This window comes from Amycolatopsis sp. NPDC026612, assembly GCF_040638285.1.
In the GTDB taxonomy this organism is placed as follows: Bacteria; Actinomycetota; Actinomycetes; order Mycobacteriales; family Pseudonocardiaceae; genus Amycolatopsis.
The window spans coordinates 1-57,671 of sequence record NZ_JBEZYB010000045.1; the positions used below are offsets into that span (position 1 = coordinate 1).

A 57,671-nucleotide genomic window follows, 5' to 3' on the forward strand; every position below is an offset into this window, starting at 1 on the left:
GGGAAGTTCCACGGCACGATCACGCCGACCACGCCCAGGGGCTCCTGGAAGGTGACGTTGATCCCGCCCGGCACCGGGATCTGCTGGCCGATCAGCCACCGTGGACCACCTCCCGGTGGACCGCAACGGCAAGCTCGACCGGCGCGCCCTGCCGGAGCCGGCGTGGCCCGCCGGGCACGGCGACCGGCCGCGGACCCCGCGCGAGGAAATCCTGTGCGGGCTCTTCGCCGACGTCCTGGGGCAGCCCGGCATCGGGATCGGCGACGGCTTCTTCGCCGTGGGCGGGCATTCGCTGCTCGCCACCCGGCTGACCGGGCGGATCCGCGCGGTGTTCGGGGTCGAGCTGCCGGTCTCGGCCGTCTTCGAGCACCCGACGGTCGCGGGCCTGGCCGCGGTGCTCGACGCGGCCGGCCCGGCGCGGCCACCGCTGCGGGCCCGGGACCGGCCGGAGCGCGTCCCGCTGTCGTTCGCGCAGCGGCGCCTGTGGTTCCTCGACCAGCTCGGCGAAGCGGGCTCGGCCTACCACGTGCCGACGCTCCTCCGGCCGGCCGGGGCGGTCGACGCGGTGGCCCTGCGCGCCGCGCTGGGTGACGTCCTCGTCCGGCACGAAAGCCTGCGCACGGTGTTCCCGGTCGACGGCGGTTCGCCGTACCAGCACGTCCTCGACCCGGCGGTGGCCCGCGAGCGGCTGCCGTTCGACACCGTGGCGATCGAGGAGGCCGGCCTCGCCGCCTCCTCCTCGGTGTTCCTGCACCGGCCGTTCGACCTGGCCGCGGACCTGCCGCTGCGGGCCCGGCTGTTCCGGTTGCCCGGCGGGGAGCACGCGCTGCTCGTGGTCGTCCACCACATCGCCGGCGACGCCCTGTCGTGGGCGCCGGTCGCCCGCGACCTGGTGACGGCGTACCGGGCCCGGGCCGCCGGCTCCGCCCCGGACCTGCCGGACCTCGCCGTCCAGTACCCGGATTTCACATTGTGGCAACGGGAAGTGCTCGGCTCGGAGTCCGATCCGGACAGTCCGGTGCGGCGCCAGCTCGACTTCTGGCGCGCCACCCTCGCCGGGGCACCGGACGAGCTGGCCCTCCCCTTCGACCGGCCCCGGCCGCCGACGCTGTCCCTGGCCGGCGGGCGGGTGCCCCTGGACCTCGACGCGGCGACCCACGCGGCGCTGGTCCGGCTCGCCAGGGACACCGGCTCGACGGTGTTCATGGTCCTGCAGGCCGCGCTCGCCGTGCTGCTGGCGAACCTCGGCGGCGGCACCGACGTCCCGATCGGCACCGCGGTCGCCGGCCGCCCCGATCCGGCGCTCGACGACCTGGCCGGCTTCTTCGTCAACACGCTGGTCCTGCGCACCGACGTCTCGGGCGACCCGTCGTTCGCCGAGCTCCTGGACCGGGTCCGGGAGTGCGACCTGGCCGCGTTCGCGCACCAGGACGTGCCGTTCGAACTGGTCGTGGACGCGCTGAACCCGGTGCGGTCGCTGTCGCGCAACCCGCTCTTCCAGGTCATGCTCGTGGCCCAAGCCGAACCGGAGCTGCCGGGGGCCGTGGTCGAGCGGGTGGAGACCGGAACCGCCAAGTTCGACCTGCTCCTGGACTACCACGAGCGGTACGAAGCCGGGGTGCCCGCGGGCATCGAGGCTTCGGTCGAGTACAGCGCGGACCTGTTCGACCGCGCCACCGCGAGCGGGATCGCCGAACGGTTGCGGCGCGTGCTGGCCGCCGCGCTCGCCGATCCCGGGCAGCGCGTCGGCGCCTTCGACGTCCTCGAAGCCGGCGAGCGCGAACTCGTCCTGCACGGCTGGAACGCGACCGCCCACCCGGTGCCCGCGGTGACCGTGCCCGGCTTGGTCACCGCCCAGGCCGCGGCGACCCCGGACGCGACCGCGGTCGTCTTCGAGGGGGAGCACGTCACCTACGCGGACCTCGCCGCGCGGGCCGACCGGCTGGCGGGCCTGCTGGCCGCGGCCGGCGCCGGGCCGGAGACGGTGGTCGCGGTCCTGCTGCCGCGGTCGGTGGAACTGGTGGTCGCGCTGCTGGCGATCCTGCGGTCCGGGGCGGCTTTCCTGCCGATCGACCCGGAGTACCCGGCCGACCGCGTCGCGCACCTGCTCGGCGACGCGTCGCCGTCCGTCGTGCTCGGCACCACGGGCCTCTCCGGCCTGCTTCCCTCCACAGTGGACTCGAAGGTGCTCTGGCTCGACGACTCGGCGCTGCCGGGCGAGCCTGGGACCGTGCCGCCCGTCCGCGTGCCCGGCCCGGGCGCGGCCTACCTGCTCTACACCTCGGGGTCCACCGGCAAGCCCAAGGGCGTCCTGGTGTCGCACGCGGCGCTGGCGAACCGGCTGCTGTGGATGCAGGACGCCTACCGGATCGCGGCCGGGGACCGCGTGCTGCAGAAGACTTCCTGCGGCTTCGACGTGTCGGTCTGGGAGTTCTTCCTGCCGCTGATCACCGGCGCGACGCTGGTCGTGGCCCGGCCCGGGGGGCACCGCGATCCCGCCTACCTGGCCGAGGTGATCCGCCGCGAGGGCGTCACCGATGTCCACTTCGTCCCGTCGATGCTGCGGGAGTTCCTGCCCGAAGCCGCCGGAACCGGGCTGCGCCGCGTGTACACCAGCGGCGAGGCGCTTTCCCCGGCGCTGCGCGCCGAATTCCACCGGACCCTCGACGCCGAGCTGCACAACCTCTACGGACCCACCGAGGCCGCCATCGACGTCACCGCCTGGACGTCACCGGCCGGCGAGGTCGCGGTCGTGCCCATCGGCCGCCCGGTCTGGAACACGCAGGCGTACGTGCTGGACGAGCGGCTGCGCCCGGTCCCGCCCGGCGTGGTCGGCGAGCTGTACCTCGGCGGTGTCCAGCTGGCCCGCGGCTACCGCGGCCGCCCGGAGCTCACCGCGGAGCGGTTCGTGGCCTGCCCCTTCGGCGAGCCGGGCAAGCGGATGTACCGCACCGGCGACCGTGCCCGCTGGCGCGACGGCGAACTGGAGTACCACGGCCGCACCGACCACCAGGTCAAGGTCCGCGGCGTCCGCGTCGAACCCGCCGAGGTCGAGGCGGTGCTGCGCGAGCACGACGGCGTCGCCGACGCCGTGGTCCTGCTCCGGCCCGCTCCCGGCGGTGACCCGCAGCTCGTCGCCTACGTCGTGGGGGAGGCCGTTCCGGGTGCGCTGCGCGCCCACGCCGCCGCGGCGCTCCCGCACGCCATGGTGCCCGCCGCGTTCGTCGTCCTGGATCGCTTTCCCCTGACCCCGCACGGGAAACTGGACCGGGCGGCACTGCCCGAGCCGCCGGCGGCGGCGCCCGGCCGCGTGCCCCGGACGGCCCGGGAAGCGGCGCTCTGCGCGGTGTTCGCGGACGTCCTCGGCGTACCCGCGGTCGGGGCCGACGACGACTTCTTCCAGCTCGGCGGCCACTCGCTGACCGCCACCCGGCTGGTCACCCGGATCCGCGCGCGGCTGGGGGCCGAGCTGACGATCCGGGAGGTGTTCGACGCGCCGACCCCGGCGGCCCTGGCCGCGGTGCTGCCCGGCGGGGAACCCCTGACCGACGAGCGGCGGCTGCCGGTTGGCTGGAGCGGCGCCGCGGCGCCCGCGGAGACGGCGACCCTGGCCGGGTTGTGGCGTGAGCAGGTTCGCGAGAGCGGCGAGCGCATCGCTGTCACCAGCGGTGACGAGCACCTGAGCTACCGCGCCCTCGACGAGCGGGCCAACCGGCTCGCCCGGCTGCTGCTCGAAGCGGGCGCCGGGCCCGAGCGGCTGGTCGCGCTGGCCCTGCCGCGGTCCGCCGACCAGGTGGCCGCCGTGCTCGCGGTGCTCAAGACCGGTGCGGCGTACCTGCCGCTCGACCTCGACCACCCGGCCGGGCACCGGGAGCACGTGCTGGCGGACGCGCGACCCGCGCTGGTGGTCGGCACCGCCGCCGCGCAGCTGCCCGGGCCGGCCCTGCTGCTCGACGACCCCGCCGTGCGGGCGCGCCTCGCCGCGTTCGACCCCACCGACCCCGAGGCCGATGTCCGCGCGGACAACCTCGCCTACGCGATCTACACGTCCGGCTCGACCGGTCGCGCCAAGGGAGTGCTCGTCACGCACGGCAGTGTCGTGCGGCTCTTCCGCACCACGGCGAGCCTGTTCGAGTTCGGCCCGGACCAGGTGTGGAGCTGCTGCCACTCCGCCGCCTTCGACTTCTCCGTCTGGGAGCTGTGGGGCGCCCTGCTGCACGGCGGCCGCGTCGTCGTGGTGCCCCGCGAGACGGCGCGATCGCCGTGGGAGCTGCGCAAGCTGCTGGCCGCCGAGCGGGTCACCGTGCTCAGCCAGACGCCGTCGGCCTTCCTGCAGCTCGCCGCCTGCGACGCCGAAGCGACGGAAGAACTCTCCCTGCGCACGGTCGTCCTCGGCGGCGAAGCGCTGCAGACGAGCAAGCTGACCGAGTGGTACCGCCGTCACGGGACCGGAAGCCCGTTGCTGGTCAACATGTACGGGATCACCGAAGCCACCGTCCACGCCACCTACCGCGGCCTGGACGCGGCGGCGACCGGGAGCCCGGTCGGCGGCCCGCTGCCCGGCACGCGCGTGTTCGTGCTCGACGACCGGCTCGACCCCGTCGGCGCCGGGACCGCCGGTGAGCTGTACCTCGCCGGGCCGGGCCTGGCCCGCGGGTACCTGAACCGGGCCGCGCTCACCGCCGGGCGGTTCGTCGCCTGCCCGTTCGGGGAGGCGGGTGAGCGGATGTACCGGACCGGGGACGTCGTGCGCTGGACCGGCAGCGAACTGGAGTTCGTCGGCCGCGCCGACGACCAGGTGCAGATCCGGGGCTTCCGGGTCGAGCCGGTGGAGGTCGAGACGGTGCTGGCCGGGCACGAGGCGGTCGGCGAGGTGACGGTCGGCGCCCGGCCCGATCCGCGCGGGGACAGCTGCCTGGTCGCCCACGTCGTCCCGGCGGGCGGGCGGACGCTCGACGTCGACGACCTGCGGGCCTGGGCCGCCTACCGCCTGCCGGAGCACCTGGTGCCCGCGGCGTTCGTGGTCGTCGGCGCCCTGCCGCTGACCGGCAACGGCAAGGTCGACCGGGCGGCCCTGCCCGCTCCCGTACCCGGCGCGGGCACCGGGCTCGTGCCCCGCTCACCCGCCGAGGACCGGCTCTGCCGGCTCTTCGCCGAGGTGCTCGGGATCGACCGGGTGTCGGCCGACGACGGCTTCTTCGCTCTCGGCGGCCATTCCCTGCTGGCCGCTTCGCTGGTGCGGAAGGTGCGGGCGGAATTCGGGGTCGAGCTGGGCCTGCGGGCGCTGTTCGAGGCACCCAGCCCCGCGCTGCTGCTGCCGGTGCTCGACCGGGCCGGCGGGCGGGCGCAGGCGCGGACGCTGCGGCCCGGACCGCGGCCGGCCCGGCTGCCGCTGTCGCCCGCCCAGGAACGGATGTGGGCCGAGCAGCGCCTTTCGGGCCCGTCCGCGGCCTACCACATCGCGGCCGCCATCCGGCTTTCCGGCGTGCTGGACCGCGCCGCGCTGGGGGCCGCACTGGCCGACGTCGTCACCCGGCACGAAAGCCTGCGCACGGTCTTCGCCGAGGTGGACGGCGTGCCGCACCAGGTGGTCCTCGACACGGCCCCGGAACTGCCGGTCGTGCCGATCGGGAAAGCGGAGCTGGACCACGAGACGGCGGCCCGCGCGGCCGAGCCGTTCGACCTCGGCGAAGAACTCCCCATCCGGGCTTGGCTGTTCGCCATCGACGGCACCGAGCACGTGCTGCAGCTCGTCGTGCACCACGTCGCCGCGGACGGCTGGTCGCTCGGCCCGCTCGCGAGAGACCTTTCCCGCGCCTACGCCGCCCGGACGCGTGGCCGGCGTCCGGAGTGGACCCCGCTGCCCGTGCAGTACGCGGATTACGCGCTGTGGCACCGGGAACTCGACCTCGGTGCGCAGGAGGACTTCTGGCGCACGGCCCTGGCCGAGGTGCCGGACGAGATCGAGCTGCCCGCCGACCGGCCGCGCCCGGCCGAGCCCGCCCGGCGCGGTGACGTCGTGGCGTTCCGGATCGAGCCCGCCCTGCACGACGCCGTCACGGCGCTGGCCACCGACACCGGGACGACCGCGTTCATGGTCGTCCACGCCGCGCTGGCCCTGCTGCTCGCCAAGCACGGCGCGGGCACCGACATCCCGATCGCCACGCCGGTCGCGGGCCGGCCCGACAGCGACCTCGACGACCTCGTCGGCCTGTTCGTGAACACGCTCCTGCTGCGGACGGACCTGTCCGGCAACCCCACCTTCCACGAGCTGCTCGCGAGGGTGCGTGAAGCCGACCTGGCCGCGCTGGCGCACCAGGACCTGCCGTTCGGGCGGGTCGCCTCGCGGTTCCAGGTGCTGCTCGCGTTCCAGAACGCCCCCGAACCGCGGCTGGCGCTGCCCGGGATCACCGCGACCGCGGTGCCGGTCGCGTCCGGCACCGCCAAGTGCGACCTCGCGTTCTCGTTCACCCCCGGTGCCGGCGGCCTGCAGGGCTACCTGGAGTTCGACACCGGTCTCTTCGACCGCGGCACCGCGCAGGCGCTGGCCGGCCGGCTCGTCCGGCTGCTCACGGCGGTGACGGCCGCGCCCGGCGCCGTGGCCGGCACGGCCGACCTCACCCACGACACCAGCGTCGACGGCGAGCACCGGGCCCTGCCGGCGTGCACCGTGCCCGGCGTGTTCGAGTACCAGGCGAGCCGGGCCGGTGAGCGGCTCGCGGTGCTCGGCGACGGCGTCGAAACCGGCTACGCCGAGCTGGACGAGCGTGCGAACCGCCTGGCCCACGTGCTCATCGGCGAGGGTGCCTGCCCCGAGCGGGTGGTGGCGCTGCTGCTGCCGCCGTCGACCGGGCTGGTCGTCGCCGTGCTCGCCGTCCTGAAGGCCGGCGCGGCCGTGCTCCCGGTCGACCCGGCCTACCCGGACGACCGGATCGCCCACCTGCTGCGGGATTCCGCGCCGGTGCTCGTCCTCACCTCCGAAGTCCTCGCCGGTTTCGAGGCGCAGCCGGCCCCGTCGCGGGCACCGGCCGACGAAGACCGGCTCGCGCCGCTGACGCCGGACAACGCCGCGTACGTCGTCTACACGTCGGGTTCGACCGGGACGCCGAAGGGCGTGGTCGTCCAGCACCGCAACGTGCTGGCGCTGGCGGCCGACCACCACCGGCGCTTCGGCCTCGGCCCGGGCACGCGCGTGCTGCAGTTCGCGCCGCTCGGCTTCGACGCCGCGCTCGGCGAGCTCTTCGCGACCCTGCTCACCGGATCGGCGCTGGTCATGCCGTCGGCCGCCGAGCGGGTCGCCGGCGAACCCCTCGCCCGGCTCGTCGAGGACACCCGGGCGAACTTCGTCGTCCTGCCGCCGACCGTGCTGGCCACCGTGCCCCGGCTGCCCGGCGGGATCACGCTCGTCGTCGCCGGCGAGGAGTGCCCGGCGGAGCTCGCCGAGCGCTGGGCGCCCGGCCGCCGGATGGTGAACGCCTACGGCCCCACCGAAACCACCGTGACCGTCACCGTGACCGGCGCGCTGGAAGCCGGGACCAGGCCGACCATCGGCCGTCCCCTCGACAACACCACCGCCCGCGTCCTCGACCCCTGGCTGCGGCCGGTGCCGCCGGGCGTGCCCGGCGAGCTCTACCTGGGCGGCGCCCAGGTCGCCCGCGGCTACCGCGACCCGGCGCGGACCGCCGCCCGGTTCGTCGCCGACCCGTTCGGCCCGCCCGGCGCCCGGCTCTACCGCAGCGGCGACCTGGCCGCGTGGACCGGCGACGGCGAGCTGCGCTACCTCGGCCGCGCCGACCAGCAGGTGAAGATCCGCGGCTTCCGCGTCGAACCCGGAGAGGTCGAGCACGCGCTCACCGCGCACGACGGCGTCACCCAGGCCGCCGCGATCGTGCGGTCCGGACGGCTGCTGGCCTACGTGGTGGGGGACGCGGACCCGGTTGCGGTGCGCGAAGACCTGCGGGCCCGGCTGCCCGGGCACCTGGTGCCCGCGGCGGTCACCGTGCTGGCGGAGCTGCCCCGCACCCCGCACGGCAAGCTGGACCGCGCCGCGCTGCCCGATCCCGTGTTCACCACCGGCACCGCGGCGGGCGAAACCGGCCCGGAACGCGCGCTGGGCGCGGTCCTCGCCGAGGTCCTCGGGCTCGCGTCCGTCGGCGTCGACGACAGCTTCTTCGACCTCGGTGGCGACAGCATCACCGCGCTCCAGGTGGTCGCGCGGGCCCGCCGGGCCGGGTGGGCGCTGACCCCGCGGGACGTCCTGACCGCCCGTACCGCGCGCGGGATGGCCGAGGCCGCCACCCCGGCCGCCGCGGCGCCCGTGCTGCCGCACGTCGAGGGCACCGGCCGCGTCGGGCTCACCCCGATCGTCGCCTGGCTGCGCGACCACGGCGGGCCGGTCGCCGGCTTCAACCAGGCGATGGTGTTCACCACGCCCGCCGGGGCCGATCCGGACCGCCTCCGCGACGTGCTGCAGGTCCTCGTCAACCACCACGACGCCCTGCGGCTGCGGGTGACCGGGGAGTGGGAGCTGCACGTCCGTCCACAGGGGACGGTGCCGGTCGACGTGCGCCGGGTCACCGGTTCGCCGGCCGACGTCGAACGGTACGGGGCCGCGGCCCGGGCGGAGCTGGACCCCTGGGAAGGCGAAGTCCTGCGCGCGGTCTGGTTCGACACCGGGACCGGACCCGGGAAGCTGCTGCTGGTGCTGCACCACCTCGTCGTGGACGGCGTCTCGTGGCGGATCCTGCGTGACGACCTCGAAGCGGTCTGGCGCGGTCAAGAGCCGGCACCCGTCGGGACGCCGCTGCGGCAGTGGGCCCAGCTGCTCGCCGCGGCGAAACCGGACGAGGCGGTGTACTGGCAGTCGGTCCACAGTGGACCCGACCCGCTGCTCGGCCACCGGTCGCTCGACCCGGTCCTCGACACCGCGGCGACCGCCCGGCGGCTGCGGCTCGAACTGACCGCGAAGCGGACGGCCGCCGTGCTGGCCCACCCGCACGCGGACGTCCGGGAGCTGCTGTTGACCGCGCTCGCCGAGGCGCTCGGGCGCCCGCAGCTGGTGGCGCTGGAAGGGCACGGCCGGGAACAGCTGGTCGAGGGGGCCGACCTCTCCCGGACGGTCGGCTGGTTCACCAGCGTGTACCCCGTCCGGCTCGAGCCCGGTGGCCTGCGCCGCACGAAGGAGCTGCTGCGCGCGGTGCCGGGCAACGGGATCGGGTACGGCATCCTCCGCCACCTCGACCCGGATTCCGGCCTGGCCGGGCTCCCGGTGCCGCAGGTCGGCTTCAACTACCTCGGCCGGTTCGGCGACCCCGCGCACGCCGGCGGCGACTGGGCGGCCGAGCCCGCCCCGGTCGCCGAAGCGGACCCGGGCATGCCGCTGGCGCACGTGCTGGCGATCAACGCGGCGATCGAGGGCGGCTGCCTGGCGGCGGAGTGGATCTGGGCCCCGGACGCGCTGCCCGGCGGCGACGCCGTCGCCCGCCGCTGGCTGACCGCGCTGGAAGCGCTGCTCACAGCGGACCCGGCCGCGGGCCCCGCCGAACTCACCCTGACCTCGCTCGGCGACGACGAGCTCGACGAGCTCGCCGCCGGACTCGCATGGGAGGAATCACCGTGACAACCCAGGGACTGCAGGACGTCCTCCCGCTGACGCCGTTGCAGGAAGGGCTGCTGTACCACGCCGCGCTGAGCGGGAACGGCACCGCCGACGTCTACCACGTCCAGCTCGTCGTCGACCTCGAAGGCGAGCTCGACCCCGAAGCGCTGCGCGCGGCCGGGCAGGCGCTGCTGGACCGGCACGCGCCGCTGCGTGCGTGCTTCCGGCGCCGCCGCTCCGGCGAGCCGGTGCAGGTCGTCCCGGCCCGCACGCGGCTGCCGTGGCGGGAAGTCGACCTCCGCGGCCGCGAAAGCGAAGCGGCCCAGGTCGTCGACGTCGAACGCGCCCGCCCGTTCGACGTGGAAAACCCGCCGCTGCTGCGGTTCCTGCTGATCCGGCTGGCCGACCGGCGGTACCGGTTCGTCTCGACCAACCACCACGTCCTCACCGACGGCTGGTCGATGCCGCTCATCCTGCGTGACCTCTTCGCGCTCTACGCCGGCCGGCCGGTCCCGCCGGTGCCGGACCACCGCGGCTACCTGAACTGGCTGCGCGGCCAGGACCGCGCCGCGGCCGGCCAAGCCTGGCGCGAAGCCCTCGACGGCCTCGCCGAGCCCACCCTCGTCGCCGGGCCCGGGCAGCTCCGCGAGCCGGAACTGCCCGAAGCCCTCCTCGTCGACGTGCCGGAGGCGCTGACCGCGGCCGTCACCGCGTGGGCCCGCGCCGAGGGCGTCACGCTCAACACCGTCCTGCAGGGCTGCTGGGCGATCGCGCTCGGCGAGCTCACCGGACGCTCCGACGTCGTGTTCGGCGCCGTCAGCGCCGGGCGGCCGCCGGAGGTCGCGGGCATCGAAGACCTGGTCGGGCTGTTCATCAACACCCTGCCCGTCCGCGTCCGGCTCGACCCGGCTGCCACCCTCGCCGGTACCCTGGCCCGGCTGCAGCGCGCGCAGTTCGGCCTCCTCGCGCACCAGCACCTCGCGCTCTGGGAGGTCCAGCAGCAGGCCGGGCTCGGCGAGCTGTTCGACACGGCCTTCGTCTTCGAGAGCTACCCGCTCGCGTCGGAAGACCTCGACGGCGAACTCGCCGGCCTGCGCCTGAGCGCCGCCGAAGCCCGGGACGCCACCCACTACGCGCTGAGCCTGACCGTGGTGCCGGACCGGTGCCTGCGGCTGCGGCTGGAGTACCGCGCCGACGCCTTCGACGCCGCGCTGGCGCACCGGACGGCGGACCGGCTCCTCGCCCTGCTGGAGGCCGTGGTCACCACGCCGGATCGTCTCCTGGCCCGGCTCGCGCCGCTGTCCCCGGCCGAGCTCGGCGCCGTGCTCGCCGACGGCCGCGGACCGCGGTACGAGCCGGGGCCGCCGGTGGCGGACCTGGTCGAGGCGCAGGTGGCACGCACGCCCGGGGCCGTCGCCGTCGAGCACGACGGCGTCGCGCTGACCTACCGGGAGCTGAACGCGCGGGCCAACCGGCTGGCGCACCGGCTGATCGCCGCCGGCGCCGGGCCGGAGGCGGTGGTGGCCGTCGTGCTGCCGCGCTCGGCGGACCTGGTCGTCGCGGCCCTCGCGGTGGCCAAGGCCGGCGCCGCCTACTTCCCGGTCGACCCGGCGTACCCGGCCGACCGCATCGCCGAGCTGATCGCCGGCACCGAACCGGTCGTCGTGCTCCGCGACGTCGAAGCCGGCGCCGCGCCGGACACCGACCCGCCGCGGGACGTGCGGCCGGAGCATCCCGCGTACGTGATCACCACGTCCGGCTCGACCGGCCGCCCCAAGGGGGTCGTGGTGCCGGTGCGCGCGCTGGCCAACGCGATCGCCGACGTCGTCCGCACCTGCGGGCACGCGCCGGGGGACCGGGTGCTCGCCGTGGCGGCGCCGACGTTCGACATTTCACTGGAGGAGCTCTTCGCACCGCTGGTCGCCGGGGCCACGCTGGTCGTCGCCGACCGCGGCACCGTCCGCGACCCCGTCGCGCTCACCCGGCTGATCCGCGACGCCGGGATCACGCTGCTGGACGCCGGGCCCGCGCTGTGGCACTACGTGCTGGAGGAGGACGCCGCCGCGCTCGCCGGGGTGCGGGCGATCATCGGCGGCGAGGCGGTCGGCGCCGAGCTGGCGAACCGGCTGCACGCGGCGACCCGCGGGGTCGTCAACTTCTACGGCCCCACCGAAACCACGATCAACGCCACCGGGTTCCGGCTGTCCGGCCGGGCCGAAGACGCGCCGCCGATCGGACGGCCGATCGCGAACACCGGTGCCTACGTGCTCGACGCCGCCCTGCGGCCGGTGCCGCCCGGTGTCACCGGCGAGCTGTACCTCGCGGGGGCGCAGGTCGCGCGCGGCTACCTGCGCAGGCCTGCCCTCACCGCGGAGCGGTTCGTCGCCGACCCCTTCGGCCCGGCGGGTACCCGGATGTACCGCACCGGCGACCGCGTCCGCTGGCGCGGCGGGCAGCTGGAGTTCCGCGGCCGGGCCGACGAGCAGGTCAAGATCCGCGGGTTCCGCATCGAGCCCGGCGAGGTCGAGGCCGTGCTCGGCGCCGTCGACGGGGTCACCGGCGTGCTCGTGCTCGCCCGCGACGACGACGGCGACCGCCGCCTGGTCGCCTACGTGACCGGGCCGGCGGACCCGGACGAGCTGCGCGCGCGGGTGGCCGCCGCGCTGCCCGAGCACTGCGTGCCGTCGGCGTTCGTCGTCCTGGACGCCTTCCCGCTCACCTCCCACGGGAAGGTCGACCGCCGCGCACTGCCCGCGCCGGACTTCGCGGGCCTGCGGACCCGGCGGGCGCGGACCGCGCTCGAGGAGATCCTCTGCGGGCTGGTCGCGGAGGTGCTCAAGGTGCCGTCGGTCGGTGCCGGGGACGACTTCTTCCACCTCGGCGGGCATTCGGTGCTCGCCACCCGGCTGGCCGGGCGGATCCGCTCGGTGCTCGGGGCCGACCTGGGCGTCCGGGCGATCTTCGAGGCCCCGACGGTCGCGCAGCTCGCCGAGCGGCTCGGCGACGAGGCGGCTCCCGGCCGGCCCCGGCCGCCGCTGACCGCGATGCCGCGGCCCGGGCGGGAGCTGCCGCTGTCCTACGTCCAGGAACGGTTCTGGTTCCTCGACGAGATCGCCGGGCCGGAGGCCTCCCTGGAGATGCCGCCGCTGGCGATCCGGCTGCGCGGCGAGCTCGACGTCGAGGCGTTCGCCGCCGCGCTGGGCGACGTCGTCGAGCGGCACGAGTCCCTGCGCACGCTCTACCCGGTCGTCGACGGCGAACCGCGGCAGCTCGTGCTGGCCGCCGGGCAGGCGCGCGACCTGGCGCGCCTGGACGTCCGCGGCCCCGGGGACATCGCCTCGGTGCCCAAGCGCTTCGACACCGCCGCCGAACTGCCGCTGCGGGCGGTGCTGTTCCGGGATGCGCCCGGCGAGCACGTGTTCGTCCTGGTGCTGCACCAGATCGCGGTGGACGGCTGGTCGCTCGTCCCGCTGGCGCGCGACTTCGCCCACGCCTACCACGCGCGCCTCGCCGGAGCCGCTCCACAGTGGACACCGTTGGCGGTGCAGTACGCGGACTACGCGCTGTGGCAGCGGTCGATCCTCGGCGACGAGTCCGATCCGGACAGCGGGATCTCCCGTCAGCTGGCCTACTGGAAGTCTGCTTTGGACGGTCTGCCGGAGGAGCTGGCCCTGCCCGCCGACCGGCCGCGCCCCGCGACGCCGTCCTACCGCGGCCACGGCTTCGACTTCGAGATCGGCGAGGCGATCCACCGCGCGCTCACCGACGTCTGCCGCCAGACCGGCACCACGGCGTTCATGGTCGTGCAGGCGGCCCTCGCCGTGCTGCTGGGCAAGCTGGGCGCGGGCACCGACATCCCGCTCGGCACCGCCGTGGCCGGGCGCACCGACGAAGCACTCGACGACGTCGTCGGCAACTTCGTCAACGTGCTCGTGCTGCGCACCGACCTCGGCGGCGACCCGACGTTCCGGGAGCTGCTGACCCGCGTCCGGCGGACCGACCTGGCCGCGTTCGGCCACCAGGACGTGCCGTTCCAGCGGGTCGTCGACACGCTCAACCCGGTGCGCTCACCCGCCCGGCACCCGCTGTTCCAGGTGATGCTCGAGTTCGAGAACCTCGACGAGGCGCGGTTCGAGTTCGACGGCCTGGCGGCGGGGTTCGAGCAGCAGGCGCTGGAGGCGATGGACTACGACCTCATGTTCATCATGCGGGAGCAGCACGACGGGGACGGTGGGCCCGCGGGCATCCGGGCCTTCCTCGAAGCCGCCGCCGACCTGTTCGACGCCGGCACCGCCCGGGCGATCGCGCGGCGGCTCGTCCGGCTGCTCGGCGAGCTGGCCGCGGCCCCGGACCGGCCGCTCAGCGCGTTCACCGTGCTCGACCCGGCCGAGCGGCACCTGGTCCTGACCACCTGGAACGACACCGCCCGCGACGAGACGTGCACCGACGTGCCCACCCGGGTGCGGGAGCTCGCCCGGACGACGCCGGACGCGACGGCGATCACCGACGACGACGGCACCTGGACCTACCGCGAACTGTGGGCGTTCGCCTCGGGCGTGGCCGGGAGCCTGCCCGGGCGCGGCGCGGTCGTCGGGATCCTCGGCGACGCCGGCCGCGAGTTCACCGGCTCGGTGCTCGGCGTCTGGGCCGCGGGCGGCGCGTACGTGCCGGTGGACCCGCAGGCGCCGGTCGAGCGGATCGCCGGGATGCTCACCGACGCGGGGGCCGCCTGGCTGCTGGCCCCGGCGGCACTGGCCGCGCGGGCGGCGGAGATCGCGGCGGCCGTGCCGGGCCTGCGGGTGGTCACCGGGCGCGCGATCGCGCTCGACTGCACCCCGGCGCCGCGGCACCCCGCCGACGCCGCGTACGTGCTCTTCACGTCCGGCTCGACCGGACAGCCCAAGGGCGTGGTGGTGTGCGACGGCGGCGTGGTCAACCACCTGCTCGCCAAGATCGAGGATCTCGGCCTGACCGCGGCCGACACGGTGCTGCAGAACGCCCCGCTGACGTTCGACATCTCGGTCTGGCAGATGTTCGCCGCCCTGCTGGCCGGCGGTGCGGTGCGGGTCGTGGGCGCCGCCCTGCGGGCGGACCCGCGGCGGCTGTTCGCCGTGGCCGCCGCGGACGGCGTGTCCGTGGTCGAGGTGGTCCCGTCGCTGCTGCGGATCGCCCTCGACGAGTGGGACCCGGCCGTCGAGCTGCCCGCAGTGCGCTGGCTGCTGGTCACCGGCGAGGCCTTCCCGCCCGATCTGCGCGACCGCTGGCTCGCCCGGTTCCCGGACATCGGCCTGGTCAACGCCTACGGCCCCACCGAGTGCTCGGACGACGTCACGCACGCCTTCCTCGGCCACGGCGACGTCGTCCCGATCGGCGGGCCGCTGCGCAACACGCAGCTCTACGTCCTGGGACCGGACCTCGGCCCCGTTCCGCCGGGAGTCGTCGGCGAGCTGTACGTCGGCGGCACCGGCGTCGCCCGCGGCTACGCCGGCCGGGCCGGGGGCACCGCGGAACGGTTCCTCGCGAACCCGTTCGGCGCGCCCGGCTCCCGGATGTACCGCACCGGCGACCGGGTCCGCTGGAACCGTGACGGCGAGCTGGAGTACTTCGGCCGGGCCGACGACCAGGTCAAGGTCCGCGGCGTCCGCATCGAGCTCGGCGAGGTCGAGGCCGCGCTGCACGCGCTGGACGGCGTCCGCGCCGCCGTCGCCGCGGTCCGGCCCGACCCGGCCGGCCAGCCGTCCCTCGTCGGGTACGTGGTGCCGGCGGCCGGCTTCGACGTGGCGGTGGCGCGCACGGCGCTGGGCGGCCGGCTCCCCGCCGCGCTCGTGCCCGCGGTCCTGGTTCCGCTGCCGGCGCTCCCGGTCGACGGGAACGGCAAGATCGCCCGGCGCGCGCTGCCGGAGCCGGTGTGGCCGGTGGCCGTCCGGGCCGGAGGCGAGCCGAAGACACCGCGGGAGGAGATCCTGTGCGGCCTGTTCGCCGACGTCCTCGGGCAGCCCGCGGTCGGCGCCGGCGACAGCTTCTTCGACCTCGGCGGCCACTCGCTGCTGGCCACCCGGCTGATCGGCCGCGTGCGCTCGGTGTTCGGCGTCGAGCTGCCGGTCTCGGCCGTGTTCGAGGCCCCGACCGTCGCCGGGCTCGCCCGCGCGATCGGCACCGCGGCCGCCCCGGCCCGCCCGGCCCTGCGCGCCGGCGAACGCCCCGGGCGGATCCCGCTGTCGTTCGCGCAGCAGCGGCTGTGGTTCCTCGGCCAGCTCGGCGAAGGCGGTTCGGCCTACCACATCCCGGCCGTCGTGCGGCTGACCGGCGACGTCGACCCCGGCGCCGTGCGGGCCGCGTTCGCGGACGTCATCGCGCGCCACGAGACCCTGCGCACGGTCTTCCCCGTGGCCGACGGCTCCCCGTACCAGCACGTCCTCGACCCGGCCGAAGCCGAGGCGCGCCTGCGGTTCGACACCACCGGAACGCTCCCGGCCGCCGGGTCCGTCGCCGAGTTCGTCGCCGAGGAGTTCGACCTCGCCGTGGACCTGCCGCTGCGCGCCCGGCTGTTCGCCGCGGGGGAGGAGCACGTCCTCGCGCTGGTGCTGCACCACATCGCCGGGGACGCGTGGTCGTTCGGCCCGCTCACCGCCGACCTCACCGCGGCCTACCGGGCCCGGGCGGCCGGAACCGCACCCGGCTGGCCCGAGCTGCCGGTGCAGTACGCCGACTTCGCGGTGTGGCAACGGGAAAGCCTCGGCGAAGTGGCCGATCCGGACAGTGCGGTCAGCACGCAGCTCGCTTTCTGGCGCCGAGCGCTCGAAGGCGCGCCGGACGAGCTGGCGCTGCCGTTCGACCGCCCGCGCCCGCCCGCGCTGTCCCTGCGCGGTGACCGGGTCGCCCTGGAAGTGGACGCGGAAACGCACCGGGGACTGGCCGGGCTGGCCCGCCGCACCGGGACGACCGTGTTCATGGCCGTGCAGGCCGCGCTGGCCGTGACGCTGGCCAAACTCGGGGCGGGCACGGACATCCCGATCGGCACCGCGGTCGCCGGCCGGACCGACCGCGCACTGGAAGACCTGGTCGGCTTCTTCGTCAACACCCTGGTCCTGCGCACCGACGTCTCGGGCGAGGTGACCTTCGAGGACCTGCTCCGGCGGGTCCGCGAGACCGACCTGGCCGCCTTCGCCCACCAGGACGTCCCGTTCGAGCTGGTCGTCGACGCGCTCAACCCCGTCCGGTCCCTGGCGCGCAACCCGCTGTTCCAGGTGATGCTCGTGGCCCGGAACCTGCCCGACGCCGTCGACGAGACCGCCGGGCTGCCCGCCGTGGCCGAAACCGTGGACACCGGCACCGCGAAGTTCGACCTGCTCCTCGACTACGCCGAGCAGCACGACGACGGTGCCCCGGCCGGGCTGGCGGGCTCGCTCGAGTACAGCACCGACCTGTTCGACCGCGGCACGGCCGAGCGGATCACCGGCTGGCTGACCCGGGTCCTGCGGGCCGCCGTCGCCGGCCCGGCCCGGCCGATCGGGGCGCTGGAGCTGACCGGCGACGCCGAGCGGGCGCGGGTCGTGCACGGGTGGAACGCCACCGCGCACCCCACCCCGGCCGCGACGGTGCCGGGACTCGTCCTCGCCCAGACTCTCGCGACACCCGGGGCGATCGCGGCGGTTTCCGACGACGAGCAGGTCACCTACCGGGAACTGGCCACCCGGGTGGACCGGCTCGCGGGCGCGCTGGCGAGCCGCGGGGCCGGACCGGAACGCGTGGTGGCGATCGCGCTGCCGCGCTCGGTGGACCTGGTCGTCGCGCTGCTGGCCGTCCTGCGCACCGGCGCGGCGTTCCTGCCGATCGACCCGGACTACCCGGCCGAGCGCGTCGCCCACCTCCTCGGCGACGCCCGGCCGGTGTTCGTGCTCGACGACGTCCGGCTCGACGGCGCGGCGGCCTTCCCGGGCCCCGTCTCGGGCGACGGTGCGGCCTACGTGATGTACACGTCGGGTTCGACGGGCAAGCCGAAGGGCGTGGTCGTCTCGCACGCCGCGCTGACCAACCGGCTGCTGTGGATGCGGGACACCTTCGGGCGGCCGGGCCGGGTGCTGCAGAAGACCTCGTGCGGGTTCGACGTGGCGCTGTGGGAGTTCTTCTGGCCGCTGATCTCCGGGGGGACGCTCGTCCTCGCCCGGCCCGACGGGCACCGCGACCCGCGCTACCTGGCCGACGTCATTCGCCGCCAAGGCGTCACCGACGTCCACTTCGTCCCGTCGATGCTGCGGGAGTTCCTGCCCGAGGCCGCCGGCCTCACCGGGCTGCGCCGGGTGTTCTGCAGCGGCGAAGCCCTGAGCCCGGCGCTGCGCGACCGGCTCCACGCGGCGCTGGACGTCGAGCTGCACAACCTCTACGGCCCGACCGAAGCCGCGATCGAGGTCACCGCGTGGACGTCGCCGCCCGGCGAGGTGGCGACCGTCCCCATCGGACGTCCATTCTGGAACACCCAGGTCTACGTGCTGGACCGCTGGCTGCGGCCGGTGCCGCCCGGCGTCGCCGGCGAGCTGTACCTGGCCGGCACGCAGCTGGCCCGCGGGTACCAGGGGCAGCCGGGGCTGTCCGCGGAGCGGTTCGTCGCCAGCCCGTTCGGGACGCCGGGCGTCCGGATGTACCGCACCGGCGACCGCGCCCGCTGGAACCACGACGGCGAGGTCGAATACCTCGGCCGGGTCGACCACCAGGTCAAGGTCCGCGGCGTCCGCGTCGAACCCGGCGAGATCGAAATGGTGCTGCGGGGACACGACGGCGTCTCGGACGTGGTCGTGGTGCCGCGTCCGCTCCCCGCGGGGGACTACCAGCTCGTCGCCTACGTCGTCGGGGAAGCCGATGCCGACGCGCTGCGGGCCCACGCGGCCGAACGGCTGCCGCGGTACATGGTGCCGTCGGCCTTCGTGCCGCTCACGGCGTTCCCGGTGACGGCCAGTGGGAAGCTGGACCGAGCCGCCCTGCCCGCCCCGGACGTCACCGGCCGCGGCCGTGCGCCCCGCACCGAGCGGGAACGGACGCTGTGCGCGCTGTTCGCCGAGGTGCTGGAAGTGCCGACGGCGGGGGTGGACGACGACTTCTTCCACCTCGGCGGGCACTCGCTCACCGCGACCCGGCTGGTCAGCCGGATCCGCGCCACGCTGGGCACCGACCTCGGCGTCCGCGCGCTGTTCGAACGGCCGACGCCCGCCGGGCTGGCCGAGCTCGTCGACCACGCGACGGAAACCGGGAAAACCCGCGAGAGCGCGTTCGACCCGCTGCTGCCGCTGCGGACCGGCGGGGACCTGCCGCCGCTGTTCTGCGTGCACCCGGTGGGCGCGCTGAGCTGGTCCTACATCGGGCTGGTGCCGCACCTCGATCCGCGGCGGCCGGTCTACGGCCTCCAGGCCCGCGGGCTGGCCGTGGCCGAGCCGCTGCCGGCTTCCCTCGACGAAATGGCGGCGGACTACCTCGCCCGGATCCGGGAAGTCCAGCCGGCCGGGCCCTACCACCTGCTGGGCTGGTCGTTCGGCGGGCTCGTCGCCCACCGGATCGCCGTGCTGCTGCGGGAGCAGGGCGACGAGGTCGCGCTGCTGGTCAGCCTGGACAGCCGCCCCCGGGCCCACGACGCCGAAGCGGTGGCGGACCAGGAGATCTATTCGACCATCCTGGACGCCGTCGGCGTGCAGGCGGACGGCCGCGAGCTGACCCCGGCCGCGGTGGCCGCGCTCGTCGCAGGCTCCGGGCTGCCGCCGGACTTCGGCGAAGAACACCTGCGGCGGCTGGTGGCGGTGTGGCGCAACAACGACGAGCTGTCGCGGAAGTTCGTTCCCGGCCACTACGCCGGGCGGCTGCTGCACTTCGCCGCCGCGGACGCGAACGACGACCCGGCGGAGGTCTGGGGGCCGTACGTCGATGCCGTCCAGGTCCACGAAACCGGGAGCGCGCACGCCGACCTGACCCGGCCCGGGCCGCTGAAGCACATTGGCGAAATTCTCGACGCCGCGCTGGTTGACTGTGCGCGAGAATCCCGAGAGGAGCAGCGATGAGCAACCCCTTCGACGACGCCGACGGCACTTTCCTGGTGCTGGTCAACGACGAGCGGCAGCACTCCCTGTGGCCCGCCTTCGCCGAGGTGCCCGCGGGCTGGACCGTGGTCCTGCGCGACGCGAGCCGCGAGGCCGCGCTGGCTTACGTGGAAGAGAACTGGACCGACATGCGGCCGGCCAGCCTGGTCCGCGCCATGGGCGAATAGGAGTCCCGCGATGACCGAAGTGCAGGTCGAGCTCCACGACGAGCTCCGCGACCTGGTGTGCGACGTGCTCGAACTGGAGCCCGGCGAAATCACCGGCACCAGCTCGTTCGTCGACGACCACGGCGTCGATTCGCTGTCGCTCATCGAGCTGGTCGCGCAGTGCGAAAAGCGCTATCGCATCCAGATCGCCGAGTCGCAGCTGAAGACGATGCTCACCCTCGACGGCGTCTACCGCGTCGTCACCGAGGCGGAAGCACTCTGATGGACCGCCGAGTGGTGGTGACCGGGCTGGGCGTGGTGTCGAGCATCGGCATCGGCCGCGCCGAGTTCGCCGTCGCGCTGCGCGCGGGCCGCAGCGGCGCCCGGCCGATCGGGGTCTTCGACACCGACGGCTTCGAGCACAAGATGGGGTGTGAGGTCGCGGGCTTCGACCCCCGGCCCTGGATCCACCGGCTGGATCCGGCGGAGCTCGGCCGGGCGACGCGGTTCGCGGTCGCGGCGTCCCGGATGGCCGTGGAGGACGCCGGGCTCACCGAAGAGGTGTTGCGTGCCCGGCGCGGGATGATCTGCGTCGGCACCACCGACGGCGAAGCCCACGATCTCGACCGGCTGGTGGAGACCGAGCTCGCCCACGGCCCGGCGGCGATGGACCCGGTGCGGGCCCGGCGCTCGGCCGCGACCCGCCTGTCCGCCGGGATCGCGCACGACCTGGCCCTGTCCGATGTGGAGGCGACCACGGTGGCCACCGCCTGCTCGGCGGGCAACTACGCCATCGGCGCCGGCTTCGACGCCGTCCGGGCCGGCGAAGCCGAGTTCGCGCTGTGCGGAGGCGCGGACGCCATGTGCCGCAAGACCTTCGCCGGGTTCTACCGGCTCGGCACGGTCGCGCCGGACTGCTGCCGCCCGTTCGACAAGGACCGCAAGGGCATCCTCACCGGCGAGGGCGCCGGGGTGATCGTGCTCGAAACCGCGGAGTCCGCGCTGCGCCGCGGGGCCCCGATCTACGCCGAAGTGCTGGGGTACGCGCTCAACTGCGACGCCAGCCACCCGGTCGCGCCGGACCAGGCGAGCATCAAGGAGTGCATCGAGCTGGCGTTGCGCGACGCCGGGGTCGAGCCGCACGAGGTGGACCTGATCTCCGCGCACGGCACCGGCACCCCGGCCAACGACGTCACCGAGACCGCGGCGATCCGCGACGTCTACGGGGAGCGGCCGCCGCCGACGGTGTCGCTCAAGTCGATGCTCGGCCACACGATGGGCGCGGCCAGCGCGCTGGCCGCGATCGCCTGCGGGCTCGGCATCACGCACCGGTTCATCCCGCCGACCATCAACCACCGCGAGACCGACCCCGAGTGCGCCATCGACTGCGTGCCCAACCGGGCGATCGAGGCCGACCTGCGGATCGTGCAGAACAACGGCCTGGCCTTCGGTGGCAACAACGCCGTGGTCGTCCTCGGCCGGTTCGACGCGGAGGTGGCTCGGTGAACCCGGTGATCACGGCGTGGACGGCGGTTTCGCCGTTCGGCATCGAGCGTGAGTCCTTCGTGGATGGTTTGCGGGCCGGGGTGGCGGCGCCGGTGACCGACGGTGCCGTGCACAAGGCGGCCGTGGTGCCCGGCTTCGAGGCCCGGGAGCTGCTGGGCCGCAAGGGTACCCGGTCCATGGACCGGCTCACCGGGCTCGCCGTGTGGGCCGTCGGCAGGCTGACCGCCGGGCGGCCCGTCGAACGCGGCGACCGCACCGGGCTCGTGCTCGGCACCATGGGCAGCCTGCAGTCCACCATGGACTTCACCCGGCCGTCCTTCGTGGAGGCCAAGCCGTACTTCGTCGACCCGGGGCGGATGCCCAACTCGATCATGAATGCGGCCGCCGGCCGCTGCGCGATCTGGCACGGACTGACCGGGCCCAACGTGACACTGGCCGGCGGACGGGTAGCCGGTCTGTCCGCGCTGGGCTACGCCGTCCGCCTGCTGCGGACCGGGCGGGCACCGAGCGTGCTGGCCGGCGCCGTCGAGGAGTACTCGGACGCCCGGTCCTGGATCGAGTCCCACAGCGGCGTCGACGGCGTGCTCGGCGAGGGCTGCGTGATGCTGCGCGTCGAGCCCGCCGGACCGCACCCGGCGCTGGCCGAGGTGCTCGCCGTGCGGTCGCGGGTCGCCCGGCCGGACGAGGTCGAGGCGGCGAAGCAGTCCTGTCTGGACAGTGTGCTGGCCACGGCAGGCGTGTCCGCCGAAGACGTCGGCGTCGTGTCGTGGTCCGGCGTGCCGGGGTACCCCGACCCCTTGGCCGACCTGATCGGCGACACCGGCGCGGCGACGGCGATGTTCCAGGTCGCCGAGGTGCTGGCGACGGGGGAACCGGGGGAGCCTGCCGTCGTCGGCTCGGTCGACCGGGACGGAGCGGTGGCCTGCGCGCTGCTGCGGCTGGGGAGCGGGCGATGAGCGGGGTGGCGCTGGTCAGCGGCGGCTCGCGGGGCATCGGCCGGGCGGTCGTCACCCGCCTGGCCCGCGACGGCTTCGACGTCAGCTTCTGCTACCGCTCCGACGAAGACGCCGCGCGCGAGGTCGAGAAGGACCTGGCCGAGCTGGGCGTGCGCGTGCTCGCCGAGCGGGTCGACGTCGCCGACGCCGCAGCGGTCCGTGCCTGGATCGCGCGCACCGAGGGGGAACTCGGCCCGGTCGCGGCGGCGGTGACGTCCGCGGGCATCACCCGGGACCAGCCGCTGGTCCGGATGCCGGACGAGGACTGGAAAGCCGTGCTGGGGACCAACCTCGACGGTGTCTACCACGTGTGCCGCCCGGTGGTGTTCGGGATGATGAAGCGCAAGGCGGGCACCGTGGTCGCGGTCAGCTCGATCGCCGGGGTGCACGGCAGTGCCGGGCAGACCAACTACAGCGCCTCGAAGGCCGGCACGATCGGGTTCTGCAAGGCGCTGGCCAAGGAGGTCGGGCGCTACGGCGTGCGCGTCAACGCGGTGGCGCCGGGGTTCATCGACACGGACATGGTCGCCGTGCTCGGCGAACGGACCCGGGAACGCGCGCTGGCCGACGTCCCGCTGCGACGGTTCGGCAGGCCGGAGGAGGTCGCGGACCTGGTCGCGTTCCTGGTCTCCGAACGGGCCGGCTACATCACCGGGTCGGTCCTGCACGTCGACGGCGGGCTCATCCGGTGACCCCGGACCCGGAGCCGCTCCGCGTTTGCCGGACGCCGGCTCCGGCCGAAGCTGAATTGCCTTCGCCGCCGGCTCGTCCCGGACCGCCCGTGCCTAGCGTGAGCGAAGGGGCTCCGCATTTCGGTGGAGCCACGGGCGACGGAACGGTGATCAGCATGAGCGAGGTGGCGCTGCGCCGGGGCAACCGGCTCCCGGCGGTCGCGGAGCGGGGGGCCGGGATGGTCGAACTCGGCCGCGACCTGGTCGCCCGGCGGGTGACCGGTGCGTTCGCGGACCTGTTCGGCACCACGCCGGACGACGTGATCGGCACGGCGTTCTGCGGCTGGTTCCTGCCCGCGGTCCAGGACACCGTGCGGCGCGGGCTGGCGGAGCTGGCCGCCGGCCGGAAGGACCACTTCGACGAGCGGCTCGCCGGGCTCGGTCCCGGCGGCCCGTTCTTCGCCGACGTGACCGGCCGGACCGTCACCGCGGACGACGGCGAGCCGTGCCTGGTGCTGCTCGTCAAGCCGGTCGAGGCCGGCGAGCCGGGCCCGGCGGCGGTGCGGCTCGCCGCCCTCGACGCGCAGATCCTCGAAGGGCTCGCGGCGGGGGAACCGGCCGTCCGGATCGCGCTGCGGCTGTACCTGAGCCGCCAGGCCGTCGACTACCGCATCGGCGCGATGCTGCGGAAGCTCGGCGCCCCGAGCCGGGCCGCGCTCGTGTCGAAGGCCTACGCCGCCGGGCTGCTCCGCCCCGCGCACTGGCCGCCGCGCGTGGCGCCCCACGCCCGCGAGGACTGATCCTCCGCATCGTGGCACCGCCGCTCCCGTGGATCGCGGGTACCGCGGCCACCGCTCCGGCGGGTTGAATGCTCCGCATCCGAGCACTACGGGGTGGGTGAACATGGGTGAACCGGAACCGAGGACCTGGTACGTCGCGTGCATTGACGAGAACTTCCGCGTGCTGACGGCCGAAGACGGGTTCTGCGACCTGTTCGGCGCTTCCGCGTTCGAGCTGCGGCACCGGGCGATCTTCGACTTCCTGCACCCGGACTTCGCCGAAGGGCCGCGCTGCGCGCTGACCGCGCTCGCCACCGGCGCCCGGCTCGAAGCGACCGACCGGCTGGTGCTCCCCGGCCCGGGCGGGACGGCGGTCGCCGCCGAGCTGACCGCGCTGGCGCTGGCGGGTTCCCGGCGGATCGTGGTGGCCGTCCGGCGGGCGGCGGGCGGCCCGCAGCGGGCCCGGCAGCCACTGGTGACCCCGCTGGAAGCCCTGGTCCTGGAGGGGCTGGCGGCCGGCGTCCCGACGACCGAGCTGGCCCAGCGGGCCCACCTGAGCCGCCAGGGCGTGGAGTACCACGTCGGCGCGCTGGTCCGTCGGTTCGCCGTGCCCAACCGCACCGCGCTGGTGGCCAAGGCCCACGCGGCCGGCCTGTACACCGCGCACGCCTGGCCACCACGCGTGGACCCGCGGCTGCTGGACGGACCCCGCACAGCCGTCGGCTCCTGACCCGGAATCGGGTGGGTCGCGGAGAGCGGGTTTCCGCAGGGCAGGACCCGGCGGCAGGACGCGGGCGCTCAGGGCGCGGGCGCTCACGCCCTGGCGGCCGCGCCTTGGCTCTCACGACCCGGCGGTCGAGAACCAGCCCGCGGAGTCGCCGGGCAGCTCGCCCTCGAAGCCCGCGCTGCCGAGCACCGCCTCGCCCCAGTCTGCGGGCGGTGTGAACGGCGCGCTCCCGGTGTTGACCACGCACACCAGCTCGCCGCGCCGGAAAGCGAGTACGGCGTCGTCGCCGGTGGTGAGCCAGTCCAGCGGGCCCGGTTCGCCGAGACGGAGCTCCCGCCGCGTCCGGATGGCTCGGCGGTAGAGGTGCAGCGTCGACGTGTCGTCCTTCTCCTGGACGTCGGCGGCGTACCGGGCGAACCACTCCGGCTGCGGCAGCCACGGCACCCCCGTGCCGAACCCGAAAGCCGGGGCGTCCGCGATCCACGGCAACGGGACCCGGCAGCCGTCGCGGCCCTTCTCGCGCCCGCCGGTGCGGTGGAACACCGGGTCCTCGCGGGCTTCGTCGGGGAGGTCGAGGACCTCGGGCAGGCCGAGTTCTTCGCCCTGGTAGAGGAAAACCGAGCCGGGCAGGGCCAGCAGCAGGAGCAGCGCCGCGCGGGCCCGCCGTTCGCCGAGCTCGGGGTCGACGTCGCCGCGGGGGCGCATCAGGGCGGCGAAAGCGTCGTTGCTTTCGGTGGCGGCCTCGGGGCGGACGATGCCGTAGCGGGTGACGGCCCGGTGCACGTCGTGGTTGGCCAGCGTCCACGCGGCCGGGGCGCCGTGCACGGCTGTCCGGGCCGTGGCGCGCCCGACGGCCGCGCGCAGGGCCCGCGCGTCCCACGGCTGGACGAGCAGGTCGAACGAGAAGGCCTGGTGCAGCTCGTCCGGGCGCAGGTAGCGGTCGAGGTCGGCCGGGTCCGGGACCCAGACCTCGCCGACGAGCAGGAGGTCGCGTTCCGGGCCGTAGCCGGCGGCGAGCGCGTGCCAGCGGCGGAAGATCCCGTGGACCTCCGGCTGGTTCCAGCTGTGGGCGTTGTAGCCGCCGCCGGCCGGGTCCCAGTCGCGCAGGGCCGCGTCCTTGATCAGCCCGTGGCAGACGTCGATGCGGAACCCGTCGACGCCGCGGTCGAACCAGAACCGCAGGACGTCGTCGAAGAAGGCGACGACGTCGGCGTTGCGCCAGTCGAAGTCCGGCTGCTCGCGGGTGAACAGGTGCAGGTACCACTGCCCGGGCGTGCCGTCGGGCTCGGTGACCCGGGTCCAGGCGGGCCCGCCGAAGACCGACTGCCAGTTGTTGGGCGGCTCCTCACCCCGGCCGTCACGGAAGACGAACCGCGCGCGCTCGGGGGAGCCGGGGCCGGCGGCCAGGGCCGCGGTGAACCAGGGGTGCCGCTCCGAGCAGTGGTTGGGGACGAGGTCCATGAGGATCCGGAGCCCGCGGGCGTGCGCCTCGGCGACCAGGCGGTCGAACGTCTCGAGGCTGCCGTACTCGGGGTTGACGGCGCGGTAGTCGGCGATGTCGTAGCCGTGGTCCGCCTGCGGTGAGGGGTAGCAGGGGTTGAGCCAGATCGCGTCGGCGCCGAGCCCGGCGATGTGGCCGAGCCGCCGGATCACCCCGTCGAGATCACCCACGCCGTCACCGTCGCTGTCGGCGAATGAGCGGACGTACAGCTGGTACACCACGGCGTCGTCCCAGAACGAGCGGCGGCGGGAGGGAGTACGGGACACCCCGGGATCTTCGCACGCGCGTCCGTGAGCACACGCGTGAGCTTTTCCCGCGAGCTGCGCGTGGTGCCCGGCGGGGGCGCGAGGGGACAATACGCGGTTGCCTCCTCACCCCCGGCTCGCTGGAGAACCCCCCGCCCGGACGCGGCCACCCGGTCCACCTCCGAATTACCGGGGCATCGTCCCGTGCGCCGCGTTTCGCCCCGGTGAAACGGCGTGCCTTCTCCGTCAATCGGTGGATGACTGCCCGGGAATGCGCCGCTTATCGTGACGGCAGCCACGCACTGACGCGAGGCCGCCGGCCTGGAGCAGAGGAGATTCGAATGGAATTGGTCGAGGCAGCGCAGAATCTGGTTGCGCCCGGGATGGAGCTTTCCTTCGGTGTACTGGCGGCGGAGCCGACCGCGTGCACGTGGGCGGTCGCGGCGGCCACCGCGGTCGGGCTCGCGGCCGGTGCCGGGGTCGGCTGGCTCAACTGCCACTACCACGGCTGCGTGCAGGAAGTGGACGACCTCGAAGTCCCGGCCGGACCGGCGGGGCTGCCCGTCGGCGAATTGCTCGGGATGCGCGACGAAGCCGCCCGCCGGCACTGAAACCGTCCCTCTTCCCCATCTCGACGCCACTCACGGAGGAATCAATGAGCAGCATTTCGCCCGACCGGTTCACCGAATCGCTCGAACCGCTGGAATTCGGTGCCGGCGACATTTCCATCGCCTGCACCCCGGCCGCGATCGACCTCGCCGCGGTCGGCTTCGCGGCAGCCGGCTTCGGCTACTTCGCGGCCAAGGCCTACTACCACAACCGCAACGGCGGCTACGACGAGCGGGAAGGCCTGCTCGACGGCGGCGCCGCGCGGCACCAGGCGCTGTCCGCTTCGGAACTGCTTTCGGTGCGGGCGGACGAACTCACCAAGAGCTGAACCGGATCCGGCGGCAGGGCGGGCGTACGGCCGACCGTACGCCCGCCCTGCCGTGTGCCCGGAGACGTCACCCCGCGATCCGCGACGGCAGAACGGCGAGCGTGCGCCGGCCCTCTTCGGTCACCGCGGCGGGAACCAGGTCGCCGGCAGCGCCCGGCCGGCCCGGCGAAATCAGGCCGAGCCGGCAAAGGAGACGAGCGGTGGCCTGGTCGCAGCAGGGGAGGCCGTCGACGTAGAGGTCGGGCTCGCAGCTGAGCGACAGCTCGGCACGGCCCGCGTCGACGGCTCTGAGCATGTTCACGGCGCGCCGGGTGAGCGGCCCGCACGCCGGGCCGGTGTCCTGGTTCATGGTCGTTCCCGATTGTCTTCAGGCGGTGGGAAAACGAAAGCGGGGCCCGCGGAAACTCCGCGGACCCCGCCCGGCCTGCCGGGTCAGCCGAGGACGGTGATCGCGTCGGCCTTGATCAGGCCGAGCAGCGTGGTCAGGGCCGAGGTGACGACCTGGACCTTCGCGTCCTTCTCGATGGTGCCGACGACCTTGGTCAGCTCGTCCCGCGCCACCACGATCTTGCGGTTGACGCGGTCGAGGACGATGGTGACGTACTTGCCGTCGACCGAGATCACCGTGCCGGTCAGGGTCACACTGCCGATGCCCGGCACGGTGATGCCGGCCGGTGCCACCTGCGTGGCGGCACCCGCGGTGCCGGCCGCGCCGAGCAGTCCGGCGCACACCAGCGCGGTCGCGGCGACACCGGTCGTGATCTTCGTCAGAGTGCGCATGTTCATTTCCACTCGGCCTTCCGGTCGTTCGGATTTCGAGCGAGCCGCCTCTCGGTTTCGCTCGTGAACCGAAGATTAGGGCGATTCACCGATGCGCTGTATCCGCGCTTTCCGAAGAGCGGATCCTGAATTTCTCCTTGCCGTGCGGAGGAACCACCGGCGGAGCGGTGCGGCCGGAGAGCTGGTACCCGGCACCGTGCGCGGTGCGGATCAGCACGCGGTGGCGGTCACCGAGTTTCCGGCGCAGCCGGGCGACGTAGAACTGCACCTTCCGGCCGTTGCGGCCCGGGCCGCCGAGTGCGTGTTCGAGAAGCCGGTTGGAGCTGACGCGGTTCGGGTTGAGCATGAGCATCCGCAGCAACCGGAACTCGGTCGGGGTCAGGTGGACGATTTCCCCCCGATGCCGCACCTGGCTCGTCCGCAGGTTCATTTCGAGCCCTTGGACACGCAGGACCGGCTCGCGCGAGGGAGTGCGCTCGATGACGTCGGTCATGATTCCTTGAATGGGTCGGGGAGATTTGTCGACGCGCAGAATGTTGCCGAAAACGGCGGTCGCGGACAAGGGGGCGCCGACTGCGCATTCCGCTGAATTCCGGTTCGGCGTGAGCGGAGGCGTGACCGTCCTGACCAGCGGGTTCTCTGGTATGTCCGGTTCGCCGCGGTTGTTGAGGGATTCCCCTGCAAGCGTTGCTTCGCCACGATCCCGGTCGATACGCTCACGCTGGGTGACGACTTCGAAATGCGACGTCGAGACGGGTGGGAATGCCGATGACCGTACTGGACGACCGGCCGAACAGCCGGACGCGACCCCAAGGCGGCCGGGTGGGCGACGGCCTCGCGGTGCCGCCGGACGAGCTGCTCGCCGACGTCACGCCGGCCGCGGCCCGGCCCGCAGCCGCGGCGCTGCTGCACGAAGTCACCGGCGTCTACCGCCGTGTCCTCGCCGAGGGCGCCTCGATCACGCCGGCCCAGCGGGCCCGCATCCGGGTCGCCGGGCAGGCCTTCACCGCCGCCGGTGGGGCCGCCGACGCTGCCGCCGACCTGCTCGGGCGGTTCGCGGCCCGGGTGATCGGCGCCGTCGCGGTGGACCGGCCGAATCGGGTGGCCCCGGTCGTCCACGCCGCCCACCTGCTGGTCCGCGATCTGCTCACGGCGACCGGGGAACCGGCCGCGGCCGTCCCGGCCCGGGAGGCGCGCTGCGCCCTCGTCCAGCGCCTGGTCCGCGGCGAACCCCTTGCCCCGGACGAACTGGCCGGCCTCGAGGACGACTACGTCGTGGTCGTGGCCCGGTTCCCGCAGCCGGTCCCGCACGACCGGCTGGCCGCGCTGCTCGACGAGCACCACGACGACGGGATGCTCGGCGCCCCGATCGGCGACGGCGCCGTCGTGCTCGTTCCCGGTCGCCTCGAGCGGCGGATCGCGCCGCTGCTCGACGCGCTGGCGAGCCGGTCCGGTCAGGCGCCGTGGACCGCGGTGGTGCCCGCCGCCCGCGCCGCACTGGCCACCGGCTGCCAGGAGGCGAAGGACGTCCTGGCGCTGGCCGTGGCCACCGCCCGGCCCCCCGGCCGGTACTGCCTCGACGACGTCCTGCTGGAGTACGCGGTGGTGCGCGACCCGGTGACCTCGGCCCGGCTGCGGACGGTGATCAGTCCCCTGGCGGGCAACGAAGTCCTGCGCGGCACGCTCGAAGCGCTGATCCGCACCGACTTCAACCGGACCGTCGCCGCCCGGGAGCTGTTCATCCACCGCTCCACTTTGGACTACCGGATCCGGCGCATCGAAGAGATCACCGGGCAGAACCCGCTCACCGGCCGCGGTGCCCACATGCTCACGGCGGCGATGGCCGTGCAGGCGGTCGCCGGTTCCTGAGCCGGTTCCGCGTGGCGGGCCCACGGCGCAGGTCGTGACGGCGGCGCACTCGCCGGACCCGGAGACCGTCAGCCGTAGCGGGTCACGTCGGCGAAGAAACCGGGGACCGCCGTCAGTGCCTCGTCGGCGGCGAGCCGGTCGTGGACGTGCCGTCCCACGGCCAGGTCGAGGACGCCCAGCCCGAACGGCGAGAACACCAGCGGTCGGTCGGGGGGCAGGTCCACGGTGCCCGTCATGACGTCGAACAGCGTGCCGTGCGCGAACTCGCGGTGACCCACCCGCTGCTCGGCCAGGTGCACGGAGGTGCCGGCCTTCATGCAGTGCTCGACGTCGTCGACGATGTTGGTCGAGGCGAGCACGATCTCCGGCGCGAGGTCGCGCAGGGAAACGTGCAGCACCACCGGGTTGTGGGCGAACCACGACGGATCCGTCACGTGCGGAACGCCCGCCACGGTGGCGAACACGACGAGGTCCGACGCCTTGACGAGCGCCTCGGCGCTCTCGTGCCGGACGACCTCGGCCGCTGTTCCGGTGCGGCCGAGGTACCCCGCGAAGCCGTCGACGGACGTCGCCGTGCGGTCGTGCAGCCCGATTTCGCCGAATTCCCAGCCGTTCGCGGCCAGGTAGGTGTGGATGTACCGCGCGATCAGCCCGGTGCCGAAGAACCCGATCCGCGTCGGTCGTCCCCGGTCCCGGGTCAGCCAGTCGGCGGCCAGCGCGGCCGACGCCGCGGTGCGGGACGCGCTGATGACCGAAGCTTCCATGACCGCGAACGGGTAGCCGGTGAGCCGGTCGTTGAGGATCAGCACGGCGGACGCGCGCGGGATGCCGGCCTCGACGTTCTCCGGGAAGCTGGCGATCCACTTGAGACCGTCCACTCCGGACTCGTCGCCGAGGGACGCGGGCAGCGCGATGATGCGGGCGGTGGGCCGGTCCGGGAACTGCAGGAAGTACGACGGCGGGTTCACCGTGTCGCCGGCGCCGTGCGTGCGGTACGCCCGCTCGACGACGGCGGTGACCGCCCGCTCGTCCCCGTCGAGCACCCGGTGCACCTCGGTGCCGGTGATGACGGTGAACGGCGGGATCGGGCGCGTTCCGGGCAAGGTCGGTCCTTTCTGACGCGGCGGGCTCGGACGGAGGCGCCGGCCGAGGCCGCCCAGGCGACGGCCGTCCGGTCCCGGGGGCTCAGGCGGCGGAGCGGCGGAGCTCGGCGAGGCGGTGCATGGCCGAAGCGGTGGCCAGCAGGCGGAGCCCGCGGACCGTGCAAGGGGAGTGCCCGGTGAGCTGGCCGATGCGCTGCAGCCGGTAGTCGACCGTGCTGCGGTGCACGATCAGCCGTTCCGCGGCCCGGCCGCGGTTGCCGTCCTCGGCCAGCAGGACCTGCAGCGTCTCCCACAGCACCGGCTGGGCCAGCAGCGGCTGGATCACCTTCAGCAGGGCGTTGGAGACGACGGGCTCGTGCGCGGCGGCGAACTCGAGCAGCACGTCGTCGAGGACGTGCACGGCGGGCGCGAACTCCAGCGACGTCGCCTCGGCGAGGATGTCGTCGGCCACCGAGCGGCACGCGGACACGCTGCGGGCGCCGGGCCAGACCAGGGCGGCCCGCGCGGACCCGCCGAGGGCGTCCAGCACCTTCCCGGTGCGCCGGACGGCGTCCGCCTTGTCCCGGGCGGCCAGCAGGACGTGCCCGCCGCCGTCGACGAGCAGGGTCAGGGTCTCTTCGCCCGCGTGGGTGCGGAACGCCTCGTCCACCACGGCCGGGTCCAGCTCGGCGGTCGCCACCGCGACGACGGCGTAGGTCCGGTCCGCCGCCGGGGCCAGCGCGCCGCTCAGGAGCAGTTCGGCCCGGCGGCGCCGCGTCGGTTCCTCGTGGTCCGGCGCTGTCGCACCGGCCTCGGCGAAGCCGCGGGTCAGCTCGACCAGGATCCGGTTGCCGAGCTCGCTGATCCGCTGGGCCGCGAGGCAGCGGGTGCCGGTGTCGCGCAGGTCCGGCCGGTTCAGCGCCTTGTCCACCAGGTCGGCGGCGAGCTTCTGCACCGCGTCCAGCAGCCGTTCGAGGCCGCGCCCGGACTCCGCCCACGCGTGGCCGACCCGGCGCGCCGACAGCACGTCGAGGACGAAGCCGTCCGACAGCACGTCCGAAAACAGCGGGAGCACGTGCCGCACCACGGTCTTGCGGGGTGTCTGCACGTCCGCCGCGGCGGACGGGGGTGCCGCGGGCCGAACCCGCATCGGGGACTGTCCCGGGATTTCCGGGGACATCGTCGTGGTACTCGTGGGAATCATCCGGCCTCATCCTTGTCGTCTCGGTCAGTAACACAACCGGTCCGGTCCGGTCATCGATATGCCTGACCCGGTGACATCTTCACCGGATCGGGTCGGTAAGTAGCTCAGAGTTTCCTCAGATTCGGGTTTTCCCTCGTCGAGGTCCGCGGCGCGCGGGACGCGCAATCCGGTTCCGCGTTGTGCGGATGTCGCGGCCGGGACGACCGTGAAAAGCTCGGCCCGGCACGGGAAAAGCTCGTCGTGCTCACCGGATTGGACGGTTGCCGTGATCTGCCTCGGAACCATGAACTTCGGGACGACGGTCGATCGCGACGCGGCCTTCCGGCTCCTGGACGTCTTCACCGAGCGGGGCGGACGGGCCGTCGACACGGCGAACTGCTACTCGAGCTGGGACGGTACCGGCGACGAGAGCGAGCTCGTCATCGGCGCGTGGCTCCGGGAACGGGGCGCGCGGGACCGGATCCGCCTCGCCACCAAGGTCGGGGGCCGTCCCGTGCCCGGCGGTGCGCTGATGGACTGTGAGGGTCTGGCACCCGGGACGATCCGGTCCGCCGTCGAAGACAGCCTGCGCCGATTGGCCGTCGACCACGTCGACGTCTGCTTTGCCCACCTGATGGACCCGGCCGTCCCGCTGGAGGACACGCTCGGGGCGTTCGAGCAGCAGGTCGAGGCCGGCAAGATCCGGGAGATCGGGCTGAGCAACCAGGATCTCGAACCCGTGCGGCAGGCCGGCACCCGGATCGCCTGGCTCCAGCAGCGCCACAGCTACCTGCAGCCGTTCCCGGGCGCGCCCTTCGGTCCGCAACGGGTGTTGACCCCGGAACTGGCGGAGTACGTCCGCGACACCCCCGGCCTGCAGGTGCAGGGGTATTCACCGCTGCTTTCCGGCGCCTACACCCGCTCCGACCGCACGTTCTGGCCGCACTACGACCACCCGGGCGCCCCGCCGCGGCTCACCGCTCTCGGCAAGGTGGCGGCCGAGCTCGGCGAGCCGGAAAACCGGGTGGTGCTGGCGTGGATGCTCGCCGGCACCCCGGCCGTCGAGCCGGTGATCGGGGTGAGCTCCGAAGCCCAGCTCGTGGACTGCCTCGCCGCCACCGGGCTGGTGCTGGGCGACGAGCACCTGCGCTGCCTCGAAGCCGCTTGAACGGGGGCACCTTGGACGGGGGCGCGATGACGGGCGGGGACGTGGTGCTGGGGATCGAGATCGGGACGGCGGTGGTCACGGTCGCCGTCCTCGGCGAGGACCTGACCCTGCGCGAGATCGTCGAATGGCCGCTGCCGCGGACCACGCCGCACCCGGTCGATCCGGTGCAGGATCCCTGGCTGGTGCTCGAGACGCTGTCCTCGGCGGTCCGCGAGGCGGCCGGGATCTGCGAGGTCTTCGGCAACTCCGTGCGCGGGCTGGCCCTCACTTCCGGCTTGCCCACCCTGCTCGCCCTGGACGGCGGGCGCCTGCCGCTCACGCCGGTGCTCACCGCCACCGACGGCCGTTCGGTCGCCACCACCCGGCGGCTCGTCGCCGAACAGGGTGCCGCCCTGCACCGGCTGACCGGGGTGCCGCTGACCCCGGCGTCCCCGGTGGCCAAGCTGGCCTGGTTCGCCGGGCACGACCCCGGGCTGTTCCGGCGCGCGGCGCAGTGGACCGGGCTGAAGGGATTCCTGCTGTCCCGGCTGACCGGGCAGCTGGTGACCGACGTTTCGACGTCGTCGGCCGCCGGCTGGGTGGAGTCGGCCACCTTGGACTGGGCGCAGCCGGCGCTCGACGTCGCCGGCGTCCGCCGCGGTCAGCTGCCGGACCTGGTCGACCCCACTGCGGTGCTGCGGCTGACGGCCGCGGCGGGCGAGCTGCTCGGCCTGCCCGGCGGGACCCCGGTGGTCGTCGGTGCCTCCGGGGCGGCCACCGCGCAACTGGGCGTCGGGGCGATGTCCCGTGGGTGCGCGGCCCTGTCGATGGAGGCTTCGGCGGACCTGTGCGTGCTGGAGGACCGGGCCGTGGCACCGCGGTCGGACCTGGTGTCGTGCCATTCGTTCGCCGACGGGCTGTGGATTTCCCGCGGGACGTTCAGCAACGGGGACGCGATCGCCCGCTGGGCGGCGGAGTCGTTCGGCGGTGTCGACATCGATGTCCTGCTCGCCGAGGCGGCGCTGGTGCCGATCGGCGCGGACGGGCTGATCGGGATCCCGCAGCCCGCGGCCGACGCGGCTTCGTGGGCCAACCCGGACTTCCACGCCGCACTGGTCGGGCTGCGGGTCGAGCACGGCAGGGCGGCGATGACCCGGGCGATGGCCGAAGGCGTCGCGCGGGAACTGGCCACCGTGCGCGACGCGCTCAGGCCCGGGACCGACACCATCACGCTGGTGCGCGCCAGCGGGTCGGCCCTGCGGTCCCCGTTGTGGGGAGCGCTCCTGGCGGCCGCCCTCGACGTGCCGCTGGAAGTGGTCGGCGCGGGTGAAGCACCGGCCCTCGGCGCGGGGCTGATGGCCTGGCGCGGCCTGGGCCTGCTGGGGTGCCTCCGCGACCGGCCCGACGTCCGGTTGCCCGCGCGGCGCGTGCTGCCGGACCCGGTGGCGACCGCCCACTTCGCCGCCACCCGGCGGCTGGGCGAGCAGCTCACCCGGCTGCTGACCCAGCTTCGGACGGCCTCGTGAGCCCGGTGGGCGGCCGCAGCGCCGGGAGGACGGGCAGTTCGGGTGGCACCACCATGGCGGGCAACCGGACCCGGACCCAGCAGCCGCGATCGGTGGGCAGCACCTGGATGGTGCCGCCGTGGTGGTGCACCAGTTCGGCGACGATGCTCAGGCCGAGCCCACTGCCGGTGGAGCTGCCCGGGTTCGCGCGGAAGAACCGCTCGAAGACGCGCTCCCGCAGCTCCGGCTCGATGCCGGGGCCGTCGTCGATGATGTCGAGCATGTGCTCCGCGCCCGTGGTGGACAGCCACACCTCGGCCTTGGTGCCCGGCGGCGTGTGCGCCCGGATGTTGGCGAGCAGGTTGGTCACCGTCTGGCGCAGCCGGAAGGCGTCCCCGACGACCAGGTACGTCCGGTGCGGGTCGATGTTGTGCCGGAGCTGCCATTCCGGGGCCGCCGCCTGGGCGTCGTGCACCGCGTCGATGCACAGCGGGCCGAGGTCGACCGGTTCCGCTTCGGACGGACGGCCCCGGTCGAGTTCGGCGAGCAGCAGCAGTTCGTCGATCAGTGCCGTCATCCGCTTCGTTTCGCCGCGGACCCGGCGCATGGCGGCGTGGAACTCCGCCGGCTCGTCGAGTGCGCCGAGCTGGGCCAGCTGGGCGTAGCCGGAAATCGCCGACAGCGGCGTGCGCAGCTCGTGCCCCGCCGAGGCGACGAACCGGCGCAGGCGGTCTTCGGCCCGCTGCCGGCGGCTGAACGAGTCCTGCAGCCGGGACACCATGGTGTTGAACGACCGGGTGAGGCTGTAGGTTTCGTACGTCGAGTCGTCGACTTCGGCGCGCTGGGACAGGTCGCCCCCGGCGATCGAGCCGGCGGTGCCGACCACGGATTCCAGCGGCCGCAGCCAGCGCTTGCTCGCCTGCAGGAGGACGAGGGCGAGCACGGTCAGCACGACGAGCACGATCAGGCACTCCGCGAAGACGATCCGGCGGGCGATCTGGTCGTAGTCCTCCGTGGACACCGCGCCCACGACGTAGTCGCCGTTCGGCCTCGCTTCGGCCATACCGAGGAAGGTCGAGCCGGGCAGCGTCACGATCGAGCGGTCCGCGGCCATGGACTTCAGCAGCGCCACGGGCGGGGTCGGCACCTTCGCCGGCTTCGAACCCCAGTACTGTTCGAGCTGCCCGGACGACGTGACGATCAGGGCCGCGCATTCGCCGCGCTGCACCGGGTTCGACGCCAGTTTGCGGGCTTCGGGCGGGATCGCCAGATACGCGGACAGGTCGGTCAGGTAGTCGACGGCCTGCCGTTGCAGGCGGGACCGCATGAACGCGTTGACGCCGACGATGGTCACCGCCAGTGCCGCCACCAGGCCGATCGAAGTCACGGCCAGCACCGCCACCACGAGCTTGGTGCGCAGCGACCTCGGTGGCCGCTCGGAAGTCGTCACGGCGGGCCCTTCCACGTCCTGATCGGGAACGTGTCCAGTGTAGACGGTCACCCGATCGAGCGATCCACTCCGCGGTTCGCGGATCTTCTTCCGCGGAAGGCCGGCCGCGGCGGGGTGGTTCATCGTTTCGCGAATTCAGGCCACCGGTTGTTCGGAAGCCCGGCCCGGTGAATAGGCATTCCGGTGGATGTGGCCGTCTTCCCGGTGGGATAGCTTCGTTCTGCCGGGCCGTCGACCGGTTCGGTTCCTTCCCCGGAAACACAATTCTCCGTTTCGAGACATCAAAGGTGAATCACATGACCCAGATCGAGTCCTTCGCCAACGCCGGCGACTCGCTTCGGCCGCTGGAGATGGTGGACCAGGCGACCCCGGTGTCCTGCTTCTGGCGCGTGGCCGCCGGCGCGTTCGTGGGCCTGACTTGCAACTACGCCTTCGAGAAGGGCATCGACTACGTCAAGAACCACGTTGGCGGCGGGCACTTCACCCCCGGCGGCGTCCTCGGCGACGGGGAGGGGCTCGGCCAGGCGTCGAGCGACGAACTGCTGGGCCTGCTCGACGCGCGCTTCTGAGCGCGTAGCCGTGAACCAACTGAAGCCCATTTGCCGAGGAATAGGGAGAACGCAATGAATTCGGTCGAATCCTTCGTCAACGTCGGTGGCCCGATCCAGCCGCTGGAACTGGTGACCGACGCCGCGCCGGTGTCGTGCTTCTGGGCGGCCTTCAACGGAGCCGGTGCCGCCTACCTCGCCAACTTGGCCATCCAGAAGGGCGTCGACTGGTACCAGGCGCACCACGGTGGCGGCCACTTCGCCACCGACGGCTTCGCGTTCGAGGGCGCGTCCGAGATGTCGGCCGCGGACCTGCTGGCGCTGCGTGGCGGGCACTGACCGGTGCCCGCGGGGACGGACGGGCCCGGTTCGCGCCGGGCCCGTCTTCGTTCTTCGCCGGGTGGCCGGGTGCCCGGGTCCTCCGGGGCTCACGGCCTCAGGCGCAGACCTGGTAGCCGAAATTGCGGACCGTGCGGATCAGGTCCGGGCCCAGCTTCCGCCGCAGGTAGTACACGTACGTTTCGACCACGCCGAAATCGCCGTGGAAGTCGTGGCCCCACACCGCCGACAGGATCTCGGCCTTCGAGACCGCCTTGCCGGGGTGGGTCATCAGGTGGCACAGCAGGTCGAACTCCGTGGCCGAGAGCCGCACCGGAGTCCCGTCCTTCCACGCTTCGCGGGAGGCGCGGTCGAGTTCGAGCCTGCCGACCTGCACCCGGGCCCCGGCCGGGGCGGGCTGCGCGCCCCGGCGCAGCAGGACCTCCACCCGGGCGACGAGCTCCTTGACGTCGAACGGCTTGGCGACGTAGTCGTCCCCGCCGAGGGTCAGCCCGTGGACCTTGTCGTCGGTGGACTGGCGGGCGCTGAGGAACATGACCGGGGCCGTGATGTCGGCGGCGCGCAGCCGCCGGTAGACCTCGAACCCGTCGAAGTCCGGCAGCATCACGTCGAGCAGCACGACGTCGGGCGCCGCGGCGGCGGCTGCCCGCAGCGCCTCCTTGCCGGTGCCGGCGGTGACGACGTCGAAGCCGAGGAACTGGAACGTGGTGAACAGGATGGCGGCGATGCTCACCTCGTCATCGGTCACCAGCAAACGGCCGCGCGGCGATTCGGGAGTCACCGCTGCATTAGACCATCCGCTCACCGGTCGCACCCCTTTCGGCAAAAGCCGTGGCCACCCTGCGTAAATCTTTTGTTCATCTTCTGTTCACGTTGTGCCCGAAGCGCGGGAACGGTCCGGTTTCTGGTCGGCCGACAGAAACGGTGAGTAACATGAATAGTGCTCAGAATTGGGCGCTGAGCTGGTCTTCACTCTTTCGAGGAGTCCGGTCCGCGCGCCGACGGGGAATTGTGTCCGCGAAGTGCGGGCGCATCACTCAAGGGGGTGAGTACGGCGCGCGGCGGCGGGTTCGGCGGGGCGGCGCGGCCGTCCGGACTGTTCGGCCCAGGCGCGCGCGGTCAGTGCCGCGCTGAGGACGTTGATCCCGCGGACGCTGCCGGGGTGCAGCCCGGTCAGCTGCTCGATGCGCTGGATGCGGTAGTCGAGGGTGCTGCGGTGGATGATGAGCCGCTCCGCTGCCTGGCTGCGGTTGCCGTCGGTCGCGACCAGCACCTTGAGCGTCTCGAGCAGTGCGGGGTACTGCAGGAGCGGCTCGATGATCCGGACCAGGTTGTCGCTGACCGACGGCTCGCGGGCGACGGCGAACTCGACGAGCAGGTCGGCCAGCAGGTAGACGCCGGGTTCGTGATCGGCGGCGAGGGCCAGCGAGAGCACCTTGCCCGCTTCCTGCCGCCCCCACGCGATTTCGCCCCGCGGACGCCACGAAGCGGCCATCCACACCCGGCCGGGCAGCTCGGCGTGCGCCTGCCGGGCCAGCTGCGCGGCACGGGCCTCGTCGCCGGCCGGCAGCAGCACGAAGCCGCCCACCGGGCCCAGCGCGGTCAGCGCGCCGTCCCCGGCCACCTGCTCGAACGCGCCGGCCAGCCGGGCCGTGTCGAGCGGCTCCGCGCAGTGCACGGCCACCACGGCGTAGGCGGGGGCGAGGTCGTAGTCGTCGTCCCCGTCTGGGCGGATCCCCCGCAGCAGCTCCTGCGTGCGCTGCGCCCGGCCCTTGGCGAGCGAGCCGCGGTGCTTGCGGGTGCTGGTGTGGTGCGCCCCGGCGAGGAGCTCGGAGACCAGCCTGCTGCCGACCGCCGACACGGCCCGCGGCGACGCGGCAGGCTGCCCCGGCTCGCCGGACATCACGACGTGCAGGACCCGGGAGGTCAGTTCGCTGACCACCCCCACGATCGGGGTGACGTCGTCGGTGGCCTCGGCGATCTCGGCGATCGACGCGCGGATCCGCGCGGTCGTCTCGGCCGGCCAGAGGTCGTCGCCGCGGGCGGCCGACGCGATGAGGGGGATGACGGCCCGCAGCAGCGAGTGCAGCGCCGTCTCCAGCGGTTCCGGCACGTCACGCAGGATCGGCGCGACGTCCGTCCAGAGGCGCGCGGCGAGATCGGCCGTGGTGGCGAGGCCCGGTTCGGGGCGCAGGGTTGTGGTCACGAGAGGACCCCCGGGTTCTGACCTGTGCATTCGCGGATGAGGGTGCCGAATCTAGCGGGGCGACGATGCGGTGGGTAATCAGAGCCATCGGGAAAGGTTTCAGCGATTCGCGTAAACCCCGTGGTCGGGTGCGAAATACCGGTGCTTTCGGGCAGGAAGTGTGCCCGGATTCACTGGCCGGATACCGGTGGTCAATTCAAGCATTCCGCGGCGGGTGCGGTCCAGGATCCGGGCCGCGGTTGTCCGCCGATTGTCCGGTGGGCGAGCCTTGGTCTCGGCCTTTGGGACATTTCCGGCGCGGCCGGGCGGGTGACCGCGTTTCTCGGAGCGCCTTCCGGACAACGCGGCGTGGCGGGCGGCCCCGTTGCGGCAGACGGGTGTCGGCCGCGGCACATTTCCGGTCCGGCCCCGGGCTTCGCCGAAGAATGTTCCGGTGTCCGCGCAGTGAACGGCCGGTGTCGGGGTCGATAACGTGGTGACGATTTCGATGAGCCGGCCAAGGTGGAGAAAGGCGTCAGCGATGACCAGCACGTCGATCCGGGCGGAGGCGGCGTTCGCGTCCGGAGGACCGTCGTGGGGGCGGACGGCCGTCCCGGCCGTGACCGGGCTCCCGGCCGGACTGCGAGCCGAAGTGGCCGCCGTGATCGAGGAACAGCCGCGGGAGGCGCGAGCGGTCGTGCGGCGGATCCTCGGCGTCACGATCGCCGCCCTCGCCTCGGGCGACCACCGGGCGTGGACGTCGGCCCGCGAGGCCGAGGAGACGGCTCGTGCCGGCAGCGCGCTGGCCGCGGCGGGCGCCCGGCCGGATTCCCTGCTCGTCCTCATCGGCAGGCTGACCGCCTGGGCCGTCGAACGCGCGGCCGGCCCGCAGCCCGGGTCCGAGGGCAAGCTGAAGGACGTCGTCCGCGTCGGGCACGCCGTGACCCGCGGGCTGGCCGGTGGATTCCACCGCCACGCCCGGTCGCGGACGGCGTCGCCGCTCTCCGGCGAACAGCTCGCGGCGGCCTTGCTGGCCGGGCAGCGCCTGCCGGACGCGGCGGCCTGCTACCAGGTGCTCGCCGTGCTGGGTGGGCCCGGCGGGCTCGACCGGCTGCCGCCGCTCGGCGGGGTGGCGGTGACGCGGGGGAGCGTGGGCTACCTGCTCGTGCCGGACGCCGGTCCCGGCCACGGCCCGGAGCTGGCGGCGCGGCTGCGGGAAGCCCTTCCCGCGGCGGCCTGGGTGGCGCCGCACTGGGCGCGGGCCGCCGAGGTCCCCGCGTCCGCGGCGGCCGCCGCGGACGTCGTGGCGCTGGCGGTGGCCTCGGACGCGCCCGCCGGCGTGCACCGGCTGGAGGACTTCGCGGTCGAATACGCCGCGATGCGGCACGCCTCGGTCGAGAGGGAGATGCGGCGGCTGATCGAGCCGGTGTTCGCCGGTCCCGGGCTCGCCGAGACGCTGCGCGCGTTCCTGCGCGCCGACGGCAACCGCACGCGCGCGGCCGAGGCCCTGATCGTGCACCGCAGCACCCTCGACTACCGGCTGAAGCGGATCGCGCAGCTGACCGGGTACGACCCGGTGAAGCCGGCGGGCATGCAGGTGCTGGCCGTCGCGATGACGACGTCGCGGGCGGCGGCGGTCCGGGCGCGGTTCGCCGCCGTCGCGGGCCCGCGGTGACCGGTCCGGCATGACCGGGCGGTCCGGCCGCCCGTGGTCGCTCCGCCGCCGCCTGGTGTGCACCGGCGGGCTGGTGGCGCTGGTGACCGTGCTCGCGATGAACGTCCTCGCCGTCGGCGGGCTCGTGGTGTACCAGCAGATCCGCAACCGCGAGCTCATCGACGCGAACCGGGCGTACCAGCTCGCCCGGCTCGCCACCGGGCGCACCGGCGCGCCGGGGACCTGCGCGGGCGCCACCGACGAGGACGGTGTCGTGCTGGTGCTCCACGCCGACGGTGCGGTGGCCGACCGGATCGGCGTCCGCTCCGCCGGGTTCGAGGTGCCCGGCCCGGCGGCGTTGCGCGAGGCCGCGGCCGACGGGGAGTACCGGTTCTTCGGCTGGTTCTACGGCGTCGTCGACGACACCGGCGACGGCCGGTTCGTCATCACGGCCCGGGCGCTGGACGCCCAGATCGCGGTCGCGGCGCGGCTGGCGGGCGCGATGCTCGCGCTGGACGTCGTGGTGTGCGTGCTGGCGGTGACCGCGGCCGCGTCCCTGTTCCGGCGGACGCTGCGGCCGCTGGAGCGCTTCGCCGGGACCGCGGCCCGCATCACGGCGGGCGAACCGGGCGGCCGGGTCGACCTCACCGGCGTGCCCGCGGAGGTGCGTCAGCTCGGGGTCGCGATGAACCGGATGCTCGGCAGGCTCGAAGGGTCGTTCGCGCGGCTGTCCGAAACCGACGATCGGCTGCGGCGCTTCGTCTCCGATGCCGGCCACGAACTCCGGACCCCGCTGACGGTGATCATCGGGTACGCCCAGCTGCTGCGGCTGGGCGTGCTGGCCGACCGCGACGCGCGCGAACACGCGATGGTGGAGGTCGAGCGGGAAGCGCGGCGGCTGACCGCGCTGGCCGATCACCTCCTGCTGCTCGCGCGGATCGACGAGGGCCGCCCGGACAGCCCCGGGCCGATCGAGCTGGACGCGCTGTGCCGCGAGGTGGTCGAGGCGAGCCGGGTGGCTCACCCCGAGCACCCGGTGAGCTACCGCTGCGACGGTCCGGCGCCGGTGGTGTCGGGCGACGAGCCGTGGCTGCGTGAGGCGTTGTCGTGCCTGCTGGCCAACGTCGGCACGCACACGCCGGCCGGCACTCGCTCGGCGGTCGTGCTGCGCACCGACGGGACGGACGCCGTGCTCGACGTCGTCGACGAGGGGCCGGGCATCGGCGAGGAGGACCGCCTGCGCGTCTTCGAGCGGTTCTTCCGCTGCGACGAGGCGCGCAAGCGCCCGCCGGACCGGCGCGGCACCGGGCTGGGGCTGAGCATCGTGCAGTCCGTGGTCACCGCCTGCGCGGGGACGGTTTCGGTCCGGCCGAGCGAGCGCGGCACGTGGATCCGGGTCCGGCTGCCGTCGGTTCAGCCGAACGCGGGGAGCCGTCCGCGGACTGCTCCGTGACGGGCACGGGCACGGGCATCGGCGTGGGCACACGCATCGGGGCAGGGCACCGCGGATCGCCGCGCGTGGCTCCGGCGGTTCCGGATGGGGTGCGGAGTGCCGGGTGCCGTGGTTGATCGGAGCGCCGGTGCCGCAGTGGGGTGCACGGCCGGCGCCGGTGGTTCCTTGATCGGGGCACCGGCGGTGCCCGTGATTCGGAAATCCTTCCCGGCGCCGGGGGAACATGAACCTCCCGGGCGGCCGTTCCGGTCGCGCGCGGTGGTGCTGACGGTCGTGCTGTGGGCCGCGGAAGTCGTCGGGCAGGCGCTGCTCGAGGCGGAGTCGTTCCGCCGCCCGTGATGGAAGGGGCGGCCCTCGTGATCTGAGGGGCGCCGAAGGGCCACCCGGGGGAGGGAATCCACCGGGCGGCCCCTGGCTCGCTCGCCGGCGGACGGGTCAGCAGTGCGCCGTGCGCGCCGCGATCAGGTCGGTGACCGCCACGCTGCCGGACGGGGCACAGGCCACGCCGCTGTCGGCCACCGAGTTGCCGCCGAAGCCGCGGACCAGGTCGACCGCACGCTCGGCCCAGTGGGCCGCGGCGTGGTGCAGGCCGGCCATGCGGGCGAGCTGGGCGGTCAGTTCCGCACCCTCGACGGTGGTGGCACAGCTCGTCGGCTGCGTGCTGCGGAACAGGCCGAGCGGCTCCAGCGCGCCACCGTCGGCGGGCACCTGCTGGACGGCGGCGGTCTCGATAACAGTCATCACGGAAGGAATTCCTTTGCGGTCACGGAACAATGCCCCTCGAAGGTAACCGGCGGAACGGCCGTCCCGGCCGATCCGGAAGCCCTTTCCCCGGCAGGCGGAGGCCGCTTTCGTCCCCTGAGGAGGGATCTCCACCAGACGGCCCGGCCGGGACACCGCCGGCCGGGAGCGTCCCCTCGTTTCCCGGAAGCTACCCCGGCATCCTGCGGATTACGGTCGTCCCCCGCGCGTGACACTGTGCCCAGGTGACCGTTATCCGTTATCCGGCGGACTTCAACAGCGGTGATGTCTACGTCGACCTGCGGGCGAGCGTGGGCATCCCGTTGTTCCTCAAGTGCGAAGGGTTCAACTTCGCCCGGTCGATCAAGCTGAAGGCGGCGACCGAAATGGTCGTGGGCGCCGAAGAACGCGGGGTGCTGCGGCCGGGCATGACGATCGTGGAGTCCTCCTCGGGCAACCTCGGGGTGGCGCTGAGCATGCTCGCGGCGAGCCGCGGCTATCGCTTCATCTGCGTCACCGACGTGCGGTGCACGGTGTCGAGCCGCCGGATGATGGAGGCGCTCGGCGCGCAGGTGCACCTGGTCACCGAACCCAAGGCGGACGGCGGCTTCCTCGCCGCGCGCATCGACCACGTCCGTGAGCTGTGCGCGGGTGATCCGGACATCCTGTGGCTGAACCAGTACCGGAATCCGGACAACTGGGGCGCGCACTACCGCCGGACGGGCCCGGAGATCCTCGCCGCCTTCCCCGAGCTGGAGATCGTCTTCGTGGGGGCGGGCACGACCGGGACCCTGATGGGGTGCGCCCGCTACTTCCGGGACCAGGGGCGGGCCGTCACGGTCGTCGCGATCGACGTCGCCGGCTCGGTCACCTTCGGCGGCGACTCGGGGGTGCGGATGATCCCCGGCCTCGGCACCGGGGTCCGGCCCGAACAGCTGGACGAGTCCTGTGTGGACGACGTCGTCATCGTCGAGGAGCGCGAGACGGTCGCGATGTGCCGGGAGCTCGCTTCCCGCGGGTTCGTGTTCGGCGGTTCCACCGGGACGGTCGTCAGCGGCGCCCGCCGCTGGCTGGCCGAGCACCGGCCGGGCGCGGACGTCACCGCGGTGGCGATGGCTCCGGACTTCGGCTGCAGCTACCTGGACACGGTCTACAACGACGACTGGGTGCGCACGCTGCCCGAATGAGCCGCTACCGAGGACACGCTGCTTCGGCGCGGCCGGAAGCCGCGCCGAAGCAGCGTCACCAAGAGCTTGCCGGGTGGGCGCGCCGCTCGTCGCACAGCAGGACGGTGACCGCGTTTCCGGGAGCCAGGTACGTCCGCGCGGCCGCCGTCACCTCGTCCGGGGTCACCGCCGCGAGCCGGGCGTCGTGCCCGCCCAGCCACCCGACCGGCAGCCGGTGCAGGTCCAGCTCGCACAGCGTCGCGGCCAGGCCGGTCAGCGTCGCCAGCCGCAGCCGCAGCGTGCCGACCGAGTAGCGGCGGGCGCGGTCCAGCTCCTCCGGGGTCACCGGCCGGTCCGCCATCCCGGCCAGCTCGGCGGCGACCTCCTCGACCGCCGCGGCCGTGTTCGCGGTGATCACGTCGAGGGAGACGGTGGCCAGGTCGGCCTCGGCCACGTGCAGCAGGGCACTGCGCGGTGAATAGGAGAAACCCTTGTCCTCACGGATGTTCTGCACGAGCCGGGACGAGAAGTAGCCGCCGAACACCATCGCGGCCAGTGCCAGCGCGGGGTAGTCCGGGGCGTCGTAGCGGGGGATGGGCAGCGCCATCCGCAGCAGCGACTGCGGCACGCCCGGTTCGTCCACCACCGACCGGCCCGGCACCCACGGGCCGGGCCGGCGCATCGGGGTGGCCGGGCCCGGCCGCCACCCGCCCAGTGCGCGTTCCGCTTCGTCGAGCGCCGCTTCCGGGTCGAAGTCGCCGACCAGCACCAGGCAGGCGCCGGTCGGCAGGACGCGGGCGGCGTGCAGCGCGCGGACGGCGTCCCGCGTCGTCCGCGCGAAGTCGGCGGGCCGCGGTCCCGGGGCGCCGTACGGGTGGTCGCCGAACATCCGGGTGTTGAGCGCTTCGGCGACGTGGTGCGCCGGGCTCGCGAGGACGGCGATCGTGCTCTGGACGGCGCCGTCCACGGTGATCGCGAACTCCGCGGCCGGGTAGGCCGGGTCGGTGACGACTTCCCCCAGCAGCGTGAAGAACGCGGGCAGCTGGTCGGCGAGGACGCTCCCGGCGATCCGGAGCCGGTCCGCGTCGACCGCCGCGGACAACCCGCCGCCCATCGCCCGGGTGCGGTCCTGGGTGCCGGTGTCGTCGCACAGCCCACCCGCCAGCAGGACCGCCGCCGCGGCGTCGGCGTGCGCGAACGGCACGCTCAGGCACACCTCGGCCAGCGGAGTGCTCGTGCGCCGCGCCGCCAGCAGGCGCAGGCCGTTCGGCAGCGTGCGTTCGTGGACCGACGGCACGCGCAACGGGGCCGGGGCCGGGACGTCGAGCAGGTCGAAGGCGGTCATCGCGCGGCTCCCGGGTGCAGTTCGACGGTGGCCCGCCGCTCCGGGCGCAGGGCCGCCGCGGCGGCCCGGACGTCGGCGGCGGTCACGGCCCGGCTGAGCGGGCCGAGTTCGTTGAGCAGGCCCGCGCCGGGGTGCTGCAGCGCGAACACGGCGAGGTGGCGAGCCCGGCCGGCGAGCCCGTCGAGCATGCGGACGAGCTGCGCGCTGAGCGTCCGGGTCGCCGCGGTCAGCTCGGCCGGGCCCGGGCCGTCGAGGGCGAGCCGCTCGGTTTCCTCGTCGACGGCCTTGAGGATCGCGTCCGTGCCGGGGCCGCCCGGTACCGGGCTCGCCGTCAGGACGAGACACGTCGGGTCGCGCACGCCGAACACCTCGCCGGTGAGCCCGAGCGAACAGTCCACTGAGGACACCCAGCGGTCGCGCCGGACCAGCCGGCGGTGCAGCCGGCCGAGCGCGCTGTCGGAGAGCAGCAGGCACAGCACCAGGTGCGCCAGGCAGCCCCGCAGGTCGGCCGCGGGATCGGGCACCCGCCACGCCGACGCGAACACCGGCAGCGGCGCCAGCGGATCGACGAAGGAGTCCCGGCGCTCGGCCGTGAGGTCCGGTTCGGTGATGACCGGCCGCGGCGGCACCGGACGGGCGCCGATGTCCGAAAAGCAGCGTTCCGCGAGCTCGATCCCGCGGTCGGCGGAGACGTCGCCCGCCAGGCACAGGACGGCGTTCCCCGGCGCGTAGTACCGGTCGAAGAAGGCCCGCGCCTGATCCGTCGTCGCGGTCCGCAGCTCTTCGATCGCGCCGTAGCCGTTGTGCGCGTTTTCGAAGGTGTCGAACACCAGCGGAGCCAGCTGCAGCCACGGGAAACCGCCGTAGGGGCGGGACAGGATCGCGCCCGTGATCTCCTCGGCCACCACGGCGATCTGGTTGGCCAGGCTCGCTTCGGTGAGCGTCGGTGCCCGCATGCGGTCGGCCTCGAGGAACACCGCGTGCTCCACTCCGGACGCCGGGAGCACCTGGTAGTACTCGGTGTAGTCCAGGTGGGTCGTGCCGTTGAAGGCTCCGCCGCAGCTCTGGACGTAGTGCGCGTGCGCCCCCCTCGGCAGGTTCGCCGAGCCCTGGAACATCAGGTGCTCGAAGAGGTGCGCGAACCCGCTGAAGCCCCGGGGTTCCGACCGGCTGCCGACGTCGTAGACGGCCGTCACGGCGACGACCTCGGCGTCGTGGTCGGGCGCGACGAGCACCCGCAGCCCGTTCGGCAGGACGTGCGAGGTGATCCGGTAGCGCCGATCGGCGCGGGTGATCGAGTTCATGACCGTCGCCACGTTAGCCGTCCGCGACGGGCCCGGTCCCAAGCTCATCACTTCGGCGGATGCCGCTTCCGTTTTTGCCGGAAGCGCGCCGCCACCACATTGACGATGCCGATCAGGACGTGTGAAAACGGTTCCACCGCCGATGAAGGTCATCGGGCGGTGCGGACGAAACCACACGGAGCGACGCATGGCAGAGGCGGAAATCATCCCGGGCGGCGGGATGCTCGGCGTCGACAAGGCGCTGCGCGAAACCGAACTCCTCATTTCGGCGGGAATCATCCTCAGTTCGCTGGAATCGCTGGTGCGGCCGCAGGACGTCGAGGACGACGGCCTGATCAGCTGGCGGATCGGCCGGACCCGGTCGAAGCGGATGGCCAAGGGCGCCACGGGCAAGGTCTTCGACCGGATCTTCACCAGCCCGGGCATCCAGGTGCTGACGTCGCTGCGGCTGACCGCCTCCACCCTCGTCGCGCTGCCGGGCACCGACCGGCGGACCAAGGCGGCGGCGATGACGTTCCTCGCGGTCTCCAACGTGCTCATGCAGCTGCGCAGCAACTACGGCGCCGACGGGTCGGACCACGTCAACCTCGTCGTCTGCGCCGCGGTCGCGGCCAGCAAGTTCTTCCCGGACGACGAGAAGGCGCGCAAGGCCTGCACCGCCTTCATCGCCGGCCAGTCGGTGGTCTCCTACTTCGCGGCCGGGCTCGCCAAGGCCATTTCGCCCTACTGGCGCGACGGCAGCGCGATGCAGGGCATCTTCCGCACCAAGACCTACGGCCAGAAGCACGTCGGCGAACTGCTGAAGAAGTACCCGGTGCTGGCCCGGCTCGGCGGCTGGGGCGTGTGGGTGGGCGAAATGGCCTTCCCGCTCGCGCTGGTGGCACCGAAGCCGATCGCCGCCGGGCTGCTCGGCACCGGCGTGTCCTTCCACGCCGGCAACGCCGCCTTCATGGGTCTCAACCGGTTCCTGTGGGCGTTCAGCGCCACTTACCCGAGCGTGGTCCACCACTCCAAGCACTTGTCCAAGCGCCTGACCGCCGGACAGTAGGGATTCCCGTGCCCATCGAAGAGAAGAGGTCCGGTTCCCGGACCGTCCTGCGCCTGCTGACCCCGTACCGGGGACAGCTGGGCATCGCCGGGATCGTCGGGCTGGCCAGCGCGGTCCTGTCGCTGATCCAGCCGATGGTGGTCGGCAACGTCGTCGGAGCGCTCACCAGCCGGACGCTCGCGGCCGGCACGCTGGTGCTGCTCATTTCCCTGTTCCTCGGCGACATCGTGCTGCGCGTGATCGAGATGTACCTGCTCGGCCGCTGCGGCGCGATGATGGTCCTCGACACCCGGCGCTCGGTCGTGCAGCGGCTGCTGCGGGCCCCGCTGAAGTCCCACCTGGAACGCCAGCGCGGCGACCTGTTCGTCGGCGCGGTCGCCGACACGGACCTGCTGCACGGGTCGCTGATGATGGGGATGATGAACATCGCCGCGAGCCTGGTGCTCGTCGTCGGCGGGATCGCCTTCATGATCTTCATCGACCCGTTGCTCACCCTGGTGACGGTCGCGTGCCTCACGGTGTCCGCGGTGGGGAGCGTCTTCGTCGCGCGCCGGGTGCGCAAGGCGATGGCGCAGAACCGCGAAGCCGTCGGCCGGTTCGGGGGCGCGCTGCAGCGGGCGCTGATCGCGATCGGCACGGTGAAGGTCAGCCGCGCCGAAAACCGTGAGGCCGAACTGGTCATGACCCACGCCGCGGACGCCACCAGCGCCGACATGCGCGCGGTGCGGCTCCAGGCCGCGATGACGCCCCTGGTCAACCTCGGCATCCACGGTTCGTTCGCGGTCGTCTTCACCTTCGGCGCGGCCCGGATCGCCAGCGGCGCACTGAACACCGCCGGGTTCGCCTCCTACCTGCTCTACCTGTTCTACATGCTGACCCCGCTCATCACGCTGTTCACCAGCTTCGCCCAGATCCAGCTGGGCGTGGCCGCGGGACAGCGGGTGGAGGGCCTGCTGGACCTGCCGGACGAGCGCGTCGAGAACCCCGCCACGGAGCCCGCTTTCGCCTCGTCGGTGCTGGAGTACGAGTCGATTTCGTTCGGGTACGCCGAGGGCAAGCCGGTGCTGCAGGACGTCTCGTTCGCCGCGCTCGAACGAGGGCTGACGGCGGTCGTCGGCCCGTCGGGCACGGGAAAGACGACCTTGTTCTCCCTCGCCGCGGGGTTGTGGCGGCCCGAGGGCGGCCGGATCCGGCTGGGCGGGGTCGACCTGCGGTCGGTGGACCTGGCGACGCTGCGCGGCCGGATCGGCTACGTCGAGCAGGACGCTCCCGTCCTCGACGGCACGATCCGGGAGAACGTGCTGTACGCCAACCCCGCCGCGACCGAGGAGCAGATCCGGCACGCCGTCGAGCAGGCCCACCTCGCCGACTGGGTGGACAGCCTCGAGGACGGGCTGGAAACGAAGGTCGGCGAGTCGGGGGCGGCCATCTCCGGCGGCCAGCGGCAGCGGATCGCGATCGCGCGGATGCTGCTGCTCGAACCCGATGTGCTGCTGCTGGACGAAGCCACGTCGCAACTGGACGCCGAAGCCGAACTCGCGCTCCGCAAGGCGGTCGCCGAAGTGGCGCGCTCCCGCGCGGTCGTCGCGGTCGCGCACCGGCTGTCCACTGTGGTCGAAGCCGACCGGATCGTCGTGCTCGACGGCGGCCGCGTCCGGGCGATCGGCGACCACCAGTCGCTCCTGGCGAGTGACGACCTCTACCAGCGGCTGGTGTCGACGCAGCTGCTGCCCGAGCCGGCCGTCGCCGCCGCCGGGAGGAACTCGTGAACCGGCTGGCGCTGAAGTGCGGCCTGACCGCGGCCGCCGGCGTGCTGACCGCCGTCCCCTTCGCGGTCGGCGCCCTCTACGAAGCCAAGCACACCCGCCGGGACGAACGGGAGCTGCCGGGCCTCGGCGAGCTCGTGGACGTCGACGGCCGCCAGGTGCACGTGCGCCGCATGGGTGAGCCGGCGGACGGGCCCACCGTGGTCTTCGAAAGCGGTCTGTCGTCGCCGCTGGAGATGTGGAGCTGGGTGCAGGCGGGCGTCGCCGGGTTCGCGCCGACGATCTCCTACGACCGCGCCGGCATCGGGCGGAGCACCCCCGGGGACCGGCCGCGGACCGCGGAGCGGATCAGCGGCGAGTTCGAGCGGCTGCTGGAGGTGCTCGACGTCCGGGGCCCGCTGGTCCTGGTCGGCCACTCGTACGGCGGCATGCTGCTGCGGGCCTTCGCCCAGCGCCACCCGGACCGGGTCGCGGGCGTCGTGCTGGTCGACGCGGCCCACCCCGAACAGCTCGAACGCTCGGCCCGGCAGCGCCTGGGCCTCCCGCTGATGCGGGCGAGCCTGCGGAGCAGCCGGTTCTGGTCCCGCTACGGGCGCAACCGGCGGCGCGCCGCCGGCGAGGACGGCCAGCTCAACGGTCAGGACAGCCAGCTGGCCGGCTTGGGCGAGCTGGAGCTGAAGACCACCGTCGCGCGCATGCTGACCACCCGGAACTGGGCGGCGTCGGAACACGAGGTCGACGCGTGGCTCGAGCACGTCGTCGACGAGATCCGGGCCACCACCCTGCCCGCCGGCGTGCCGCTGTTCGTGGTGACCGCGGCCGAGACGGCGAAAGCCGACCCCGTGCACGGCGAGCTGCAGCGCGAGCTGGCGGCGCTGTCGGCGACGTCGGTGCAGCAGACCCTGCCCGGGGCCACCCACCTCGGGATGGTGTGCTCGGCCGGGCCCGCCCGAGGCGTGACCGCGGCCGTGCGCGAAGTCGTCGACGCGGCCCGCACGGGCCGGGCCGTGAAACCCGTCGAATTCGAACCACCGGGAGACCAGTCGTGACCATCTCGACCCGAAACCTCACCGCGCGCGGCGCCCGGTACGCCCTCTACGGCGTCCTCGGCAGCTGGCTCGCCGCCACCACCCTCAGCCAGGACCCGACCCGCAAGTTCGACAAGATCCGCAGCTGGGACCCGACCGGCTCGCTGATCCCGGACTGGCGGTTCTTCGCCCCGCGCCCCGGCATGCACGACTACCACCTGCTGATCCGGGACGAGCTGCCCGAAGGCGAGGTGACGCCGTGGAAGGAGTACTGCCAGGTCGAGGAACGCAAGTGGCAGCACTTCTTCTGGTACCCCGGGCGCCGGGCGGAGAAGGTCGTCACCGACGCGGTGTCCGGGCTGATCCAGATGCAGCCGGACCTCAAGGACCGCAAGGAGGACGTGCAGGTTTCGGTGCCCTACCTGACCCTGCTGAACTACGCGACCCACCAGGTGCCCCACCACCCGGAGGCCAAGCGCGTGCAGTTCCTCATCGCGACGTCGGCGGGCTACGACGAATCGGAGGAGCCGATGATGCTCTTCCTGTCGAACCCGCACCCGCTGGCCTGACCGTGGCGGGCGGCGATGGCGTCACGGTGCTCGTGACGGGTTCGTTCAGCGTCTCGGCGGACAACATCCGCTGGCTGCGGGCCAACGCGCCGGAGATCGCCGCGGTGGAGCTGGTCGTGGACCGGGACCAGCTGTGCACCAGAGCGGGCGCCGCCGGGCGGGCGGTGGGGATCGTCGACGCCGCGACCCCGGACCTGACCGCGCTGGCCGAGCGGTTCGGCGCCGTCGCCGCGGGCGGGATCCTCGCGGTGACGGCGAATCCGGCCGAGGACCACGTCGCCGGGCTCTTCACGCGGGGGATCACCGGGGTTGTCCTGACCTCCAGCCCCGCCGAGGAGCTCGTCACGGCCGTCCGCGGAGTGGCTTCCGGACATTGGTTCGCGCCCCCGCGGTACCTGCCCGCGCTCGCGGAAACCGTGGTCCGCAACCCGCGCGGACCCCGGGCCCGGCAGCTGCGCGAGCTGCTCACCGAGCGCGAGCTGGACGTGCTGCTGTTGCTGGCTTCCGGCAGCGCGAACCAGGAGATCGCCGACGTGCTCGGGATTTCGGTGACCACCGTGCGCAGCCACGTCCTGAGCATCCTGCGGAAGCTGAACGCCCCCAACCGGACGGTCGCGGCGATCTGCGCCTACCGGTCGGGACTCGCCGGCGTCTGACCGGGAGCGGTGCTCCACACAATGGTGGATGTCCGCCGTTGCCCGGTGCCGTAGTTTTCCCTCCAGCGATGAGGTTTCCCGATTCGCCCCGTTCAAGGGAGGTTCCTGGTGAACATTGTCGAAACCGCGGTGAACGAGCGGACCGCGATCGGTTCGGAAATCGAAGCGGGCGGCTTCGCGGAAACGGAGCTGACCGTCACGTGCACCCCGGCCGCGGTCGACCTCGTGGGGATCGGCTTCGCCGGAGCCGGTCTCGGTTACCTGGCGGCCAAGGCCTATTACCACTACCACAACGGCCATTTCGAGAACGGCGGTGACGACGCGCGGTTCACGCCGGGTGCCGGGGCCAGTGCCGACGAGCTGATCCGCGCTCGCGGCGACCGCTCGGCGAGCTGACCGGAACCGCAGACGGAATGGCTCGTCCAGGACCGACCGGGTCCGGGACGAGCCATTTCCGGTTTTCCGCGGAAGATCCGTTCCACGGCTGGTTTTTCGGTGACGGTGCTTCCCGCGTTCACCCACGGCTACGGCGGCGGGGTGCGGAAGCTGGATGCCGGGCCCGCGCACCCCTTTGGGGGGCGCACGGGCGCGCGGGCCCGGCAAGACGGCCGTCCGGGGAATCGGCACCGGTCCCGGCCATGGGGAAAGCTTATTGCCGGCTGGCTCGGCGGACCACCGGTGTTTCCCGGAAGCCTTTCCGGCGGAATGCGGATCCCGGTCAGCCCCGGCGTGTGCGGCGGGGGGATGAAAGGTGGCGCAAGGCGCGCGCGGCGGCGTTCGCGCCGCACATGCCGTGCGCGCCCGCGCCGGGCGGCGTCGCGGCCGAGCACAGGTACATGCCCGGGACGCCGACGTCGTAGGGGGAGAGGGTCACGCGCGGGCCGAACACGAGCCGGCGCGGGGTCGTGGCGCCGGTGACGACGTCCCCGCCGACGTAGTTGGGGTTGTACACCGCCAGCTGCGTGGCCGAGCGCACCGCCGTGCCCACGATCCGGTCCCGGAAGCCGGGCGCGAACCGTTCGATCCGTTCGACGATGGCCTCGGTGGCGTCGCCGCCGTAGCCGTGCGGCACGTGCGCGTACGTCCACAACGGATGAACGGTGCCCGCCGAGCGGCCCGGGTCGGCCAGGTACTGCTGCCCGACGAGGACGAACGGCCGCTCCGGCAGCCGTCCGGCGTGGATTTCCCGCTCGCCGGCGGCGATCTCGGCGTAGGTTCCTCCCAAGTGGACGGTCCCCGCGCGGCCGACGTCCGGGTTCGCCCACGGCACCCCGCCGTCCACGGCGAAGTCGACCTTGAACGCGCCCGGCCCGTGCCGGTACCGGCGGTACGCGCGCGCGATCCGGGACGGCAACCGGTCGCCGAGGATGTCCGCGACCGCGCCGGGAGCGAGGTCGAACAGGGTGGCGTCGGCGGGCGGCAGCTGGCCCGCCGCGGTGATCCGCACGCCCGTCTCGATCCGGCCGCCGAGGTCGTGCAGCAGCGCCGCCAGCGCGGCGGTGATCGAGCCCGACCCGCCGGCGGCGACCGGCCAGCCGTGCCGGTGCCCGGCCGCGATGATGCCGAGGCCGACGGCCGAGGTCAGCGGGTGGTGCAGCGGCCGGAACGCGTGCGCGGCGATCCCGCCGAACAGCGCCCGCGCCCGCTCGGTGGCGAACAGGCGCGCGAAGGCCGAGCCGGGCAGAAGCGTGGGCAGGCCGAACCGGGCCAGGGTCAGCGGGTGCTTCGGGAACCGCAGCAGCGGGCCCATGATGTCCTCGGCCACCGCGTCGAACCGCGCGGCCGGACGGCCGAAGGCACGCCGCCAGCGCACGCCGTCGGGACCCAGCCCGGCTTCGGTGTCGGCGATCGACCGGTGCAGCAGGGCCGCGTCGCCGCCGTCGAGCGGGTGCGCGCAGTCGATTTCCGGCCACGCCCAGGACAGCCCGTAGGCGTCGAGGCCCAAGCCGCGCAGGAAGGTGGAGCCGGCGGCCATCGGGTGGAAGGCCGAGCAGTCGTCGTGCAGCAGGCCGGGCAGGATCGCCTCGGTCGACCGGGCGCCCCCGCCGATCCGCCCGGCCGCCTCGAGCACGGTGACCTCGACGCCGGCGCGGGCCAGCGCCACGGCGGCGGCAAGCCCGTTGGGGCCGCTGCCGACCACGATGGCGGTGCTCATGTCTGCTCCCGATCGCCGGGGATCACGGACCCCCAGTGTCCGCGCCAGTGCCCGCCGCCGCCGGGAAGGACGCCGAATCCGGAAGCGGATTCCGCGAACGGCGGAGGGCCGGGGTGGTCGTGAAGGATTTCCCCAACCCGATCGGGTGACCTGGCGCTGCGGGTCCCGCCGGGTGGCCCGCGGTGGTGTGATGGGAGGAACACGCTGAGGCGGGAAGGGAGCGCGGCGAATGAGTACCGGTACGCAGGTGATCGTGGCGGCGGCGGCGATCCTGGTGGTCTCGACCCGGCTGGCGGTCGCGCTCAGCCAGGCCCGCACCGACGCGCGGATCGCGGCCCGCCGCGCCCGCGAAGACCGGCGGGTGCCCGGGCGGTTGCGCCGCGGGTGAGTGGTTGGGGGCGGCGGGGAGGCTGGCGCGTGGCCGGGGGCGCCGGGCAAGTCCGTTGGCGCGTTGTGCCGCGGCTGGGCGGTGGCCCGGGAACTCCGGCCGCAGCCGGGTGCCTGCGCCGCCGGGGGCTCGGTCGGCGGGGGAACCTCGGCAGGTTCCCGCGGGGGCTGACCGGCCGGTGTCCGTCGGGGGTTGGCCGGCGGACACCGGTCGTCGGGCGCTGGTCAGGCCAGGTCGGTGAGTACGCCGATCAGCTGGTGCGCGGCCATGCCCGCGCCGGGTGCGCCCGCGCCGTTCGCGGTGAGCGCGGCCGGCTCCGGGCGGAACCCGATGTCGCGGGTGGCGGTGGCGAGGTGGGCACCCGCGAGGTGGGCCCGCTGCGCCGCCCGCGCGATCAGAGCGAAGCCCACCGCGACGCCTTCCGCCACGTCGACCGTGCAGGAGATCACCGGGCCGGCGTCCACCAGCGCCAGTGGCTCCAGCTCGCCGGCCGCGGGGCTTCCGGCGAGAAACGCCTCCACCTTGTTCATTCCATTACCTCCGAAACAATGGTCCGATTTTCGATCGGGATGACGATCCCGTGGCGATATCAGAACATCGCCTTTGTGGCCGGCGCATCGACCGGATGAAGGAGATGAGCGGAAAGCGCGCGATCCATTGCTTCGCGCAGGGTTCGCCGGTAGCGCCGCACGAACACGAATTCGTCCGCGGGCATCGCCGCGAAGAACCCGAACGCGGCGACCGGGGCCAGCAGCGCCGCACCGTGGCCGAGGGGGCCGGCGAACGCCAGCCACAGGAAGATATTGGGGGTGCACTGGGTGATGTACAGGTCGCGGCCCTCGCCCGCCGGCAGGGCGCGGTGCCGGAGGTACACCAACGCGGCCACGCGCAGCGCGAGCAGCGTCACCGCGACGATCGCCACGGCTTGCAGGAGACCGGTCGCGTCCACCCCGCCGGTGGGCGTCAAGGCGAACGTGACGACTGCGGCCAGCGGCACCAGCACCGCTCCGCCGACCCAGTTCCAGTTGGTGCTGAGCTGTCCGGCGCGGATGGGGCTGCGCCGCCGCAGCAGCTGGGCGGCGAAGGCGGGCAACGCCATGGCGCCCGCCAGTACCGCGAGGTAGCCCGCCACCGCGGCGCCGAGGCCGGGTATCCGGTGCGGGAACCACCCGGCCGCCAGCACCAGGACCGGGAGCACCAGCGTGGCCGTCACCGTCTGCCGGACGGCGGCGAAGTAGTCTCCGCCCCACAACAATGACAGCGCCGGGGTCAGCAGGGCAGGCGGCAGGAGCAGGAACAGCCCGAGCGAGGACACCGGGTTGCCGGCGAACACCCAAGCCAGCGCCAGCCCGGCGCCGACCCGGAGACCGGTGAGAGGAAGCGCTTTCCGGACGCTCGGCCCGAAGCCGCGCAGGACTCCCGGGTGCAGGCGGAGCATGCCGAAGAAGGTGCTCAGCCCCAGCAGAGCCACCACGGCTGCCGTGAACACCGGTGCCGGCAGCCGGACCCGCAGGGCCAGCTGGGCCGCCGCGCCCAGTGCGGCGCCGGCCGCCACCAGCACCGGCAGCCGGATCTCGACGACCTCGCCGAAGTCGTGCACCGCGGACGTCTTCGCCAGGGTGCGGCCGAGGCGCCGCAAGTCCGCTTCGGACAGCGGCCGCGCGTTGGGAATCTTCAGGTCGTGGTAGTCCTCTTCGGCGATGCCCGCCACCACGACCGCGAACATCTCGACCACGTACTTGTGCGCGACGACCAGGACGTTCTTCCCGGCCAGGGAGCGCGGCAGCAGGACCTGCTCGTAGTAGGTGCGGACCCGCTCGTGCAGCAGGCGCCACGACTCGCCGCCGGGCGGGCAACCCGTGCTGCGGTGGAAGTGCCCGGTGTAGGCGCGGAAGCCGATGCTCTTCTTGAGCAGGCTCTTGTTCTGCGCGGTGAACACGCCGAAGTCCCGCTCGACGAGCGCGGCCGATTCGATCAGCTCGAGCCCGCCGTCGAGCCGGCCCGCGATGATTTCCGCCGTGTGCTTCGCCCGGTCCAGCGGCGATACGTGGATTTCGTCGTACCGGACACCGAGTGCGGCGACGCGGTCTCCCGCCTGCCGCGCCTGCCGGACGCCCAGCTCGGTGAGCGGGGTGTTCTGCCTCCCGGCGAAAAGATTCTGTTCGTTCGCCAGCGACTCGCCGTGCCGGACGAAATAGATCGCCATCAACGCCTGCTTCCGGAATCGATGCGGAACGGTCCGCGTTGACCGATCGCCGGTCACCGGACCGGCCTGGGAGCATCGTCGATCGGTTCGCGGCCGGAAACCATCCGCATCGGCCGAAAGGGAAGTCAGGAAACGGCTTCGTCCATGGGCAGCGGCGGCGGCGGTGAAGTCATCGCTTCGTGCGCGGTGAGCGCGGTGCTGAGGACGTGCAGGTGCCGCACCGACGTGGGGTCGTACCCGGTCAGCTGTTCGATCCGCTGCAGCCGGTAGTCCAGCGTGCTGCGGTGGATGATCAGGCCGGCGGCGGCCTTGGACCGGTTGCCGTCGGCCGTCAGGAGCGCGCGCAGGGTTTCCAGCAGGACGTCGTTGCGCGTGATGGGTTCGATCTTGGCGACGAGCAGGTCGGCCACCGATCGCTGGGTCAGGACGGCGTACTCCACCAGCACGTCACCGAGGAGGTAGCACCCGGGCGGCCGCCGGGCCGCCAGTGCCGCGGTGACCACGTCCGTGGCCTCGGCCCGTCCGGCGGGCACCCGGCCGGCCTTCTGCCACGAGACCCCCGCCCAGGTCGCGTCCGGCAGGGAGGCGTGGATGCGGGTGCTGCGGCTCAGTGCGGTTTCCTCGTCACCGGCGGGGATGAGCGCGTACCCGCCGTGTTCGCAGAGCACGGTGAGCACCCCGCCGGCCGGATCGTCGAACTCCGGGACGGCGAACCCGGCGGGCGAAACGGTGCGGAACGCCAGCACCGCATAAGCCTGCGCGAACCGCCCCTGGTCGGTGGCCGCGTCGCCCCGCAGCAACGCCCTCGCGTCCTCCTGCGCCGCCGACCGCGGCGATGCGGGGGTGAGTTCCGTTTCCTGGTAGCCCCGCAGCAGCTCCCGCAGGAGCCGGTTGCACGTCTCGGTGAGCGTCCGCAG

43 protein-coding genes (1 of these 43 running past the window's edge) are annotated in these 57,671 nt (G+C 73.7%); 27 read left to right on the plus strand and 16 right to left on the minus strand.

Annotated features, from left to right (window positions below; all coding sequences use genetic code 11):
* Window positions 1-100: 100 nt before the first annotated feature.
* The 9 genes from AB0F15_RS30660 (at window position 101) to AB0F15_RS30700 (ending at window position 24,507) form a co-directional block, all read left to right on the plus strand.
* Window positions 101-9,619, plus strand: a complete 9,519-nt coding sequence (locus AB0F15_RS30660) for an amino acid adenylation domain-containing protein (protein ID WP_360277759.1) — start codon at window positions 101-103, stop codon at window positions 9,617-9,619.
* On the plus strand, window positions 9,616-19,641 hold the full coding sequence (locus AB0F15_RS30665) for an amino acid adenylation domain-containing protein (protein WP_360277761.1): 10,026 nt from the start codon (window positions 9,616-9,618) through the stop codon (window positions 19,639-19,641). Before AB0F15_RS30660 ends, AB0F15_RS30665 begins: the two co-directional genes overlap by 4 nt.
* Window positions 19,638-19,847: an MbtH family protein gene (locus AB0F15_RS30670; RefSeq protein WP_360277764.1), complete on the plus strand. Its 210-nt coding sequence runs from the start codon at window positions 19,638-19,640 to the stop codon at window positions 19,845-19,847. Before AB0F15_RS30665 ends, AB0F15_RS30670 begins: the two co-directional genes overlap by 4 nt.
* A 10-nt stretch (window positions 19,848-19,857) precedes the next feature.
* Entirely contained in the window at window positions 19,858-20,109 is a 252-nt protein-coding gene (locus tag AB0F15_RS30675) for an acyl carrier protein (protein WP_360277766.1), read from the plus strand.
* On the plus strand, window positions 20,109-21,332 hold the full coding sequence (locus AB0F15_RS30680) for a beta-ketoacyl-[acyl-carrier-protein] synthase family protein (RefSeq protein ID WP_360277769.1): 1,224 nt from the start codon (window positions 20,109-20,111) through the stop codon (window positions 21,330-21,332). Before AB0F15_RS30675 ends, AB0F15_RS30680 begins: the two co-directional genes overlap by 1 nt.
* Entirely contained in the window at window positions 21,329-22,288 is a 960-nt protein-coding gene (locus AB0F15_RS30685) for a beta-ketoacyl synthase N-terminal-like domain-containing protein (protein ID WP_360277772.1), read from the plus strand. The genes AB0F15_RS30680 and AB0F15_RS30685 overlap by 4 nt, the downstream gene beginning before the upstream one ends.
* On the plus strand, window positions 22,285-23,019 hold the full coding sequence (gene fabG, locus AB0F15_RS30690) for a 3-oxoacyl-[acyl-carrier-protein] reductase (protein WP_360277775.1): 735 nt from the start codon (window positions 22,285-22,287) through the stop codon (window positions 23,017-23,019). Before AB0F15_RS30685 ends, fabG begins: the two co-directional genes overlap by 4 nt.
* 155 nt (window positions 23,020-23,174) lie before the next feature.
* A complete protein-coding gene (locus tag AB0F15_RS30695; protein ID WP_360277778.1) occupies window positions 23,175-23,798 on the plus strand; it encodes a LuxR C-terminal-related transcriptional regulator in 624 nt (207 codons plus the stop codon).
* A gap of 103 nt (window positions 23,799-23,901) precedes the next feature.
* The gene (locus AB0F15_RS30700; RefSeq protein ID WP_360277780.1) at window positions 23,902-24,507 is read left to right on the plus strand and encodes a LuxR C-terminal-related transcriptional regulator; all 606 of its coding nucleotides are present in this window, start codon (window positions 23,902-23,904) and stop codon (window positions 24,505-24,507) included.
* A 111-nt stretch (window positions 24,508-24,618) separates the two neighbouring features.
* Here the strand turns inward: AB0F15_RS30700 and AB0F15_RS30705 are convergent, their stop codons facing one another.
* On the minus strand, window positions 24,619-26,271 hold the full coding sequence (locus tag AB0F15_RS30705) for a glycoside hydrolase family 13 protein (RefSeq protein ID WP_360277782.1): 1,653 nt from the start codon (window positions 26,269-26,271) through the stop codon (window positions 24,619-24,621).
* Window positions 26,272-26,591: 320 nt separating this feature from the next.
* Here AB0F15_RS30705 and AB0F15_RS30710 point away from each other — a divergent pair, with 320 nt between their 5' ends.
* Both AB0F15_RS30710 and AB0F15_RS30715 read left to right on the plus strand, forming a co-directional pair.
* A complete protein-coding gene (locus AB0F15_RS30710; protein ID WP_360277785.1) occupies window positions 26,592-26,861 on the plus strand; it encodes a hypothetical protein in 270 nt (89 codons plus the stop codon).
* A gap of 44 nt (window positions 26,862-26,905) precedes the next feature.
* Window positions 26,906-27,187 (plus strand): hypothetical protein, encoded by a 282-nt coding sequence (locus tag AB0F15_RS30715; RefSeq protein ID WP_360277788.1) that lies wholly within the window; start codon window positions 26,906-26,908, stop codon window positions 27,185-27,187.
* 67 nt (window positions 27,188-27,254) lie between these two features.
* On the opposite strand, the gene AB0F15_RS30720 is transcribed toward AB0F15_RS30715, so the two are convergent.
* The 3 genes from AB0F15_RS30720 to AB0F15_RS30730 all read right to left on the minus strand — a co-directional run bounded on the left by AB0F15_RS30720 (window position 27,255) and on the right by AB0F15_RS30730 (window position 28,529).
* Window positions 27,255-27,536: a hypothetical protein gene (locus tag AB0F15_RS30720; protein WP_360277791.1), complete on the minus strand. Its 282-nt coding sequence runs from the start codon at window positions 27,534-27,536 to the stop codon at window positions 27,255-27,257.
* Between the two features lie 83 nt (window positions 27,537-27,619).
* The gene (locus tag AB0F15_RS30725) at window positions 27,620-27,967 is read right to left on the minus strand and encodes a hypothetical protein (protein ID WP_360277794.1); all 348 of its coding nucleotides are present in this window, start codon (window positions 27,965-27,967) and stop codon (window positions 27,620-27,622) included.
* Window positions 27,968-28,052: 85 nt separating this feature from the next.
* Window positions 28,053-28,529, minus strand: a complete 477-nt coding sequence (locus AB0F15_RS30730) for a winged helix-turn-helix domain-containing protein (protein ID WP_360277796.1) — start codon at window positions 28,527-28,529, stop codon at window positions 28,053-28,055.
* A 206-nt stretch (window positions 28,530-28,735) separates the two neighbouring features.
* Between AB0F15_RS30730 and AB0F15_RS30735 the strand changes: the two genes are divergently transcribed.
* Window positions 28,736-29,836 carry a helix-turn-helix domain-containing protein gene (locus AB0F15_RS30735; RefSeq protein ID WP_360277799.1) on the plus strand — a complete coding sequence of 367 codons (1,101 nt, stop codon included), beginning with the start codon at window positions 28,736-28,738 and terminating at the stop codon, window positions 29,834-29,836.
* 68 nt (window positions 29,837-29,904) lie between these two features.
* Here AB0F15_RS30735 and sbnB read toward each other — a convergent pair whose 3' ends face one another.
* Together sbnB and AB0F15_RS30745 are read right to left on the minus strand one after the other, a co-directional pair.
* A complete protein-coding gene (gene sbnB, locus AB0F15_RS30740; RefSeq protein ID WP_360277801.1) occupies window positions 29,905-30,939 on the minus strand; it encodes a 2,3-diaminopropionate biosynthesis protein SbnB in 1,035 nt (344 codons plus the stop codon).
* 82 nt (window positions 30,940-31,021) lie between these two features.
* Window positions 31,022-32,122, minus strand: coding sequence for a helix-turn-helix domain-containing protein (locus AB0F15_RS30745; protein ID WP_360277804.1), 1,101 nt, complete (start codon window positions 32,120-32,122; stop codon window positions 31,022-31,024).
* 265 nt (window positions 32,123-32,387) lie between these two features.
* On the opposite strand from AB0F15_RS30745, the gene AB0F15_RS30750 reads away from it, so the two are divergent.
* Together AB0F15_RS30750 and AB0F15_RS30755 are read left to right on the plus strand one after the other, a co-directional pair.
* Window positions 32,388-33,269 (plus strand): aldo/keto reductase, encoded by an 882-nt coding sequence (locus AB0F15_RS30750; protein ID WP_360277807.1) that lies wholly within the window; start codon window positions 32,388-32,390, stop codon window positions 33,267-33,269.
* 26 nt (window positions 33,270-33,295) lie between these two features.
* Window positions 33,296-34,774: an FGGY family carbohydrate kinase gene (locus AB0F15_RS30755; RefSeq protein ID WP_360277810.1), complete on the plus strand. Its 1,479-nt coding sequence runs from the start codon at window positions 33,296-33,298 to the stop codon at window positions 34,772-34,774.
* Here the strand turns inward: AB0F15_RS30755 and AB0F15_RS30760 are convergent.
* Entirely contained in the window at window positions 34,737-36,203 is a 1,467-nt protein-coding gene (locus AB0F15_RS30760) for a HAMP domain-containing sensor histidine kinase (protein WP_360277813.1), read from the minus strand. The genes AB0F15_RS30755 and AB0F15_RS30760 overlap by 38 nt on opposite strands.
* Window positions 36,204-36,499: 296 nt before the next feature.
* Here AB0F15_RS30760 and AB0F15_RS30765 point away from each other — a divergent pair, with 296 nt between their 5' ends.
* Window positions 36,500-36,772: a hypothetical protein gene (locus AB0F15_RS30765; RefSeq protein WP_360277816.1), complete on the plus strand. Its 273-nt coding sequence runs from the start codon at window positions 36,500-36,502 to the stop codon at window positions 36,770-36,772.
* Window positions 36,773-36,826: 54 nt separating this feature from the next.
* Window positions 36,827-37,090 carry a hypothetical protein gene (locus AB0F15_RS30770; RefSeq protein WP_360277819.1) on the plus strand — a complete coding sequence of 88 codons (264 nt, stop codon included), beginning with the start codon at window positions 36,827-36,829 and terminating at the stop codon, window positions 37,088-37,090.
* A gap of 97 nt (window positions 37,091-37,187) precedes the next feature.
* Here AB0F15_RS30770 and AB0F15_RS30775 read toward each other — a convergent pair whose 3' ends face one another.
* Together AB0F15_RS30775 and AB0F15_RS30780 are read right to left on the minus strand one after the other, a co-directional pair.
* Window positions 37,188-37,871, minus strand: coding sequence for a response regulator transcription factor (locus tag AB0F15_RS30775; RefSeq protein WP_360277822.1), 684 nt, complete (start codon window positions 37,869-37,871; stop codon window positions 37,188-37,190).
* Between the two features lie 252 nt (window positions 37,872-38,123).
* A complete protein-coding gene (locus AB0F15_RS30780; RefSeq protein WP_360277825.1) occupies window positions 38,124-39,296 on the minus strand; it encodes a helix-turn-helix domain-containing protein in 1,173 nt (390 codons plus the stop codon).
* A 520-nt stretch (window positions 39,297-39,816) separates the two neighbouring features.
* Here AB0F15_RS30780 and AB0F15_RS30785 point away from each other — a divergent pair.
* The 3 genes from AB0F15_RS30785 to AB0F15_RS30795 all read left to right on the plus strand — a co-directional run bounded on the left by AB0F15_RS30785 (window position 39,817) and on the right by AB0F15_RS30795 (window position 42,721).
* Window positions 39,817-40,950 carry a helix-turn-helix domain-containing protein gene (locus AB0F15_RS30785; RefSeq protein WP_360277828.1) on the plus strand — a complete coding sequence of 378 codons (1,134 nt, stop codon included), beginning with the start codon at window positions 39,817-39,819 and terminating at the stop codon, window positions 40,948-40,950.
* A 10-nt stretch (window positions 40,951-40,960) separates the two neighbouring features.
* Window positions 40,961-42,382, plus strand: a complete 1,422-nt coding sequence (locus AB0F15_RS30790; protein ID WP_360277831.1) for a HAMP domain-containing sensor histidine kinase — start codon at window positions 40,961-40,963, stop codon at window positions 42,380-42,382.
* Window positions 42,383-42,571: 189 nt separating this feature from the next.
* Complete coding sequence (locus AB0F15_RS30795; RefSeq protein ID WP_360277833.1) at window positions 42,572-42,721, plus strand: hypothetical protein; 150 nt, start codon at window positions 42,572-42,574, stop codon at window positions 42,719-42,721.
* Between the two features lie 96 nt (window positions 42,722-42,817).
* Here AB0F15_RS30795 and AB0F15_RS30800 read toward each other — a convergent pair whose 3' ends face one another.
* The gene (locus tag AB0F15_RS30800; RefSeq protein ID WP_360277836.1) at window positions 42,818-43,123 is read right to left on the minus strand and encodes a hypothetical protein; all 306 of its coding nucleotides are present in this window, start codon (window positions 43,121-43,123) and stop codon (window positions 42,818-42,820) included.
* 245 nt (window positions 43,124-43,368) lie between these two features.
* On the opposite strand from AB0F15_RS30800, the gene sbnA reads away from it, so the two are divergent.
* Window positions 43,369-44,310 carry a 2,3-diaminopropionate biosynthesis protein SbnA gene (gene sbnA / locus AB0F15_RS30805; RefSeq protein WP_360277839.1) on the plus strand — a complete coding sequence of 314 codons (942 nt, stop codon included), beginning with the start codon at window positions 43,369-43,371 and terminating at the stop codon, window positions 44,308-44,310.
* A gap of 55 nt (window positions 44,311-44,365) precedes the next feature.
* Here the strand turns inward: sbnA and AB0F15_RS30810 are convergent, their stop codons facing one another.
* Together AB0F15_RS30810 and AB0F15_RS30815 are read right to left on the minus strand one after the other, a co-directional pair.
* Window positions 44,366-45,634 carry a pitrilysin family protein gene (locus tag AB0F15_RS30810; protein WP_360277842.1) on the minus strand — a complete coding sequence of 423 codons (1,269 nt, stop codon included), beginning with the start codon at window positions 45,632-45,634 and terminating at the stop codon, window positions 44,366-44,368.
* Window positions 45,631-46,938 (minus strand): pitrilysin family protein, encoded by a 1,308-nt coding sequence (locus AB0F15_RS30815; RefSeq protein ID WP_360277845.1) that lies wholly within the window; start codon window positions 46,936-46,938, stop codon window positions 45,631-45,633. Before AB0F15_RS30815 ends, AB0F15_RS30810 begins: the two co-directional genes overlap by 4 nt.
* Before the next feature lie 187 nt (window positions 46,939-47,125).
* Between AB0F15_RS30815 and AB0F15_RS30820 the strand changes: the two genes are divergently transcribed.
* From AB0F15_RS30820 to AB0F15_RS30845, 6 genes are all read left to right on the plus strand, one after another.
* Window positions 47,126-47,986: a hypothetical protein gene (locus AB0F15_RS30820; RefSeq protein ID WP_360277848.1), complete on the plus strand. Its 861-nt coding sequence runs from the start codon at window positions 47,126-47,128 to the stop codon at window positions 47,984-47,986.
* A gap of 8 nt (window positions 47,987-47,994) precedes the next feature.
* Window positions 47,995-49,755: an ABC transporter ATP-binding protein gene (locus AB0F15_RS30825; RefSeq protein WP_360277851.1), complete on the plus strand. Its 1,761-nt coding sequence runs from the start codon at window positions 47,995-47,997 to the stop codon at window positions 49,753-49,755.
* A complete protein-coding gene (locus tag AB0F15_RS30830) occupies window positions 49,752-50,801 on the plus strand; it encodes an alpha/beta hydrolase (protein WP_360277854.1) in 1,050 nt (349 codons plus the stop codon). Before AB0F15_RS30825 ends, AB0F15_RS30830 begins: the two co-directional genes overlap by 4 nt.
* Window positions 50,798-51,349: a hypothetical protein gene (locus tag AB0F15_RS30835; RefSeq protein WP_360277857.1), complete on the plus strand. Its 552-nt coding sequence runs from the start codon at window positions 50,798-50,800 to the stop codon at window positions 51,347-51,349. The genes AB0F15_RS30830 and AB0F15_RS30835 overlap by 4 nt, the downstream gene beginning before the upstream one ends.
* Window positions 51,350-51,381: 32 nt before the next feature.
* Window positions 51,382-52,005, plus strand: coding sequence for a response regulator transcription factor (locus AB0F15_RS30840; RefSeq protein WP_360277860.1), 624 nt, complete (start codon window positions 51,382-51,384; stop codon window positions 52,003-52,005).
* A 108-nt stretch (window positions 52,006-52,113) separates the two neighbouring features.
* A complete protein-coding gene (locus AB0F15_RS30845) occupies window positions 52,114-52,401 on the plus strand; it encodes a hypothetical protein (RefSeq protein ID WP_360277863.1) in 288 nt (95 codons plus the stop codon).
* A 322-nt stretch (window positions 52,402-52,723) separates the two neighbouring features.
* Here the strand turns inward: AB0F15_RS30845 and AB0F15_RS30850 are convergent, their stop codons facing one another.
* Complete coding sequence (locus tag AB0F15_RS30850) at window positions 52,724-54,160, minus strand: NAD(P)/FAD-dependent oxidoreductase (protein WP_360277866.1); 1,437 nt, start codon at window positions 54,158-54,160, stop codon at window positions 52,724-52,726.
* A gap of 229 nt (window positions 54,161-54,389) precedes the next feature.
* On the opposite strand from AB0F15_RS30850, the gene AB0F15_RS30855 reads away from it, so the two are divergent.
* Entirely contained in the window at window positions 54,390-54,548 is a 159-nt protein-coding gene (locus AB0F15_RS30855) for a hypothetical protein (protein WP_360277869.1), read from the plus strand.
* 224 nt (window positions 54,549-54,772) lie between these two features.
* On the opposite strand, the gene AB0F15_RS30860 is transcribed toward AB0F15_RS30855, so the two are convergent.
* The 3 genes from AB0F15_RS30860 to AB0F15_RS30870 all read right to left on the minus strand — a co-directional run.
* Window positions 54,773-55,078 (minus strand): hypothetical protein, encoded by a 306-nt coding sequence (locus tag AB0F15_RS30860; protein ID WP_360277871.1) that lies wholly within the window; start codon window positions 55,076-55,078, stop codon window positions 54,773-54,775.
* A 59-nt stretch (window positions 55,079-55,137) separates the two neighbouring features.
* Window positions 55,138-56,754 (minus strand): histidine phosphatase family protein, encoded by a 1,617-nt coding sequence (locus AB0F15_RS30865; protein ID WP_360277873.1) that lies wholly within the window; start codon window positions 56,752-56,754, stop codon window positions 55,138-55,140.
* Between the two features lie 125 nt (window positions 56,755-56,879).
* A protein-coding gene (locus tag AB0F15_RS30870) for a helix-turn-helix domain-containing protein (protein WP_360277874.1) crosses the window boundary here: on the minus strand, window positions 56,880-57,671 show its 3' portion. 300 nt of this gene lie beyond the right edge of the window; the window shows 792 of its 1,092 coding nt (coding positions 301-1,092); its start codon lies beyond the right edge, outside the window; its stop codon occupies window positions 56,880-56,882.

What these genes read in the sequence shown, in the direction of transcription:
- AB0F15_RS30710 (WP_360277785.1), top strand. Translation starts at nt 26,592, where the DNA reads ATGGAATTGGTCGAGGCAGCGCAGAATCTGGTTGCGCCCGGGATGGAG.
- AB0F15_RS30815 (WP_360277845.1), bottom strand. Translation starts at nt 46,938, where the DNA reads ATGAACTCGATCACCCGCGCCGATCGGCGCTACCGGATCACCTCGCAC.
- AB0F15_RS30745 (WP_360277804.1), bottom strand. Translation starts at nt 32,122, where the DNA reads ATGATTCCCACGAGTACCACGACGATGTCCCCGGAAATCCCGGGACAG.
- AB0F15_RS30755 (WP_360277810.1), top strand. Translation starts at nt 33,296, where the DNA reads ATGACGGGCGGGGACGTGGTGCTGGGGATCGAGATCGGGACGGCGGTG.
- AB0F15_RS30725 (WP_360277794.1), bottom strand. Translation starts at nt 27,967, where the DNA reads ATGCGCACTCTGACGAAGATCACGACCGGTGTCGCCGCGACCGCGCTG.
- AB0F15_RS30720 (WP_360277791.1), bottom strand. Translation starts at nt 27,536, where the DNA reads ATGAACCAGGACACCGGCCCGGCGTGCGGGCCGCTCACCCGGCGCGCC.
- AB0F15_RS30810 (WP_360277842.1), bottom strand. Translation starts at nt 45,634, where the DNA reads ATGACCGCCTTCGACCTGCTCGACGTCCCGGCCCCGGCCCCGTTGCGC.
- AB0F15_RS30735 (WP_360277799.1), top strand. Translation starts at nt 28,736, where the DNA reads ATGACCGTACTGGACGACCGGCCGAACAGCCGGACGCGACCCCAAGGC.
- AB0F15_RS30715 (WP_360277788.1), top strand. Translation starts at nt 26,906, where the DNA reads ATGAGCAGCATTTCGCCCGACCGGTTCACCGAATCGCTCGAACCGCTG.
- AB0F15_RS30790 (WP_360277831.1), top strand. Translation starts at nt 40,961, where the DNA reads ATGACCGGGCGGTCCGGCCGCCCGTGGTCGCTCCGCCGCCGCCTGGTG.
- AB0F15_RS30695 (WP_360277778.1), top strand. Translation starts at nt 23,175, where the DNA reads ATGAGCGAGGTGGCGCTGCGCCGGGGCAACCGGCTCCCGGCGGTCGCG.
- AB0F15_RS30670 (WP_360277764.1), top strand. Translation starts at nt 19,638, where the DNA reads ATGAGCAACCCCTTCGACGACGCCGACGGCACTTTCCTGGTGCTGGTC.
- AB0F15_RS30700 (WP_360277780.1), top strand. Translation starts at nt 23,902, where the DNA reads ATGGGTGAACCGGAACCGAGGACCTGGTACGTCGCGTGCATTGACGAG.
- AB0F15_RS30820 (WP_360277848.1), top strand. Translation starts at nt 47,126, where the DNA reads ATGGCAGAGGCGGAAATCATCCCGGGCGGCGGGATGCTCGGCGTCGAC.
- AB0F15_RS30800 (WP_360277836.1), bottom strand. Translation starts at nt 43,123, where the DNA reads ATGACTGTTATCGAGACCGCCGCCGTCCAGCAGGTGCCCGCCGACGGT.
- fabG (WP_360277775.1), top strand. Translation starts at nt 22,285, where the DNA reads ATGAGCGGGGTGGCGCTGGTCAGCGGCGGCTCGCGGGGCATCGGCCGG.
- AB0F15_RS30860 (WP_360277871.1), bottom strand. Translation starts at nt 55,078, where the DNA reads ATGAACAAGGTGGAGGCGTTTCTCGCCGGAAGCCCCGCGGCCGGCGAG.
- AB0F15_RS30680 (WP_360277769.1), top strand. Translation starts at nt 20,109, where the DNA reads ATGGACCGCCGAGTGGTGGTGACCGGGCTGGGCGTGGTGTCGAGCATC.
- AB0F15_RS30765 (WP_360277816.1), top strand. Translation starts at nt 36,500, where the DNA reads ATGACCCAGATCGAGTCCTTCGCCAACGCCGGCGACTCGCTTCGGCCG.
- AB0F15_RS30675 (WP_360277766.1), top strand. Translation starts at nt 19,858, where the DNA reads ATGACCGAAGTGCAGGTCGAGCTCCACGACGAGCTCCGCGACCTGGTG.
- AB0F15_RS30850 (WP_360277866.1), bottom strand. Translation starts at nt 54,160, where the DNA reads ATGAGCACCGCCATCGTGGTCGGCAGCGGCCCCAACGGGCTTGCCGCC.
- AB0F15_RS30785 (WP_360277828.1), top strand. Translation starts at nt 39,817, where the DNA reads ATGACCAGCACGTCGATCCGGGCGGAGGCGGCGTTCGCGTCCGGAGGA.
- AB0F15_RS30865 (WP_360277873.1), bottom strand. Translation starts at nt 56,754, where the DNA reads ATGGCGATCTATTTCGTCCGGCACGGCGAGTCGCTGGCGAACGAACAG.
- AB0F15_RS30855 (WP_360277869.1), top strand. Translation starts at nt 54,390, where the DNA reads ATGAGTACCGGTACGCAGGTGATCGTGGCGGCGGCGGCGATCCTGGTG.
- AB0F15_RS30770 (WP_360277819.1), top strand. Translation starts at nt 36,827, where the DNA reads ATGAATTCGGTCGAATCCTTCGTCAACGTCGGTGGCCCGATCCAGCCG.